Annotated in this window: 41 protein-coding genes; 17 read left to right on the top strand and 24 right to left on the bottom strand. The window is 73.2% G+C overall.

The features are described 5' to 3' along the window. Together ABZ497_RS08510 and ABZ497_RS08505 are read right to left on the bottom strand one after the other, a co-directional pair. Nucleotides 1-4,677 (bottom strand): beta-ketoacyl synthase N-terminal-like domain-containing protein (locus tag ABZ497_RS08510; protein ID WP_359804030.1); only part of this gene is annotated, 4,677 nt, incomplete at its 3' end. A gap of 317 nt (nucleotides 4,678-4,994) precedes the next feature. Next, nucleotides 4,995-5,978: a zinc-binding dehydrogenase gene (locus tag ABZ497_RS08505; RefSeq protein WP_359804029.1), complete on the bottom strand. Its 984-nt coding sequence runs from the start codon at nucleotides 5,976-5,978 to the stop codon at nucleotides 4,995-4,997. A 111-nt stretch (nucleotides 5,979-6,089) separates the two neighbouring features. On the opposite strand from ABZ497_RS08505, the gene ABZ497_RS08500 reads away from it, so the two are divergent. Further along, nucleotides 6,090-6,659, top strand: a complete 570-nt coding sequence (locus ABZ497_RS08500) for a TetR/AcrR family transcriptional regulator (RefSeq protein ID WP_329486225.1) — start codon at nucleotides 6,090-6,092, stop codon at nucleotides 6,657-6,659. A gap of 40 nt (nucleotides 6,660-6,699) precedes the next feature. Here the strand turns inward: ABZ497_RS08500 and ABZ497_RS08495 are convergent, their stop codons facing one another. Continuing rightward, nucleotides 6,700-7,401, bottom strand: a complete 702-nt coding sequence (locus tag ABZ497_RS08495) for an SDR family oxidoreductase (RefSeq protein ID WP_359804028.1) — start codon at nucleotides 7,399-7,401, stop codon at nucleotides 6,700-6,702. A gap of 242 nt (nucleotides 7,402-7,643) precedes the next feature. Here ABZ497_RS08495 and ABZ497_RS08490 point away from each other — a divergent pair, with 242 nt between their 5' ends. Continuing rightward, a complete protein-coding gene (locus ABZ497_RS08490; RefSeq protein ID WP_359804027.1) occupies nucleotides 7,644-8,687 on the top strand; it encodes a ketoacyl-ACP synthase III family protein in 1,044 nt (347 codons plus the stop codon). Nucleotides 8,688-8,771: 84 nt separating this feature from the next. On the opposite strand, the gene ABZ497_RS08485 is transcribed toward ABZ497_RS08490, so the two are convergent. Beyond that, on the bottom strand, nucleotides 8,772-10,106 hold the full coding sequence (locus ABZ497_RS08485; protein ID WP_359804026.1) for a helix-turn-helix transcriptional regulator: 1,335 nt from the start codon (nucleotides 10,104-10,106) through the stop codon (nucleotides 8,772-8,774). Between the two features lie 926 nt (nucleotides 10,107-11,032). Here ABZ497_RS08485 and ABZ497_RS08480 point away from each other — a divergent pair. Further along, on the top strand, nucleotides 11,033-14,317 hold the full coding sequence (locus ABZ497_RS08480; protein ID WP_359804025.1) for a tetratricopeptide repeat protein: 3,285 nt from the start codon (nucleotides 11,033-11,035) through the stop codon (nucleotides 14,315-14,317). A gap of 126 nt (nucleotides 14,318-14,443) precedes the next feature. Here ABZ497_RS08480 and ABZ497_RS08475 read toward each other — a convergent pair whose 3' ends face one another. Then, complete coding sequence (locus ABZ497_RS08475; protein WP_359804024.1) at nucleotides 14,444-16,114, bottom strand: FAD-binding protein; 1,671 nt, start codon at nucleotides 16,112-16,114, stop codon at nucleotides 14,444-14,446. A gap of 221 nt (nucleotides 16,115-16,335) precedes the next feature. On the opposite strand from ABZ497_RS08475, the gene ABZ497_RS08470 reads away from it, so the two are divergent. Both ABZ497_RS08470 and ABZ497_RS08465 read left to right on the top strand, forming a co-directional pair. Continuing rightward, nucleotides 16,336-16,677: a hypothetical protein gene (locus tag ABZ497_RS08470; protein ID WP_329486231.1), complete on the top strand. Its 342-nt coding sequence runs from the start codon at nucleotides 16,336-16,338 to the stop codon at nucleotides 16,675-16,677. Between the two features lie 427 nt (nucleotides 16,678-17,104). Continuing rightward, nucleotides 17,105-17,926 (top strand): AfsR/SARP family transcriptional regulator, encoded by an 822-nt coding sequence (locus ABZ497_RS08465; RefSeq protein ID WP_352294813.1) that lies wholly within the window; start codon nucleotides 17,105-17,107, stop codon nucleotides 17,924-17,926. A gap of 29 nt (nucleotides 17,927-17,955) precedes the next feature. Here the strand turns inward: ABZ497_RS08465 and ABZ497_RS08460 are convergent, their stop codons facing one another. The 8 genes from ABZ497_RS08460 to ABZ497_RS08425 all read right to left on the bottom strand — a co-directional run bounded on the left by ABZ497_RS08460 (nucleotide 17,956) and on the right by ABZ497_RS08425 (nucleotide 26,484). Further along, nucleotides 17,956-18,891 carry a class I SAM-dependent methyltransferase gene (locus ABZ497_RS08460; RefSeq protein WP_359804023.1) on the bottom strand — a complete coding sequence of 312 codons (936 nt, stop codon included), beginning with the start codon at nucleotides 18,889-18,891 and terminating at the stop codon, nucleotides 17,956-17,958. An 11-nt stretch (nucleotides 18,892-18,902) separates the two neighbouring features. Further along, complete coding sequence (locus ABZ497_RS08455) at nucleotides 18,903-21,122, bottom strand: glycosyltransferase (protein ID WP_359804022.1); 2,220 nt, start codon at nucleotides 21,120-21,122, stop codon at nucleotides 18,903-18,905. A gap of 84 nt (nucleotides 21,123-21,206) precedes the next feature. After that, nucleotides 21,207-22,103 carry a UbiA prenyltransferase family protein gene (locus tag ABZ497_RS08450; RefSeq protein ID WP_352294808.1) on the bottom strand — a complete coding sequence of 299 codons (897 nt, stop codon included), beginning with the start codon at nucleotides 22,101-22,103 and terminating at the stop codon, nucleotides 21,207-21,209. 11 nt (nucleotides 22,104-22,114) lie between these two features. Beyond that, nucleotides 22,115-23,137 (bottom strand): NAD-dependent epimerase/dehydratase family protein, encoded by a 1,023-nt coding sequence (locus ABZ497_RS08445; RefSeq protein ID WP_329486236.1) that lies wholly within the window; start codon nucleotides 23,135-23,137, stop codon nucleotides 22,115-22,117. Next, the gene (locus tag ABZ497_RS08440; RefSeq protein WP_359804034.1) at nucleotides 23,131-24,480 is read right to left on the bottom strand and encodes an aminotransferase class III-fold pyridoxal phosphate-dependent enzyme; all 1,350 of its coding nucleotides are present in this window, start codon (nucleotides 24,478-24,480) and stop codon (nucleotides 23,131-23,133) included. The genes ABZ497_RS08445 and ABZ497_RS08440 overlap by 7 nt, the downstream gene beginning before the upstream one ends. Beyond that, nucleotides 24,462-24,521, bottom strand: coding sequence for a hypothetical protein (locus ABZ497_RS08435; RefSeq protein WP_352294817.1), 60 nt, complete (start codon nucleotides 24,519-24,521; stop codon nucleotides 24,462-24,464). Before ABZ497_RS08435 ends, ABZ497_RS08440 begins: the two co-directional genes overlap by 19 nt. Next, on the bottom strand, nucleotides 24,518-25,444 hold the full coding sequence (locus tag ABZ497_RS08430) for a lysylphosphatidylglycerol synthase domain-containing protein (RefSeq protein WP_359804021.1): 927 nt from the start codon (nucleotides 25,442-25,444) through the stop codon (nucleotides 24,518-24,520). The genes ABZ497_RS08435 and ABZ497_RS08430 overlap by 4 nt, the downstream gene beginning before the upstream one ends. Further along, nucleotides 25,441-26,484 carry a glycosyltransferase gene (locus tag ABZ497_RS08425; protein ID WP_359804020.1) on the bottom strand — a complete coding sequence of 348 codons (1,044 nt, stop codon included), beginning with the start codon at nucleotides 26,482-26,484 and terminating at the stop codon, nucleotides 25,441-25,443. The genes ABZ497_RS08430 and ABZ497_RS08425 overlap by 4 nt, the downstream gene beginning before the upstream one ends. 102 nt (nucleotides 26,485-26,586) lie before the next feature. Between ABZ497_RS08425 and ABZ497_RS08420 the strand changes: the two genes are divergently transcribed. Next, a complete protein-coding gene (locus ABZ497_RS08420; RefSeq protein ID WP_359804019.1) occupies nucleotides 26,587-27,645 on the top strand; it encodes an endonuclease/exonuclease/phosphatase family protein in 1,059 nt (352 codons plus the stop codon). A 30-nt stretch (nucleotides 27,646-27,675) separates the two neighbouring features. Here the strand turns inward: ABZ497_RS08420 and ABZ497_RS08415 are convergent, their stop codons facing one another. Next, nucleotides 27,676-28,245, bottom strand: coding sequence for a hypothetical protein (locus ABZ497_RS08415; protein WP_359804018.1), 570 nt, complete (start codon nucleotides 28,243-28,245; stop codon nucleotides 27,676-27,678). Nucleotides 28,246-28,463: 218 nt separating this feature from the next. Between ABZ497_RS08415 and ABZ497_RS08410 the strand changes: the two genes are divergently transcribed. Continuing rightward, on the top strand, nucleotides 28,464-29,705 hold the full coding sequence (locus ABZ497_RS08410; RefSeq protein ID WP_359804017.1) for a GNAT family N-acetyltransferase: 1,242 nt from the start codon (nucleotides 28,464-28,466) through the stop codon (nucleotides 29,703-29,705). Between the two features lie 145 nt (nucleotides 29,706-29,850). Here ABZ497_RS08410 and ABZ497_RS08405 read toward each other — a convergent pair whose 3' ends face one another. From ABZ497_RS08405 to ABZ497_RS08395, 3 genes are all read right to left on the bottom strand, one after another. Beyond that, entirely contained in the window at nucleotides 29,851-30,789 is a 939-nt protein-coding gene (locus ABZ497_RS08405; RefSeq protein ID WP_359804016.1) for an aldo/keto reductase, read from the bottom strand. Nucleotides 30,790-30,941: 152 nt separating this feature from the next. Continuing rightward, on the bottom strand, nucleotides 30,942-31,379 hold the full coding sequence (locus tag ABZ497_RS08400) for a GNAT family N-acetyltransferase (RefSeq protein WP_359804015.1): 438 nt from the start codon (nucleotides 31,377-31,379) through the stop codon (nucleotides 30,942-30,944). Nucleotides 31,380-31,452: 73 nt separating this feature from the next. Further along, on the bottom strand, nucleotides 31,453-32,148 hold the full coding sequence (locus ABZ497_RS08395; RefSeq protein WP_329486246.1) for a 50S ribosomal protein L11 methyltransferase: 696 nt from the start codon (nucleotides 32,146-32,148) through the stop codon (nucleotides 31,453-31,455). 360 nt (nucleotides 32,149-32,508) lie between these two features. Between ABZ497_RS08395 and ABZ497_RS08390 the strand changes: the two genes are divergently transcribed. Beyond that, nucleotides 32,509-33,687, top strand: coding sequence for an ROK family protein (locus tag ABZ497_RS08390; protein WP_329486247.1), 1,179 nt, complete (start codon nucleotides 32,509-32,511; stop codon nucleotides 33,685-33,687). A gap of 164 nt (nucleotides 33,688-33,851) precedes the next feature. Here ABZ497_RS08390 and ABZ497_RS08385 read toward each other — a convergent pair whose 3' ends face one another. After that, nucleotides 33,852-34,625, bottom strand: coding sequence for a GntR family transcriptional regulator (locus tag ABZ497_RS08385; RefSeq protein ID WP_329486249.1), 774 nt, complete (start codon nucleotides 34,623-34,625; stop codon nucleotides 33,852-33,854). Nucleotides 34,626-34,909: 284 nt separating this feature from the next. Here ABZ497_RS08385 and ABZ497_RS08380 point away from each other — a divergent pair, with 284 nt between their 5' ends. Further along, a complete protein-coding gene (locus ABZ497_RS08380) occupies nucleotides 34,910-35,716 on the top strand; it encodes an exodeoxyribonuclease III (RefSeq protein WP_359804014.1) in 807 nt (268 codons plus the stop codon). 73 nt (nucleotides 35,717-35,789) lie between these two features. On the opposite strand, the gene ABZ497_RS08375 is transcribed toward ABZ497_RS08380, so the two are convergent. From ABZ497_RS08375 to ABZ497_RS08355, 5 genes are all read right to left on the bottom strand, one after another. Then, entirely contained in the window at nucleotides 35,790-36,797 is a 1,008-nt protein-coding gene (locus ABZ497_RS08375) for a helix-turn-helix domain-containing protein (RefSeq protein ID WP_359804013.1), read from the bottom strand. Nucleotides 36,798-36,854: 57 nt separating this feature from the next. After that, nucleotides 36,855-37,799, bottom strand: coding sequence for a chlorinating enzyme (locus tag ABZ497_RS08370; protein ID WP_329486254.1), 945 nt, complete (start codon nucleotides 37,797-37,799; stop codon nucleotides 36,855-36,857). 20 nt (nucleotides 37,800-37,819) lie between these two features. Next, complete coding sequence (locus ABZ497_RS08365; protein ID WP_359804012.1) at nucleotides 37,820-38,089, bottom strand: hypothetical protein; 270 nt, start codon at nucleotides 38,087-38,089, stop codon at nucleotides 37,820-37,822. 68 nt (nucleotides 38,090-38,157) lie between these two features. Then, on the bottom strand, nucleotides 38,158-40,083 hold the full coding sequence (locus ABZ497_RS08360) for a radical SAM protein (protein ID WP_359804011.1): 1,926 nt from the start codon (nucleotides 40,081-40,083) through the stop codon (nucleotides 38,158-38,160). A gap of 98 nt (nucleotides 40,084-40,181) precedes the next feature. Continuing rightward, nucleotides 40,182-40,652 (bottom strand): phosphopantetheine-binding protein, encoded by a 471-nt coding sequence (locus ABZ497_RS08355; RefSeq protein WP_352294780.1) that lies wholly within the window; start codon nucleotides 40,650-40,652, stop codon nucleotides 40,182-40,184. Nucleotides 40,653-41,133: 481 nt separating this feature from the next. Here ABZ497_RS08355 and ABZ497_RS08350 point away from each other — a divergent pair, with 481 nt between their 5' ends. Continuing rightward, nucleotides 41,134-42,381, top strand: a complete 1,248-nt coding sequence (locus ABZ497_RS08350; RefSeq protein ID WP_359804010.1) for an MFS transporter — start codon at nucleotides 41,134-41,136, stop codon at nucleotides 42,379-42,381. 153 nt (nucleotides 42,382-42,534) lie between these two features. Here ABZ497_RS08350 and ABZ497_RS08345 read toward each other — a convergent pair whose 3' ends face one another. Further along, nucleotides 42,535-43,440: a phytanoyl-CoA dioxygenase family protein gene (locus tag ABZ497_RS08345; protein ID WP_359804009.1), complete on the bottom strand. Its 906-nt coding sequence runs from the start codon at nucleotides 43,438-43,440 to the stop codon at nucleotides 42,535-42,537. Nucleotides 43,441-44,192: 752 nt separating this feature from the next. Here ABZ497_RS08345 and ABZ497_RS08340 point away from each other — a divergent pair. The 7 genes from ABZ497_RS08340 to ABZ497_RS08310 all read left to right on the top strand — a co-directional run. Next, nucleotides 44,193-47,369 carry an amino acid adenylation domain-containing protein gene (locus ABZ497_RS08340; RefSeq protein ID WP_359804008.1) on the top strand — a complete coding sequence of 1,059 codons (3,177 nt, stop codon included), beginning with the start codon at nucleotides 44,193-44,195 and terminating at the stop codon, nucleotides 47,367-47,369. A gap of 299 nt (nucleotides 47,370-47,668) precedes the next feature. Then, nucleotides 47,669-48,832: a cytochrome P450 gene (locus tag ABZ497_RS08335; RefSeq protein ID WP_359804007.1), complete on the top strand. Its 1,164-nt coding sequence runs from the start codon at nucleotides 47,669-47,671 to the stop codon at nucleotides 48,830-48,832. 121 nt (nucleotides 48,833-48,953) lie between these two features. Further along, nucleotides 48,954-50,174, top strand: coding sequence for a hypothetical protein (locus ABZ497_RS08330; protein ID WP_359804006.1), 1,221 nt, complete (start codon nucleotides 48,954-48,956; stop codon nucleotides 50,172-50,174). A gap of 107 nt (nucleotides 50,175-50,281) precedes the next feature. Continuing rightward, the gene (locus ABZ497_RS08325; RefSeq protein WP_359804005.1) at nucleotides 50,282-51,553 is read left to right on the top strand and encodes an LLM class flavin-dependent oxidoreductase; all 1,272 of its coding nucleotides are present in this window, start codon (nucleotides 50,282-50,284) and stop codon (nucleotides 51,551-51,553) included. After that, nucleotides 51,546-53,285 carry an alpha/beta fold hydrolase gene (locus tag ABZ497_RS08320; RefSeq protein WP_359804004.1) on the top strand — a complete coding sequence of 580 codons (1,740 nt, stop codon included), beginning with the start codon at nucleotides 51,546-51,548 and terminating at the stop codon, nucleotides 53,283-53,285. The genes ABZ497_RS08325 and ABZ497_RS08320 overlap by 8 nt, the downstream gene beginning before the upstream one ends. After that, nucleotides 53,282-54,673 (top strand): amino acid adenylation domain-containing protein, encoded by a 1,392-nt coding sequence (locus ABZ497_RS08315; RefSeq protein WP_359804003.1) that lies wholly within the window; start codon nucleotides 53,282-53,284, stop codon nucleotides 54,671-54,673. The genes ABZ497_RS08320 and ABZ497_RS08315 overlap by 4 nt, the downstream gene beginning before the upstream one ends. Nucleotides 54,674-54,957: 284 nt before the next feature. Then, nucleotides 54,958-55,656, top strand: a 699-nt coding sequence (locus ABZ497_RS08310) for a peptidoglycan DD-metalloendopeptidase family protein (protein WP_359804002.1), incomplete at its 3' end; no start/stop codon positions are given.

Raw genomic sequence — 55,656 nt, 5'->3', positions numbered from 1 at the left:
CGCCGCGATCTCACCCACCGAATGCCCCACCAGCACACGCGGAGCCACACCCCAGGAGGCCAGCAGCCGGAACAGCGCCACCTCCAGCGCGAACAACGCCGGCTGCGCCAACCCCGTACGACCCAGCCCCTCACCCGAGGCGACGACCTCCGCCACCGGCGCGTCGAGCACCGCACACACCTCGTCGAAGGCCGCCCGGAACACCGGGAACGCCCCGTACAACTCCCGCCCCATGCCCGCCCGCTGACCGCCCTGGCCCGCGAAAAGGAACCCCACACCCGCCCGAACCGCACCCGCCCCGGCGGTGACCACATCCGAGCCCAGCAGCACCGCCCGGTGCTCCAGCACCGCCCGCGACGTCGCCAACGACCACCCGACATCCACCGGGTCGATGTCACCCGAGGAGGCCAGCTCCGCCACCCGGGCCAGCTGCCCGGCCAGTGCCTCCGGCGAGCGCGCCGACACCACCCACGGCACCACCGGCATCGCCGGCCTCGCCGCCCGGTCACCGTCCACGGCGACCACCGCCGGATCCCCCTCTTCGAGGATCACATGCGCGTTGGTACCACTGATCCCGAACGAGGAGACCCCGGCGCGACGCGGACGGTCACCCGCGGACCACTCCCGGGCCTCGCCCAGCAACTCCACCGCCCCGGCCGACCAGTCGACGTGGGGTGTCGGGGTGTCCAGGTGCAGGGAACGCGGCAGCAGACCGCTGCGCAGCGCCATCACCATCTTGATCACACCGGCCACACCCGCGGCCGCCTGCGTATGCCCGATGTTCGACTTCACCGACCCCAGATACAGCGGCCGGTCCGCGTCCCGCCCGCGCCCGTACGTCGCCAGCAACGCCTCCGCCTCGATCGGGTCACCCAACCGCGTCCCCGTCCCGTGCGCCTCCACCGCGTCCACATCCGCCGCCGACAACCCCGCACTCGCCAACGCCTGCCGGATCACCCGCTCCTGCGACGGACCGTTCGGCGCCGTCAGCCCGTTCGACGCACCGTCCTGGTTCACCGCACTGCCCCGCACCACCGCCAACACCCGGTGACCCAACCGACGGGCATCCGAGAGCCGCTCCAGCAGCAGCACCCCCACACCCTCCGACCAACCCGTCCCGTCCGCGTCCGCCGAGAACGACTTGCACCGACCGTCCGCCGCCAACCCCCGCTGCCGCGAGAACTCCACGAACGTCCCCGGCGACGACATCACCGTCACCCCGCCCACGACACCCAACGCACACTCACCACCGCGCAACGCCTGCACCGCCAGATGCAACGCCACCAGCGACGAGGAACAGGCGGTGTCCACCGTCAGCGCCGGACCGGTGAAGCCGAAGGCGTACGCGATCCGGCCGGACATGACGCTCGGCGAACCACCGGTCAGCAGGAAGCCGTTCAGGTGCTCGGGGGCCGCGTGCCGCCGGGGTCCGTACTCCTCGGCACTGGCGCCGACGTAGACGGCGGTCGCGCTGCCGCGCAGGGTGTGCGGGTCGATGCCGGCGTGCTCGAAGGCCTCCCACGCCGTCTCCAGCAGCAGCCGCTGCTGCGGGTCCATGGCCAGCGCCTCCCGCGGCGAGATGCCGAAGAAGTCCGCGTCGAAGTCGGCGGCGCCGTCCAGGAATCCGCCGTGCCGGACCGGTCCGGGCGCCCAGCCCCGGTCGGCCGGGAAGCCGCTGATGACGTCGCGCTCGCCGGCGACCACGTCCCAGAGGTCGGCCGGCGAGGAGACTCCGCCGGGGAAGCGGCAGCCGATGCCGACGATCACCACCGGGTCGTCCGCCGCCACCGGCCGGACGGCGGCCGGGGCCACCGGGTCGGGGGCGGCGTCGAACAGCGAGCGGTGCACGTGCGCGGCCAGCCGGCGCGGGGTGGGGTGGTCGAACACCAGGCCCGTGCGCAGCGGGAGTCCGGTCTCGGCGACCAGGGCGTCGCGCAGTTCGACCGAGGTCACCGAGGTGAGGCCGAGGTCGCGGAAGGCGCTGTCGACGTCGACACCGGCCGCGTCGGTGCCGAGGACCCGGGCGAGGGCGCGGGTGACCAGGTCGGTGGTGGCGGCGTCGGGGTCGGGCGCGTCGGCCAGCCGCTGCCGCAGCGCTTCGGCGCGGGAGGGCTCGTGCACCGGGTCGTCGCCGCGCGGGATGCCGAGCCAGTGCCGGTCCCGCTGGAAGGCGTAGCCGGGCAGGGTGATCCGGCGGGCGCCGGTGCCCTCGAACAGGCGCGGCCAGTCGACGCCGACGCCGTGCTCGAAGAGCCGGCCGAGGGAGTTCAGCAGCCGCGGCGGTTCGGCCTGGCCGCTCCGGAGCGCGGGCAGGGCGAGGGCCTCGGGCCGGGTGTCGCCGATCGCGCCGGTGAGCGCGGCGTCGGGGCCGATCTCCAGGAAGGCGGTGGCGGCGCAGCCGCGGACCGCGTCCGCGAACCGCACCGGCTGCCGCACGTTGCGGACCCAGTGGTCCGGCGAGGCCGCCTCGGCCGCCGTGAGCGGGGCGCCGGTGACGGTGGAGACCATCGGGACGCGCGGCGGGCGGAAGGTGAGCCCGGCCACCACCTGGCGGAAGTCCGGGAGCATCGGGTCCATCAGGGGTGAGTGGAAGGCGTGGCTGACGGTGAGCCGCCTGACCCGCCGCCCCCGGGCGCGCAGTTGCTCCGCCACCTCGGCCACCACGGTGTCGACGCCGGACAGCACGACCGATTCCGGGCCGTTGACCGCGGCGATGTCGGCGGCGCCGGTCCGGTCGCCGAGCAGGGCACGGACCTCGTCCTCGGCGGCCTCGACGGCGACCATGGCCGCGCCCTCGGCGGGCAGCGCCTGCATCAGCGTGGCGCGGGCCGCCACCAGGGCGCAGGCGTCGGACAAGTCGAGCACCCCGGCCACGTGGGCGGCCGCGATCTCACCGACGGAGTGGCCGAGGACGACGTCCGGCCGGACGCCCCAGGACTCCAGCAGCGCGGCCAGCGCGACCTCGACGGCGAACAGCGCGGGCTGGGTCCGGCCGGTGCGGTCGAGGCCCTCGCCGGTGTCGATCGTCTCCGCCAGCGAGCCGCCGAGCAGGGCGTCCAGCCGGGCGCAGACCTCCTCGAAGGACCGGGCGAACTCCGGGTAGGCGGCGCGGAGTTCGCGCCCCATGCCGATACGCTGGGCGCCCTGGCCGGTGAAGACCAGGGCGAGCCTCGGCTCGTCCGCCACCGCGCCGGTCCCGGCGAGGCCGTCCAGACCGGCGAGCAGGTCGGCCGGGCCGGCGCCGACCACCACGGCGCGGTGGGAGAACACCGAGCGGGTGGTGGCCAGCGAGTGGCCGACGTCCACCGGGTCCGCGGCGGCCAGTGCGGTGAGCTTCCCCGCCTGGGCGCGCAGCGCCGCCGGGGTGTGGCCGCTCACCACCCACGGCACGGCCGGCATCGGGGTGGCGGCGGGGCGCTCGGGCCGGGCCGGGGCCTCGGTCAGGACCAGGTGGCAGTTGGTGCCGCCCATCCCGAACGAGCTGACCCCGGCCACCAGCGGCCGGTCGGGGCGGGGCCACGGACGCAGCTCCCGCGCGACCTCCAGGTGGAGTTCGGTGAGCGGGATGCCGGGGTGCGGGGTCTCGTGGTGCAGGGTGGCCGGGATGGCGCGGTGGTGGACCGCGAGCACCGCCTTGACCAGGCCGGCGATCCCGGCGGCGCCTTCGAGGTGCCCGATGTTGGTCTTGACGGAGCCGACCAGCAGCGGAGCCTCGGCGGCGCGCGGGGCGGCGAGTTCGGCGCCGAGCGCGGCCGCCTCGACCGGGTCGCCCACCGGGGTCCCGGTGCCGTGCAGTTCGACGTACTGGAGGTCGGCGGGGGTGACCCCGGCGGCCCGGTGCGCCGCGGCGAGCACGGCGCGCTGGGCGTCGACGCTCGGGGTGGCGAGGCTCTCCTCGCCGCCGTGGTTGACGGCACTGCCGAGGATGGTGGCCAGCACGGTGTCGCCGTCGGCGATCGCCGCGGCCAGCGGCTTCAGCAGGACGGCGGCGGCGCCCTCGCCGCGCACGAACCCGTTGGCGCGGGCGTCGAAGGTGCGGCAGACGCCGTCGGGCGACAGACCGCCCCAGGCGGCGAGCAGCGCCTCGTTGTCGGGACCGAGCAGCAGGTTGACGCCGGCGGCGACGGCCAGTTCGGACTCGCCGCGGCGCAGGCTCTCGCAGGCCAGGTGCACGGCGACCAGGGAGGAGGACTGTCCGGTGTCGACGACCAGGCTGGGGCCGCCCGCGCCGAGGACGTGGGAGAGCCGGTTGGCGATGACGCTGCGGTGCACCCCGGTGGCGGTGTGCCGGCCGAAGGTGTCGGGGCCGGCCCGGCGGCTCAACTCGCCGTACTCGTCCCAGATCGCACCGACGAAGACGCCGAGGCGGCCGGCGTCGGCGGGGCGGATCCCGGCGTTCTCCAGGGCCTCCCAGCCGACTTCGAGCACCAGCCGCTGCTGCGGGTCGGTGGCGTCGGCCTCCGACGGGGTCATGCCGAAGAACGCGGCGTCGAAGCGGTCGACGCCGTCGAGGTAGCTGCCCCGGGCCCGGCCGGGGCGCCCGGCGGGGGCGGCGGCGACCGCGTCGGTGCCGGTGCTCAGCAGCTCCCAGAACTCCTCGCCGCCCTGCGCACCGCGGAAGCGGCAGGACATGCCGATGACGGCTATCGCGCCGTCCGTCGCTTCGATCTCACCCACGGAGCCACTCATGCTTCCGGTTCTCCCACCGTCGATATGTTCGGGACAATGGCCGCACAGACGATCAGATACCGATGCTAGGCGTGAGAACCGTTCGGGCACTCCCCTGTCAAACCCCTACCGGAGGGGTCCCCCTTACCCCTTTTCGAATATCTCCGGGGTGCGCCGGGAGTTCCGCTCCGACCTGCGGAAAGGACGCCGGCGAAGGGCCGGGAACGACGAATGCGCCCGGTCCGTGGAACGGACCGGGCGCATGCGTCGTAGGGGTGACCGGCGCGGTGGTCACGGCCGCCGCCGTGACCACCGCACCGGGGGGACTACGGGACCAGGACGGCCTTGCCGAGGGTGGTGCGCTCCTCGAACGCGCGGTGTGCGGCGGCGGCCTCGGCCAGCGGGAACACCTGGCCGACGACCGGCTTCAGCGAGCCGGCCGCGGCGAGGTCGAAGGCCGTCTGGCGCAGCCGGGCCCCGTACTCGGGCTGCAGGAAGACCCGCGGGCCGAAGCCGGAGACCGAGACGCCGCGGACGTACAGCATCTCGGGGTCGAACTGCGGGGCGGTGCCGCCGGCGGTGCCGTAGACGACCAGCCGGCCGAAGCCCATCGCCAGCAGGTCGAACGAGGCCCTGGAGATCTCGCCGCCGACGCCGTCGAAGGCGACCTGGACGCCGCCGGGGGCGAGGTCGCGGACGCGCTGCTCCCAGCCCTCCTCGGTGTAGTCGAGGACGTGGTCCGCCCCGAGCTCCCGGGCCAGGGTGAGCTTCTTCTCGCCGCGGGCCAGCGCGATCACCTCGGCGCCGGCGTTCTTGGCCAGCTGGACCAGCAGGCTGCCGACACCGCCGGCGGCGGACTGGACCAGCACGACGTCCTTGGGCTGGATCGCGGCGACCTCGGCCACGCCGACGGCGACCACGCCCTGGCCGAAGAGCGCCAGCGCCTCGTGCTCCCCCAGCCCGTCGGGGATCGCCTGGACGGCGCCGGCGGGCAGGACGGCCAGCTCGGAGTAGCCACCGGCGGTCGGGGCGGCGCCGACGACCTTCCGGCCGACCCACTCGTCACCGACACCGGCGCCGACCCGCACGACCGTGCCCGCGACCTCGAAGCCGGGGGCGTACGGCAGCGGCGGGTCCGGGAACCAGGCGAACTGCTGCATCAGGCCGGACCGGATCTGGGTCTCGGCGTAGCTGATCCCGGCCGCGCTCACCCGGACCAGCAGCTGGCCCTCGCCCGGCTCCGGGTCCGGGACCTCGTCGACCTTGAGGACCTCGGGCGAACCGTACTCGTGGAACCGAACAGAACGCATGGGTGCGTCTCCTTGACTCAGCTGCCGTGAACTTCACCATAAGCGGACCGGCGGTCCGCTTGGTTGCGATAGCGTAGCCCCGGATCACCGCTGGATGTCAAGGGAGCTCATGTGGCCGTCAGGGAGCGCGCGGACGCCGCGCACAACCGGCGCAAGATCCTGGCCACGGCCCAGCAGCTGTTCCGGGACGGCGGCGTCGAGCACGTCTCGATGGAGGAGATCGCCGAGGCGGCCGGGGTCGGCAAGGGCACCCTGTTCCGGCGCTTCGGGAACCGCGAGGGCCTCATCGGCGCCCTGTTCGACCAGCTCACGGAGGACTGGCAGGACGGCGCGCTCGACCGGCTGGCCGACCCGGAGGTGCCCGCCCGGGAGCGCGTGCTGCGCTTCGTCGGCGAGCTCTTCGACGAGGTCGTGGTGCCCGGCGGCCCACTGCTGCGCGCCCTGGAGAACGCCTCCCGCTCGCACGCCAACGTGGGCCGGTACCTGCTCTGGCACGACGCCCTCGCCCGGGCGATCGCCGAGGCGCGGCCGGGCGTGGACGCCGGCTTCATGGCCCACGCCGTCCTGGGCGTGCCGCGCGCGGAGTTCGTCGACCTGCTCGTCGGCACCGGGATGACCATGGACGCCGTCCGCGCCGGGGTGCTGGCGCTCACCGACTCGGTGCTCACCGCCCCCGGCTGAGCCCACCGGCCGGGCCGCCGGGCCGGCGGGCCCGCCCGCGTCACCAGGCCGGCGGGAACGCGTCCACCACCTGGCCGGAGACGTGCGAGGACTCGGCGGAGAGCAGGAAGCGGGCGAGCGGCAGGTTGTCCCGCACCGCGGGCAGCGCGGGGTACGGGGTCTCGCGCCCCAGGGCGTCCGCCTTGCGGGTGAGGAAGTCGCGGGAGAGCGCCGTCTCCGCGACGATGCCCAGCGCGTTGGCCCGCACGCCCGACCCGGTGAGCTCCTTGGCGAGCGTGCGCACGTAGTGCTCCAGCGCCGCCTTGGCCGAGGCGTACGCGCCGAGCATGTCGACCGGCACCCGGGCGCTGTGCGAGCCGAGGGCCAGCACGCTGCCCCGCCCGGCCGCGCGCATCGGCGGCACCGCGTAGCGCAGACAGCGGACGAAACCGAAGAACGTGGCGTCGAAGACCCGGTTCAGCTCGTCGGCGCCGACCTCCCAGCCGTACCCGACCGCCGAGGCGTCGCCCGCGCTGTAGACCAGGCCGTACGGGGCCGGCGAGACCTCCGCCACCTGGGCGAAGAACGCCGCGACGCTCCCCTCGTCGGTCACGTCGACCTGCCGGTACAGCACGCCGCCACCGGACGGGCGGACGCTGCGGGCGCCCGCGATCACCGTCCGGCCGGCGCCGGCGAGGTCCTCGGCCAGCGCGGCGCCGAAGCCGCTGCTCGCCCCGACTATGACGACTGCGGACTCTTCCACGTCAGACTCCCGGGCTGCGGTGGTGGTACCCCTGCGGCCATTTCCGTCGAACACGGCCGATCGCTATTCTGCACACCGCTCCCGTTCCTTTCCGCGGGAAATAGGCCCGGTAGGGGTTGTTTAGGGGCTGCCAGTACCGCGACACCCGGTTATGCTACTGTCCGCCGCCTTCCGAGCAGGATTTCCGGAAGTCCCGGCATTTCCTCGAATCACCCGTCCGAGCCCGCCGGGAGCAGGTTTCCGTGATATTCGACGACCTTTATCTGGACGGCATCGCCGCCGTCGTCCCGGACTTCGTCACCGTCGCCGACGCGGCCGCCCGGGGGCTCTGCGACGAGGAGCTGGCGACCGGGACGGACTGGCTCTCGGTGGCCGTCGCCGGTGACGTCTCCGCACCCGACATGGCCGCCCGGGCCGGGCGGGACGCGCTGGCGATGTCCCACCACGACGCGGCGGACATCGCCGTGCTGATGCACGCCAGCGCCGGGCACCAGGGCCCCGACATCTGGTCCCCGGCGCACTACGTCCAGCGGCACACCATCGGCGGGTACGGCCCCGCGCTGGAGGTCCGGCAGGGCTGCAGCGGCATGGTCGCCGCCCTGGAACTGGCCGGCTGCTACCTCACCGCCGCCCCGGACCGCGGCGCCGCCCTCGTCACCGCCGCCGACAACTGGGCGCATCCGCTCATGGACCGCTGGCGCGGCACCAAGTGGGCGCTGTTCGGGGACGCCGCCTCGGCCCTCGTCCTCTCCCGCCGGCAGGGCTTCGCCCGGGTGGTGAACGTCTGCGCCTCCTCGCTGCCGGACCTGGAGGAACTGAACCGCGGCGGGGAGGCGCTCTTCCCGCCCGGGGCCACCATCGGACACCGGGTCAGGCTGCGCGAGCGGGTCGAGGCGTTCCAGGGCGACCAGGCCGAGATGGCGAGGCTCATCGGGCAGGCCGAGGCCGGGCTGATCCGCCGCACGCTCGACGAGGCCGGCCTGAAGCCCGGTGACATCAGCCGGGTGACCCACCAGAGCGCCGGGCGCAGGAGCATCGTCGAGCACATCCTGGAGCCCTTCGACGGCGATCTGCGGCTCGGCATGTGGGAGTTCGGCCGCCGGCTCGGCCACACCGGCGCCAGCGACCAGGTCTGCGGCCTCTACCAGCTGCTCGCCGGGCGGGAGGTCCACCCGGGCGACCACGTCATGCTGCTGGGCACGGGTGTCGGCATGGCGTTCGCCTGCGCGATCGTGCAGGTCCTCGACGAACTGCCCGCCACGGCGGCCCCGATCCCGCTGCCCTGACGCCACCCGCCGGGAACGCCCGGGGGCCCGTCGTCCGACTGCCGCAGGCAGTGGTCGAACGACGGGCCCCCGCCGCGATCCGGCTCACCCCAGCTTCCTGCGCAGCTCGCTCCGGCCGGCCACCCGCAGCTTGCGGTAGGTACGGGTCAGGTGCTGTTCCACCGTGCTGACCGTGATCGACAGGGAGCGCGCGATCCGCTGGTTGGTCTCGCCCTGGGCGGCCAGCAGGGCCACCCGCTGCTCCGACGGGCTGAGCTGGTCCAGGAACCCCGCGTAGCGGTCCGTCACCTTGTAGCGGGCGACCCGGTGCGGGGCGGCGCCGGGCAGCTCGCCCCACTGCAGGGCCCGCAGCGAGGAGAGGAACCCGGGCCGCCCCGAGGTGTCCTGGAGGGTGGCGAACAGCTCCTCGCGCAGCTCCTGCCGGCGCCGGCCGCGGGCCGTCGCCCGGCCGAACACCCGGGACCGGTCGCCGGCCGGCACCGCCCGGTCCAGCTGGGAGTCGACCATGGTGAGCGCGTTGTCGTGGTCGCCGACGCCCAGGTAGGCCGCGGCGGCCGCGAGCCGCCAGGCGTAGAGGTCCGGGTCCAGCCCCCAGGACGCCAGCAGCCGGCCGCAGCTCATGAAGTCGGCCAGCGCGGACCGGTGCTCGCCGGCGGCGAGGTGGAAGTGCCCGCGGGCGTACAGGTAGCCGAGGCAGTGCCGGGTCTCGTACATCGGCGCGGGCACCGGGCGGCGCACCCACTCCTTCGCGGCGCCGGGCTCCGCGAGGTCGGTGTACCCGGCGACCAGGCAGGCCAGCGGCCCGCCGATCCAGGCGCCCCGGCGCTGCGGCGGGACCATGTCCAGCACGGCCTCCGCCCGGGCCAGCCCGACCAGGATGTCGCCCCGGTGCAGCGAGGCCTCCGCGCGGGCCGCCAGCAGCCGGGGCGCCCAGGTGTCGGCGGCGAGCCGGACGGCGTCCGGCAGCACTGCGTCGCACCAGGAGATCGCCGCCTCCGGCCGGTTGCTGTGCACCAGGGCCGTGACCGCCGCGAGCACCGCCGAGGCGGTGTCCTCGCGGAAGGCGCAGGCGGAGAGCGCGGAGGCCGCGCCGTCCGCCGGGTCCGGCAGGCCCGGGTCGCCGAGCAGCCGGCTCGCCAGGGCCCAGGCCGCCCGGTGGCGGACCGGGCCGCTGTCCTCCTCCCCGCCCGCACCGGCCGCCGGGCCGCCGGACGGGACGCGCTCCGCGTCCGCGGCCACCGCGCGCAGCAGGCTCGGGAACTCACAGGCGACGAGCAGCCGGTCGGCCGCCGCGTCCAGGTGACGCTGGTCGTCCCGGGCGCCGCCGCCCGCGTCGCGCCGCCGCTCCAGCACCGCCAGCAGGTCCTTCGCCTGCCAGAGCAACTCGGGGGCCGTCTCGGGTCGTTCGACAAGATTCATCGGTGGTTCGCATCCCTCCGGGACCACGGGCCGCATGGTCCGGTCATGGCGCGGGCACGGCCGGAGCACAGGCTCGGCCCGGCGCGCAGGGGCAGACATGGGTGACGTACGGGCGGGGGCGGGGTGCGGCACGGAGCCCGCCGTCCGGCGCGAAGGCGTCCGGAAGCGGCGGTCGTCCGGCGGTCGGCCCGCCGATCGGGGTGAAGGGACGAGGGAGGACGCTCCCAGGACGCCCCGGGATGGCACCTCGGGTGCCGCGACGCGGACGTCGGGCCGCCGGGCCGGGCCACGGGTGGCCGGGAGCGGAAGGAAGGACGGCCGCGGACGGACCGGGCGGGAGCGGCCGACGGACGCCGGGCGCACGGGCACCGGGCCGAACGGGCCGAACGTGCCGGGCGGGCCGAACGGGCCGGGCGGGCCTGCCGTGCGGTACCGGGCCGGTCAGGCCGGGCGGCGGCGCGCGGTCACGAGGCCTGCGGCCACGGCGGCGGGTTCGCGCCCGGGCGGCCGAACGGCCGGCCTTCCGCGGTGTCGGGCGGTCGTGAAGTCTCGGTCATGTGGCGGCCCCCGTCGTCACTGGTACCTGTCTACCTCTACGGACGCTCATCATGGCCGATGCCGTCCTCCAGCCGTCCTCCGGCCGTCCCCGCGCGGTCCTCCCCCGGAGCCGGTGCGATCCGATCGTTCGGACGGAAACTCCGGGACGGTCCGGCGCGTTGGTCCGAGGGCCCGGCAGCCCGGCCGCACGCCCGCGCCGGCAGGCCCGAAGCGGGCCGGTGGTGTCCGAACCGGCCCCGCGCCCGTGCCGGAGCCACGGCTGTCGACCGTGGAATATGGCATTCGAAGATCCGTTTGAATCCAAGTAGCATCGTGGCGAACAGCCCGCGACGGACTTGGTGACGGCGCGTCAGAACGGGGGAGGCTGAGTGAAATTCCGCATTCTCGGACCGCTGGAGGTCGGGGCGAACCACCGCAAGGTGCCCCTGGCGGGCCCCCGGCAACACCTGGTGCTCGCCCTCCTCCTGCTGAAGGCCAATCAGAGCGTGCCGCTCGGCGAGCTCGTCGACGCGCTCTGGGACGATCCGCCCCGGACGGCCGAGAAGCAGGTCCGCAACGCGGTCTCCATGCTGCGCGGTCTGCTCAAGTCCGCCGGGGTCACCACCCTGCCGACCGCCGTCGGCGCCACCGGCTACCGCCTCGACGTCCCCGACGACCAGCTCGACGCGGCCGCGTTCGCCCACGCGCTCGCGGCGGCCCGGCACCACGCCGCCGCCGGGCAGTTCGCCGCGGCGGTCGAGGAGTTCCGGGCCGGGCTCGCCCTGTGGCGCGGACCGGCCCTGGCCGGCCTGGACAACTCGGCCCTGCAGCCGCACACCTCGCGACTGGAGGAGCAGCGGCTCACCGCGATCGAGGAGTGCGTCGACCTCGAACTCGCGCAGGGCCACCACCAGGCCGTCGTCCCCGAGCTGACCGACTGGCTCAGCGCCCACCCGCTGCGCGAGCGGCTGGCCGGCCAGCTCATGCTCGCCCTCTACCTCTCCGGCCGCCAGTCGCACGCGCTCACCGTGTACGAGTCCACCCGGCGGCGGCTCGCGGACGCGCTCGGCCTCGAACCGGTCCCGGAGCTGCGCGAGTTACGCCAGCGCATCCTCACCAACGACGCGGCCCTCGGCCGCCCCCGGACCTTCACGTTCGCGCCGCCCGCCCCGCACAGCCTGCCCAAGGACATCAGCCACTTCACCGGGCGGGAGCAGGAGCTGCACACCCTCGCCGACCGGGTGACCGGCCACCACGACCAGGCGGCGCCCAGCAACGTCCTGCTCGCCGCCGTGGACGGCATGGCCGGGGTCGGCAAGACCTCGCTCGCCGTCCACCTGGCCCACCGGATGACCGGGCGCTACCCCGACGCCCAGCTCTACCTCGACCTGCACGCGCACTCCCCCGGCCTGGCCCCCCTCGATCCGGGGGCGGCACTGGAGAAGCTGCTGCGCTCGGTGGACGTCACGGGAGCCGCCGTCCCCGAGGACCTGGAGGAGCGGGCCGCGCTGTGGCGCACCAGACTGGCCGGCCTGCGGGCGGTCCTCGTCCTGGACGACGCGGCCAGCTCCGCCCAGATCCGGCCGCTGCTGCCGGGGACGGCCGACTGCCTGATCCTGGTCACCAGCCGAAGCCGGCTCACCGACCTGGACGCCGCCGCGGTGCTCTCGCTGGAACCGCTCCCGCCGGCCGACGCGGGGCGCCTGCTCGACCGGATCGTGGGTGACCGGCGGGTGGCCGCCGAGCCCAAGGGCGTCGCCGAGCTGCTCCGGCTCTGCGGGTACCTGCCGCTGGCCATCCACGTCACGGCGGCCCGGCTGCGCCACCGGCCCGCCTGGACCGTCGCCTACCTCACCTCCCGGCTGCGCAGCCACCGGCGCCGGCTCGGTGAGCTGCAGACCGCCGAGAGCGGCATCGCCGCCGCCTTCGACCTCTCCTACCGCCGGCTCGGACCCGAACCGCGGCACCTCTTCCGCCTGCTGGGCGTGCTCCCGGGGACGGACTTCGACGCCGACGCGGCGGCGGCCGCCGCCGGGATCGACCGCCGGGCCGCAGACCGCGTGCTGGAGGAACTGCTCGACGTGCACCTGGTCCAGCAGCCGCGCGAGGAGCAGTACCGGCTGCACCCGCTGCTGCACGCCTACACGGTGCACCTGGCCGCCACCGAGGCCGGTGAGGCCGAGCGGCAGGCGGCGCTGACCCGGTTGTTCGACCACTACCGCCGCACCGCGGCGGTGGCCATGGACACCGTCTCCCCGCCGTGGCGGTGCGACCGCCCGCCGCTGCTCCTCCCCGCCGGGCCCGCGGCCTCACCGGCCGGACTCGACCAGGCCACCGAGTGGTTGGAGGCGCAGTGGCCGAACCTGCTGTCGGCGGCCGAGACGGCCCGGCGCGGCTGGCCGGACCAGAGCGCCGACCTGTTCCGCGTGCTGCGCCACTACCTGCACCTGCGCGGCCAGCACGCCGAGGCGCTCTCGTTGCACAGCCGCACCGTCGCCCTGGCCCGCGACACCGACGACCGGGAGCTGGAGAACCTCGCCCGGTACGGCCTGGGCCTGGCCAACCAGCGGCTCGGCCGCTACGACACCGCCCTCACGCACTTCCGCCAGGCCCTCGACGTCGCCCGCGAGCTGGGCGACCACGTGACGCACGCCCGCACGCTCAGCAACATGGGCCTGGTGCTCCACCGGCTCGGCCGCTACGAGAGCGCCCTCACGCACTTCGCCCAGGCCCTCGACCTGGCCCGCGACACCGGCACCCCGAGCGCGGAGTGCTACGCGCTGTGCGGTCTGGGCCTCGTCCACGAGCGCCTGGGCCGCTCCACCACCGCCGTCATCCACCTGCGCCAGGCCCTGGTGATCGCCCAGCGGATCGACGACCGCGACATCCAGGGCTACGCGCTGAGCAACCTCGGCCGGGTGCAGTGCGGCCCCGGCCACTACGAGCAGGCCTGCGACGACCTGCGCAGGGCCCTGGCCCTGGCCCGCGAGACCGGCGCCCGCGACCTCGAAGGCCACACCCTCTGCGGGCTCGGACTCGTGCACCAGCGCCTCGGCGACTTCGACACCGCCCTGACCCACCTCCACCAGGCGCTCGCGCTCGCCCGCGAGACCGGCACCCGCGACCTCGAAGGCCACGCGCTCTGCGGCCTCGGGCTCGTCCAGGAACGCCTCGGCCACCACGCCCTCGCGCTGGCCCACCTGCACGAGGCCCTCGGCCTCGCCCGCGACACCAGCACCCGCGACCTCGAAGGCCACGCGCTCTGCGGGCTCGGACTCGTGCACCAGCGCGTCGGCGACCACGACACCGCCCTGACCCACCTCCACCAGGCGCTCGCGCTCGCCCGCGAGACCGGCACCCGCGATCTCGAAGGGCAGGCGCTCGGCGGGCTCGGCGAGGTCGCCTGCCGGCGGGGCGACCCGGCCGCGGCGCTGGACCTGCACGGCCGGGCCCTGGCCATCAGTCAGGAGACCGGCGACCGCCACCGCCAGGGCCGGGCGCACCGCGGCCTCGCCGCGGCCCACCGGGCGCTCGGCGCGCCGGACGCCGCCCATGAGCACGACCGGCTGGCCGACCAGCTCCAGCGGCACTCCGGCGGGTGGCGCCCGGCCGGGCCGGACCGACGGCGCGGCCCGGCCGAGCGCCCGGCCCCGAGGGACCTGGGGCGGGTCTGAGCGGGCCCGGGGCCGGTCCGACCGTTCGCGTCACATCGTCGCGCGGCGGGAACGGCCGGACCGGCGGGCCCCAGGGAGAGTGTGCGAAGTCCCGCCCGGTCCGCGACGCGAGGTTGCGAACACGCGCTAGTGCGGGCGCACCGACAGCGCGTGGTGGAAGATGTCGCGCGGGTCCCGGGCGGCCTTGATCTGCTGCAGCCGCGCGTAGTTGTCCTTGTAGTAGATCGTCGACCAGGGGGCGGACGAGGTGTTCCAGGCCGGGTCGGCGAGGTCGACGTCGGGCCAGTTGACGTAGTTCCCGTCGGTGACTCCGTTGGGCACCGGCACGCCGCCGGTGGTCGCGTAGACGTCCCGGTAGAGCTCCCGGACCCACTGCAGTTGGCGGGTCTCGTCCGCGGCGTCGGACCAGTAGTTGGAGAAGGAGGCGAGCATCACCGAATCGCGGTGCGGCACCGCGGTCGTGGTCGGGGAGAAGGAGTTGACCTTCCCGCCGAAGGAGAAGAGGCCCATCAGACCGGAGGCGTACGTGTAGGAGGGGCTGGTCAGGTAGCGGTAGACGGTGCGCAGCTGGTCGGGGGTGTACCCCTTCTTGTGGTAGGCGCCCTTGGTCTTCGAGCGCAGCAGCAGGCTCGGGATGCCGAACACGCCGGCCACCTCGGAGGCGCTGGTGGTCGTGGTGTAGAGCCACGGCAGGTTGCCCGTGGTGCTCGCCGCCGGGGCCGCGGCGACGTTCCTCGTCATCGCGGCGGCGAAGTCGGTCAGCATCTGCTGGGTGCCGGTGACGGTCGGGTCGACCTGGGCCCGGACGATGACGCCGCCCTTGCCCTGGCGGATCGCGATGAGCGAGGCCCAGAGCTGGTTGGCGGCGGCGCCCGGTGCGCTGTTCTGCTCGTGCCAGGTGCCGAAGTTGGTGACGAGCGTGGTGAACGCCGCCTCGTCCAGCTGGGACCAGTCCCAGAACAGCGTGGTGATCATGATGCCGCCCGGGGTCGGGGGCAGCAGCTTGGTCGGATCGGTGCCGGTCGCGCCGGGCGAGCGCAGCCAGAACCGGGTGACGATGCCGAAGTTCCCGCCGCCGCCGCCCGCGTGGGCCCACCAGAGGTCCCGGTTGGGATCGTTCGCCGAGGAGGTGGCGATCACCGAGCGGGCCATGCCGAAGGCGTCCACCACGACGACCTCGACGGCGTAGAGGTTGTCCGCGACCAGGCCGTAGAGGCGGGACAGCACGCCGTAGCCGCCCCCGGTGATGTGGCCGCCGACGCCGACGCTCGGGCAGGAGCCGCCGGGTATCGTCACGCCCCAGCCGAGGTCGAGGGTGCGGTAGACCTGCGAGAGGATCGCGCCGCCCTCGACCGCGAAGGCGTTCATCGTGGTGTCGAAGTACACCGCGCGCATCTCGGACAGGTCGATGACCACCCGGACGTCCGGGTCGTCGACGAAGTTCTCCAGGCAGTGGCCGCCGCCCCGGACGGTGACCCGCTTGCCCGCCGCCACGGCCTCGTTGACGGCCTGCACGACCTGGCTCGTGGAGCCGACCAGCTTCACCGCGTCGGGGTTGCCGGTGAAGCGGCGGTTGTACCCGCGCAGCAGCAGGTCCGGGTAGCGCCGGTCGCCGGGCGCGACACTGACCGGGCCGAAGCCCTGGGTCAGGAACGGCCACGACTGGTCGGCGCCGGCGTCCGGCACCGGCGCGGCCGCCGCGACCCCGCCGCCCACGACGAGATCCGTCGCGGCGATCCCGAGTCCGGCCGCCCCGAGTCCGGCCAATGTAAAGCGTCGACGAGACAACTCCGCCATGAAATCCCCCTGCTGGCACCAGCACGCATCCGAATGTCACGAGAAGGCCCGAAGTCGAATTCCGGCCACCTCGTTCGGCCAAATGATGCTACGTCCGGCGGACCCGTCAACCGGCCCCCTAAGAACCCCCTATCCCGCCCCCGCGAAGGCGTCCGGAACACCACCCTTCTGGGAGGCTGACCTCACGGTATGTCCGCGCGTGGCAAGAGAGTTGGATTGACATGACCACTTACCTCATCACCGTGCTGAGCAACGTGCACGAGGGTCGGGAGAAGGACTTCCACGACTGGTACGAGAACACCCACATTCCGGAGATTCTCGAAGTTCCGGGAGTTCTTTCGATCCGCCGGCTGGTGCTCAACGACGAACAGATCGGCGCCGACAAAGGGCACTCGCAGGCCCACTACCGCCATCTGACGCTGATCGAGATCGAGACCGACGACTTCGACGCCTCGCTCGCCGCCATCAGCACCCTGGACGGCAGCCGGGCCGAGGAGCTCCTGATCCCGGGCCAGGTGCTGGCCTCGCTGTACCGGGACCCGAAGGTGTACACCCGGTCCTGACCCGGCACGGGGCCTCGGCGGGGGCGGGCGGACCCGCCCGGCCGGGTCCGCCCGCGCCGCCGTGACCGCCGCCCCCCACCCCGCCGTGCTACTCCGCCCCGCCCCACCGTGACACCCCACCGCGCCGTGACGCCTCCGGCGCGACGCCCTCGACGTGACGCCCCCGTCCAGCGGCCCGCCGACGCCCCGCGCGCGCCCTCCCCCACCCGCCGACCGGACGCCGGCCGGAGGCCGTCCGACGCCCGTGGGGCCCGCCTCCCCCGGGCTCCGCAGCGGCCGCGGACTCCGCCGGGGAGCGGGCTTGAGATGCCCTTGACACGTTTATAGGTCTATACCATGCTGCGAGCGGCGCCCCGGCGGCGGGGCGAACTCCGCTTCCGCAGCGGGACTTCGGCACAGGTGACAGCTTCATACGGGGGAGATCGTTGTGCTCGTGCATGTCCTGGGACCGCTTCGTGTCGACGTCGACGGAACCGCCGTGGCCCTCGGTGGCAGGCGGTCGCAGATCGTCCTGGCGACCCTCGCCCTGACCCCGAACTGGGTCGTGCCGCTCGACCGGCTGGTGGACACCGTCTGGGGCCCCGCGCCACCCGCCAGCGCCCGGACGCAGATCCGGATCTGCGTCTCCCAGCTGCGCCGGGCCTTCGCCGAGGCGGGTGCGCCGACCGTGATCGAGACCCATCCGAACGGGTACCGACTCCGGGTCGGCCCGGGTGAGTTGGACGCCTCGGCGTTCAACGAGGAGGTCGCCCGGGCCCGGCTGCTGGCCGCCCAGGGCGCGCCGGAGGAGGCCGTCACCGGCCTGCGCCGGGCCCTCGCCCGGTGGACCGGCCCGGCGATGGCCGGGCTCGCCTGCCCGCCCGTGGAGGCCTGGGCCCGCCGACTGGAGGAGAGCCGGCTGCGCGCCGTCGAGGAGCGGATCCGGCTGGAGCTCGGGCTGGGCCGGCACCAGGACCTGGTCGGCGAGCTGGAGCAGCTGGTCTGCGCGCACCCGTTCCGCGAGCACCTGCACGGCCGGCTGATGCTCGCCCTGCACCGGTCGGGCCGCACGGCCGAGGCGCTGGCGGTGTACCGCAGACTCCGGACCGCCCTGATCGAGGAGCTGGGCATCGAGCCGGGGCCCGAACTGCGTTCGCTGGAACGGGAGATCCTGCTCGGCGTGGCCGCGGCGCCGCCCCCCGGGGAGCCGGCGGTACGGCGCCGGACGAGGGCGGGCGACGCCGTCCACTCCTCCTGGTGCCCGGTGTAGCCGCACCGCCGCGCGGGCCGGACGGGGGCTCAGCCCCGGTGGCGCCACCAGAACGAGCCCGGCTCGTAGTGGTCCCGGACGCCGAGGGCGCGCCAGAGCGGTTCGGCGATCCTCCGCAGCTCCGGGTCGGCGTGCACGAAGGCGTCGGGCAGCTCCAGGTCGAAGCGGTCCGGGGCGGCCGTCAGCAGGGCGGCGAGCAGGTACTGCTCGGAGTAGTGCCGCCAGCGCCAGGAGTACGGGTAGTCCGCGGGCAGCATGATGTCGTGGACGTGCACGATCACCCCGGGCTTGAGCCTGGGCAGCACCTCGAAGAAGAACACCGCCACGTCCGACCCCATGTGCAGCCGGTGCGAACCGTCGAAGAAGACGATGTCACCGGGCTCCAGATCGGCGAAGACCCCGAGGTCCGCGTGTTGCAGCGGGGTGCGGATCACCTCGTCGCAGAGCCGGTCCACGGTGGCGCGCGGCGCCGGGTCGATCGAGGTGATCCGGGTCGCCAGCCCGAGGTCCTCGAGCGCCCGGCGGGCGAACTTGGTGGAGTTGCCCGAGCCGATCTCCAGGTACCGGGCCGGGCGCTCCTCGGCCAGGAAGCCGTAGAGCGAGAGCGCGTCCAGCGGAGGCAGCCAGCCGTTGTTCCAGTACGGGGTGGAGCCCGCCGCGGTGCCGCTCAGCGGGATCCCCCGGAGCAGCTCGGTCAGCTCCAGGAAGCCGGTCAGCCGCTGCGCGTAGCGCTCCCGATTCTTCTCCAACAGGGACCGCACCTCGGTGAGTTCGGCGCGCGGCTCGGGGGTGACGACGTGGTCCCAGAAGAGCGGCTTGCGCAGCCCGAACGCCCAGAGCGTCAGGCCGTGCAGGACGGGCCGCTCCGCCAGCCAGTCGACCGGCCGGCGCAGTACGGGAAGCCGCTCCAGCAGTTCGACGCCGGAGGCGGTCCGGACGGCGGTCCGCAGATCCTTGAGCACCATCGTTGTTCCTTTCAGAGGGAGAGCCACAGGTCCTGCAGCCGGTGTTCGGAGATGCCGTCGGTCGGCCGGAAGTCGTAGCGGTGCACCCGGACCGGGCCGGCGGTGAAGCTCCAGTCCAGCCGCCAGAACGGGAAGGAGCGGTTGACCGCGCTGTCCCAGTCGAAGCCGGCCGGCGCGGAGAACTTCCAACTCAGCGGCAGGAAGTCGTTGTTGGCCCGGATCGCGTCGTCCGCCCGGTCGCGCAGGCCGTCCAGGTCGCGCATCGACGCGCCGGCGTTGAAGTCGCCCGAGACGAGCACCTGGTGGGGGTTGCCGGCGAGGTCCCGCTCCAGGCCGCGGATCTCCGCCCGGCGCCAGTCGAACTTGCGCCGGAAGTAGGAGTCGAAGTCGAAGTCCGAGAACGGGTCGAGGTCGGGCGCGAGCGGTACGGTGACGTGCACGTTGTAGACGCTGAACACCTTCGACCCGACCTGGAGGTCGGTGCGCAGCACCTTGTCCCGGGCGAAGACCGTGCCGAACGGGGCGTCCGGCGCCAGCTCGGCGCCGGTCCCGACGGCCGGCTGGGCGACGATCGGGTACCGGGAGACGGTGAGCAGCTCGCCCCGCCGGGCGATGTGGTAGCCGGGGAACTCGGCCGCCAGCCGCGCGTCGTCGTCCAGCCGCAGATAGCCGTCCTCACCGCGGCCGGCCTGCCAGACCACGTGCTCCTGGAACAGGTACACGTCCGCGTTCTGGCGGTGGATCAGGTCGTACAGCCGGTTCACGTCGGTGGCGGCGGCCCAGTACTGGGTGTTGAAGGAGACCACGTGCAGGGCGCCGGGCGGCACCGGGCGACCCCCGTGCCAGAGGGCGGGCCAGTTCAGCCCGGAGCCGGTGAGGAGGGCGAGCAGCAGCGGGGGCAGCGCGAGGGCGGCGGCCCAGCGGCGGCGCGGGCCGCAGGCGGCGGCACTGGCGGCCAGGAGCACCAGCGGGACCGCCACCAGGAACACCGGCGGGGTGGCGTCCAGCAGGATGGCCCAGTGCCAGCGGCCGCTGACCGACCGGCGCAGCACGGCGTAGCAGAGCCAGAGCCCGGCCAGGGCGATCAGGGCCCACCCGTACCAGGTGCGCAGCCGCCGGGCGATCCGGCGGGCCCGGCTCGGCGGGTCCGGGTCCGTCGCCCCCCGGTCGCCGTCAGCGCTCCCGCCAGCTCCGTCGTCGCGGGCCGGCGCGGCGGCCACGGCGTCCGCGGCGACCACGGCGTACATCCGGCGGAACCGGCGGCTGACGGCGAACTGGGCCAGCCCGGCGACCAGACCGGCCAGCACGACGGCGTTCACCAGCAGGTGCGCCAGGGTGAAGAAGGCCAGGAAGCCGAGCCCGCGCTCCTGCCGGACGAACCGGTACTGGCCGAGGTCGGTCAGCACGAAGCCGGCCACCGCCAGGGCCGTGACCAGCGCCGTCAGCGGCTGCCAGGCGATCAGCGGCAGGCTCGCCACCGCCAGCCCGGCCAGCGCCGAGGCGACCGCCCGGCCGGGGGTCTCCATCCCCTGCATCGCCCGGCCCCGGCCCAGGTAGAACGGCACCCGCAGCCGGCTGCGGACGAAGGCCTTCCGGAGCAGCGGCCGCATCCGGCTCTCGTCGGAGAGCCGGCCCCGGACCCGGGAGGTGAGCACCATCGGGTGGAGCGCGGCGAGCCGCTCGGCGTGGTCGATCTCCTCGGTCTGCCGGAGCGCGCCGTTGAACCAGCCGGCCTCCAGGAAGGCCGACCGGCGGACCGCCCCGAGCGCGTAGAAGCCGCCGCTGACCAGGCCCTCGGCGCTCTTGCGCCAGTAGTGGTACTGGAGGATCCGGTACTGCCCGACGGCGCCCTCGGGGAACAGCGGCTCCTTGTCGGGAACGCCGAACACCGCGCCGTACTCGGGGTGTTCGGTGAAGATCCGCACCGCCTCGGCGACGGCGTCCGGGTGCATGGTCAGATCGGCGTCCAGGAAGAAGAGGATCTCGCCGGCGGCGTGCCGGACCCCGAGGTTGCGCGAGCCGCCCGGGCCGCCGTTGCGCTCGGCCCGCACCAGGGTGACAGGGTGGGCGGCGGCCAGGTCGGCGGAGTCGTCGGTGCTGGCGTCGTCCACGACGATCACTTCGACGGCCGGGTAGCTCTGCTCCAGGATCGAGCGCAGACAGAGGTCAACGGTGCGGCGGTCGTTGTACATCGGGACGACCACCGACACGAGCGGTGGGGGTGTGGGCATGGGACCTCGTTCGGAGTTCGGAGTTCGGGGTTCGGAGTTCGGGGTTCGCACTTCGGGATCCGGCGGCCGCTGCCTGATGGCGCGTCAGAGCAGCTGGAAGGCCAGCAGCAGGCCGGCCCAGAGCGAGGAGTTGGTGAGCATCACGCCGTCCCGCAGCAGGGTCCGGACGGGGTTGCCGCCCTCGCTCTGCACCACCACGATCTGCAGGTAGCGGAAGAGCGCGAGCAGGGCGCAGGGCGCGGTGAGCAGCGCCCCGGCCGCGTAGCCGGACTCGGTGCGCAGGAAGAGCAGGTAGCCGACCACGGTCAGCCCGGAGCAGAGCACCAGGACGAGGTCCAGGAAGTGCGCCGAGTAGCCGACCAGGGCGGGCCGGTGGCCGCTGCCGGAGACGCCCAGTTCGTGCCGCCGCTTGCCCACGATCAGGACCAGGCAGAGCGTCAGCACGGTGAACACCAGCCAGGCGGCGACCGGGCGGCCGCCTGCGCCGTAGCCGCCGAACAGCCGCAGGACGAACCCGGTGGCGACGATGAACACGTCCAGCAGCGGCAGGTGCTTGAGCTTCCAGCTGTAGGCGGCGTTCACCACCAGGTAGAGCAGGACCGGCCAGACCGCGGCGGGCCGGGAGAGCAGCAGGACGGGGGCGAGCAGCCCGGCCAGCAGCAGGATCAGCGCCACGGCCGTGCGCCGACCCACCCGGCCGGCGGCCAGGGGGCGGTGGCGCTTGACCGGGTGGCGCCGGTCCCGTTCGATGTCGGCGATGTCGTTGACCACGTACACCAGCGACGAGGCGAGCACGAAGGCGCAGGTGGTGACGGCGACTCGGGCCACCATGCCCCAGTCCAGGTCGGCGCCGAGCAGGGAGAGCGGCACCACCAGGAGGTTCTTCGGCCACTGGCCCGGCCGGAGCAGCTCCAGCGGTGCCGGCAGCCGGGAGGTGGGGCCGCGCCGGAGGGGCTCCGTCTGTTCGCTCAGGAAGGTCATCGCGCACTCCCTCAGAAGAAGATCTTCACGGCGGACAACAGGCCCTGGCTCCACGGGTCCCGGCTGGTCCGGCCGGTCGGGCTGCCCGCCGGACGGTCGTGGCGGGCGGTGCGCCACCAGTCGTAGGTGCGCAGGATCGCGTCCCGGTTGGACAGCCTGGGTGCGAAGCCGAGCCGCTCCCCGGCCTTGTCGATGCTGACGTAGGAGTCCTCCATCAGCTTGTGCAGCAGCCGCCCGTAGACCGGCGAGAGCCTGGCCTTCTGCAGGGTGCTCAGCACGGTCAGCGCGGGCCGGGCGGGCAGTGCGACGACCCGCTTGCCGTGGCCGGCCGCGTCCAGGACGGCCTGGAAGTCCTGGCGCAGGGTGCCGAACTCGGCGGCCGCCAGGTTGTAGGTGTCGTTGGCGACGTCCTCGGGCGCCGTGAGCACGGTGACCACGGCGTCCACCAGGTCGTCGATGCCGAACATCTGGATCCGTACGTCCCCGCGGCCGAGCACGGGGAAGTTCCGGCCCTCCTCCGCCCACTCGAACAGCATCGAGAACAGGCCCATCCGGCCCGGGCCGACGAAGGTCTTGGGCCGCAGGATCGGCACGCACATCCCGGCGGCGCGGTGGCGCTCGGCGATCTCCTCGGCGGCGGCCTTGGCCCGGCTGTAGGTGTCGACCGGCTCGCGCGGATACGTCTCCGGCGTCGGGACGACCTTGGGCAGGCCGTACACGGCCGTCGAGGAGATGTGCACCACCCGGGGGGTGCCGGCGGCGCGCGCGGCGGCGAACACGTTCTCGGTGCCGCCGACGATGATCGAGCGGATCTGCTCGTCCGGGTAGCTGGGCAGCGCGGCCGCCGCGTGGACCAGCACCTCGGCGCCGTCCAGCGCCCGGGCCATCACGGCCGGGTCGCGGATGTCGCCGACCACCGCCACGCCGGGGCCGGGCCGCAGGTCGACCCCGCGGACGTCCTTGCCGTCCGCGAGCAGCCGTTCGGCGAGCCGCGAGCCGAGCATGCCCGCGGCGCCGGTGATCGCGATCACCACTGGGACCCCACCTTCTGCTTGAGGAACCGCGTCACCAGGTGCCCGAGCCCCTTGCCGAGCACCTCGCCGAGCGCCTCGACCGTGCGCACCACGTCGGCCGGGTCGGTGACCAGCGAGGGGCCGATGACCAGCGGGTTGAGCCCGTTGAGGGTGTAGTAGGCGAAGATGTCGTGGTCCTGGTACAGGGCGTTGATCACCGCGCAGGTGACCAGCTTGGTCTTGAACCTCGGGTCACGGGCCATCCCGCCCGGCGCCAGCCTGGCGACCAGGTCGAGGATCTTCGGCCCGCCCTCGATGAAGACTCCCCAGAGCGCCCCGGCACCCGTCACCCGGCCGACCGCCTCCGGGTGCTCCTTGGCCAGCCGGGCCAGCCCGGGCTCCAGGACGGCGCCGATCGCCCGGGCCCGCGCCGGGTAGTCGTCCTCGATGGCGATGTTGACGGCCTCCAGCGCGGTGGCGCACTCCTCGCCGAAGCCGTAGTACGTCGTCGAGGTGGACTGCAGCAGCGCGTCGCCGAGGTTGTCGTAGGCCTTGCGGAAGACCGGTTCGCGGGCGACGAACGCCGAGATCGAGGACTTGCCGCCGCCGAAGGACTTGGAGGTGGTGAGGACGTCCGGAATCAGGCCCGGGTAGCGCATGAAGTGGAACAGGGTGCCGGTCTTGCCCCAGCCGGTGTAGATCTCGTCGAAGATCAGCACGATCTTCTTCCGGGTGCACAGCTCGCGCAGCCCGCGCAGGAACTCCTCGGAGCAGGCCTGCACGGTGGAGGCGCTGAACGGCTCGATCAGGATCGCGTAGACGTCGTCCGGGTGGGCGTCGACGGCGCGGCGGACCGAGTCGAGGTCGTTGTAGGTGAAGGTGTCGATGCCCGGGATGGTGGGGAAGGCGAACTGGCTCTGGCCGGTCAGGCCGCCGGAGCCGAGCAGCTTGCCGTGGAAGGCGCAGTCGGCGCGCAGCACCGTCCCGCGCCTGCCGCCGTGGTACTTGTACGCCAGCTTGACGGCCCCTTCCACCGCCTCGGCGCCGGAGTTGGGCAGGAAGGACATCGAGAGGTCGCCGGGCAGCACCTCGGCCAGGTTGTGGCCGAGCGCGGCGAGGTAGGGCGAGAAGTACGTCTTGTGGACCTCCATCCGGCCGGCCCGGGCGAACCGCTCGCGGGCGGCCAGGATCCGCGGGTGGTTGTGGCCGTGGTTGAGCACGCCGACCCCGCCGGTGACGTCCAGGATCCGGCGGCCGTCGGTGAGGGTCAGATGGGCGCCCCGGGCCTCGGCGACCAGCTCCCGGCCGAAGCCGAAGGAGGTCATCAGCGAGACCTGGCTCTTGTTCACGTACCGCCGGTACAGGTCGTGCACCTCACGGACCTGGAACCGTTCGGCGTCGTCAAGGGTGTACACGGGCTTCCTCTCGCATCGGGGTGGACCTGAGCCGGGCCCAGGTCAGGACGACGGCCGAGCTACCGAGCTCGGCCAGCACGCAGACGACCCGGCTGGCGATCGCCGCGGTGGCCGCGACGCCCCCGGGCAGCACGGTGGCGAGCGCGGCCGTGATGGTCAGCTCGCGCACCCCCCAGCCGTCCGGCACGATCACGGCCAGGCTGCTGACCACGGTGGCGAGCGCGAAGGCACCGACCGCCGGGCCGAGGGAGGCCCCGGCCGACCCGCCCAACGCCAGGGCCAGGAACCAGAGATGCAGGCCGGAGACCAGCCAGGAGGCGATCGCCAGCAGGACGGCGCGGCGGACGGCGGCGTCCGGCGGCGCCTCGACCGGCCGCCGCAGCAGCCGGGCCGCGGCCGCGACCGGCCGGGTGGCCAGGGCCGGGCGGACGACGCAGGCCAGGAAGCCCGCGGCCGGCAGGCAGAGCCAGACCCACTGCCCCGGCAGCGCGGCCGGCGCCGCCAGCAGCCCGACGCCCGCGCCGGTGAGGAGGGTAAGCGCCAGGCTGAGCAGGTAGGCGGAGGTCATCTGGGCGGCCGGCACCCCGGCCGCCCGGCCGTGCGTGACATGGGTGAGCACGCCCCAGACCCGGCCCGGCAGGTACTTGCTGAGCTGCCCGAGGAAGTAGATCCGGGCGGCGTGGACCCCCCGGATCGCGTGGTCGCCGGGGATCAGGACCCGCCAGGCGTGCACCGCGAGCACCAGGCCGGCCACGTTGGCGGCGAGCGAGGCGGCGAGCGGCGGCAGGGCGTCCGCCCGGGCGAACGCCCGTACGGCGACCGGGCCTTCGTGGCGGAGCAGCAGGCCGAGGCCTACCAGGGCGGCGAGCACGATCAGCGGGGTGAGCACCTTGCGCAGCCGGTCCAGCATCACCGGGCCGCCCCGGTGCCGGGTGTGGCGCCGGGTGTGGCGCCGGGCTCGGCCGCCGTCGCCGAGGCCGCCCCGGCGCCGTCGGCACGGTCCGGGAGCAGCATCCGGACCGTGCCGACGGCGGCGCCGCTCACCAGGGCGGTGATGACCAGGAAGTGGACGCCGGTGAAGAACGGCACGAAACCCGGGCCCCGGTGGCCCGCGACGAACCGCAGCAGCCGGCCGTTGGCGGCGCAGAACCCGAGCGCCCCGAGGGCCGGCAGCACCGGGTACCAGGGCGCCAGCGGCAGGGTGGCCAGGGTGAGGGCGGCGGCGGCGACCGACGCCGGACTGTTGGCGGTCAGGTTGCGCCGCCCGCCGCGGCGCGCCGAGGCCAGCGCGGGCACCAGCACCAGCGCCCGCCGGAAGGTCTCGGCCAGCAGCGGCCGGAGCCGGTGCTCCTCGTCGTGCAGGGCGACCACCCGGTCGGTGAGGACGATCCGGTGGTGCGGCGCCAGCCGGTCGCTGAACTCCAGGTCCTCGGAGTCCCGCAGCCGCTCGTCGAAGCCGCCGAGGCGCTCGAAGACCTCGCGGCGCACGGCCGCCTGGGCGAAGAAGGCGGTCTCCACGACGCCCGCGCCGCGCACCCGCCACCAGTGCGCGTGCAGCACCCGGTAGCGCTCCACCGGACCGTCGTCGAACAGCGGATCCGGTGCGATCACTCCGTGTACGCAGCCGCACTCCGGGTCGGCCGCCAGGATTTCCAGCGCGTTGGCCACCGAATCGGGCGTCAGCGCCTCGTCGGAATCGAGGAAGAACAGAATGTCACCGGTCGCCGCGGCGATTCCGGCATTTCGCGCGGCGGACACTCCGCGGTTCGGAGTGCGCCGGATCAGGGTGCACGGATAGCCCTCGGCCACCTCGGCGGTCCGGTCGGTGGAGCCGTCGTCCACCACGATGACCTCGTGGACGGGGGCGGTCTGGGCGTACACCGAGTCGAGACAGGCACCCAGGGTACGAGCGGAGTTGTGGGCCGGTATGACGACCGATACGGAAAACGTCATGCCGCCATTTCAGGCGGGCCGCGTATCGGCCGGGTATCGTCTCGGTATTGGAATGCGGCCGGGTGAAATCCGGGGCGCCGCCGCCCTGCTACTCTCCGCGCCATGGATTCCGCTCGCCCGCGTTCGCTCGGGCCCCGGTCGCTGGTCGCCGTCACGGCCTGCTGGGGTGTTTTCCTCCTCCTCGACCGCCTGCTGAGCGGCCGCTGGTGGTTCTGGCTGATACCGGACCTCGCGCCGCCGCTGCTCTTCCTGGCGGTGCCGGTGCTGCTGCTGGCCCTGGCCGTGGTCACCCGGCCGTCGCGGCGGTGGCTCGTCCCGGTGGTGGTCGCCCTGCTGCTGGCCGGCCTGCCGCGCACCGGGCTCAACCCCGCGGCGCTGCTGCCCGGCCGGGACCGCGCGCCCGGCCCGGCGTTCACGGTGTTCTCCTGGAACACCGAGTACTGGGACACCACCGACGACCCGGACGCCTTCTACCGCTACCTCCGGAGCAGGGACGCGGACGTCTACCTGCTCCAGGAGTACCTGGCCTGGGTCCAGGAGACGCCGACCCGGATCGACCGGCTCGACCGGATCCGGCAGGAGTTCCCCGGCTACCGGGTGGCGGTGCTCGGCGAGTTGGTCACGCTCTCGCGGTTCCCGGTGCTCGCCACCCCGGCGGTCGGCGCGGCGCTGCCGGCCGGTACGCCGTGGGAGGTGACCTTCGCCAGGAAGAAGGTCCTCCGCACCGATGTGGACGTCCACGGCCGGGCGGTGTCCCTCTACAACGTGCACATCCCGGTCCAGGTGGACACCCGGCAGTCGGTGTTCGGCGGCGACTTCTACCGCACCGTCCGCGCGGCCGACGCCGCACGCCGGGAGCAGTACACGGCACTGGAGTCGGACGCCGCCGCCAACCACCACCCGCTGCTGATCGCCGGGGACTTCAACACCACCCCGGCGATGGGCGACCTGAGCGGCCTGCGCGCCCGCTTCCGCGACGCCCGCTCGGCCTCCGGCGACCTCTACCCGGGCAGTTGGGGCGGCCTGCTGGGCAGCGACCTGTGGCGGCTGGACTGGGCGTTCACCGACCGCCGGGTCGCGGTGGAGCGGTACTCCTTCGCGGACCAGCGGGGGATGTCGGACCACCGGGCGCAGCAGCTGCGCGTGGCGCTGCGGCCGTGACACCCGCCGGGGGGGACGGCCGCCCGGCCGTCAGTCCTTCGGCGCCGGGCCGGAACGGCTCAGGGTGAAGGTGAGGTTGGGCCGCTCGGCCTTCGGCGCGGAGATCCGCATCGTCGTGTAGTCGCCGCCGGTCAGACCGCCCAGGGTCACCGTCGCGGGGACGGCGGCCACGCCGCCGGCCGCGTTCTTCTCCCAGAGCCGGCCCGTGGCGGTCGGGCTCAGCCCGCCCCACGCCGTCCAGACCAGCCCGTCCAGCATCGACGCGCCCTTGTCGCAGGCCAGTTCCAGGGACTTCGGCGAGATGAGCGGCTGCCCGTCGCACCCGTAGACGGAGCCGGGTGCCTCGGACGGCTCCGGCGGCGCCCCGGGGGCCGAGGTGGAGGGCACGGCGGCGGGCGGGGACGGGACCGCGGACGTGGCCGTCGGCGTGGGCGTGGCGGGCTCCGTGGGCCGGACCGGCGGCGCGGAGGCCGACGGCGCGGCGGCCGTCCCGCTGCTCGAACAGCCGGCGACCGCGAGCAGCAGTGCGAGCGCTCCGACGGCGAGGCCCGCCGTACCGCGCCGCCGCCCCGCGGCCGTTCGTCTGGCCTGACCTGCCATGGTCCCCCCATTTGCCCGGTGCCGGTCGATCCGCACGTCCGGAAGTCCGCCCAGGCTACCGGTCCCTGAACCCCTGTCAGTACCCCGGGGGCGGAACGGCCGCCGCGGCCGTCGCGGGGCCCGTGCCGAAATTCGCTTGCCCCGGCCGCGGGTCGGCGTTCCAATGTGGCCGGGCGCCACGAGCCGTGGTGCCGGTACGCGAGGAGGCGGCGGCGACCATGGAGATCCGTTCCACGACCGACGAGGACCACGACGTCTTCGTCGACACCCTGCTCGCCCCGTTCGGGCTCTTCCGGGAGACCACGGCCGAGGACGGCGGCGGGGCCTGGTGGTCGGCGCTCGAAATGGACCGCGGCCTGCTCGCCGTGTCGGACGAGGGGAGGCCCGTCGGCACCGCCGGTGCGTACTCCTTCGAGCTCACCCTGCCCGGCGGGGCCCTCGTCCCGGTCCCCGGGGTGACGGCCGTCGGCGTCCTGCCCTCCCACCGGCGCCGGGGCGTGCTGACCGCGCTGATGCGTCACCAGCTCGCCGGGTTCCGGGCCCGCGGGGAGTTCCTCGCCGTCCTGCTCGCCTCCGAGGCCACGATCTACGGCAGGTTCGGCTACGGACCGGCGACGTACACGGCGCGGCTGACGGTTCCGCACCACCGGGCCGCCCTCGCCGCCCCCCGGGCCCGCCGGGCCGACGCCGCCGCGACCGGCCCGGCCGCCCCGGACAGCGGCACGGTCGAGGTGCTGCGGCACGCCGACTGCGGCGAGCTCCTGGAGCGGGTCTACGACCGGTACCGCCGCACCCAGCCCGGCGCGCTGTCCCGGCCGCACCGCTGGTGGGCCCTGCGCGCCGGACAGCCCCCGATCGCGCCGACACCGCGCTACATCGCCCTGCACCGGGACGCCGACGGCGTCCCGGACGGGTACGCCTGCTACGCCAAGGACAAGCCCGACAGCCTGACGGTCGACGAGGTCATCGCCGCCGACGACGCCGTCTTCACCGCCCTGGCCCGCTTCGTCCTCGAACACGACCTGGTCGACCGGGTCGTCTTCAAGCACATCCCGCCCGACCACCCGCTGCGCTGGCGGCTCACCGACTTCCGCGCCGGCGAGGTGCACCAGGACACCGACTGGCTCTGGGTGCGGCTGCTGGACGTGCCGCGGGCGCTGACCGCGCGCGGCTGGTGCGCGGACGGCGAGCTCGTCCTCGACGTCGAGGACCCGTTCCTCGGCGAGCACGACCGCTATCTGCTGACCGTGCGGAACGGCAGGGCCGACTGCGTCCCGACGGACCGGGAGCCGGACCTGTCCCTGGACGTCCGCGACCTGGGCTCGCTCTACCTCGGCGGCACCGCCCCGAGCACGCTCGTCCGGGCCGGCCACGTCCTCGCCCACCATCCGGGGGCGGCCGCCCGCGCCGACGCCCTCTTCCGGGGCGAGCGCTCCCCGCACTGCCTGCACTGGTTCTGACCGCGCGCCTGCCGGGGGGCCGTACCGCGAACGGCACGGCCCCCCGGCGGCCCCCGGCGGCCCTACCGGCGCCGCCGGGTCCGGCCAGTGGTCGGCGCACGGCCGTTGGTCAGCGCACGGCCGGTGGTCAGAGCATCGCCAGTGGTCAGAGCGCGGCCTCGTCGAGGCGCCGGCGCTGCTCGGCGGAGAGGGTCACCGCCAGGGCGCCCAGCGCCTCGTCCAGTTGGGCGATCCTGCTGACGCCGACCAGCGGCACGATCCGCGGGTCGTGGTCCAGCAGCCAGCTGAGCGCGACCTGGTTCTTGGTCACCCCCAGCTCCTCGGCCACCGCGCCGAGCGCCGCCAGCCGCCTGGGCGTGCCCGGGTGGTCGTAGGCGGCCGGGATCTCCACGTCCTCGCGGGTGTAGCCGCCGGAGAGGATCGGGCTGTAGACCCAGAGCCGGATGTCCCCCTCGGAGCGGACGTAGTCCAGCAGTTCACCGGTCACGTGGACATGGGCCGAGGAGGGCAGCGGGATGTCGAAGCGGGGCTGGAGGTAGGAGTAGCGGTACTGCATGTGGGTGTACCGGGCCCGGTCCCCCGCGAGCGCCCGGGCCCGCTCGACCCGCCAGACGGCGTGGTTGCTGGCCCCGACCTCGCCGGCCTTCCCGGCGGCCACCAGGTCGGCCAGGGTGTCGACCGTCTCGGCGAGCGGCACCGACCGGTCCTCGATGTGCGTCCAGTAGACCTCGACCCGGTCGGTGCCGAGCCGGCGCAGGCTGCCCTCCAGCGCCGTCCGGACGGCCTTGTCCGAGAGGCCCTCGGCGGTCTCCAGGCCGGTCCCCGGGACGGTCGGCCGGGCCCCGACCTTGGTGCCGATCACCACGCGGTCGCGGGCACCCCGGCTGGCCAGCCAGCGTCCGATCACCTCCTCGCTCTCGTCGCCGGTGGCGCCGTCCAGCCAGAACGCGTAGTTGTTCGCGGTGTCGAGCACGGTGCCGCCCGACTCCACGAAGTGGTCCAGGATCTCGAACGAAGTCCGCTCGTCGACGATCGTGCCGAAGCCCAAGGTGCCGAGGGCGATGGTGCGTTGCGGAATGGCCATAGGTCTTCCCCTCCCATGTGGTCTGGACCATTCAAGTCGCATCCCGCCCCGCACGCAACAGAGCGCCACCGGATCACCACCCGCCGTCGGCGCGACCGTGGCCCACCCGCGCGACCGGACCGGCGGACGACCAGCTGCGCGGGCGACCGGCCTCAGGCGGTCAACGGCTTGGCCCAGCGGGTCCACTGCGGCTGCGGCCCGTAGCCGGCCGTCCGCCAGGTGCGCTGCCCCTCGGCGTTGTCGTCGAGCACCATCGCGTCGGCCCGGCGGCCGCCGAGGGCGGTGAAGCGGGCCTCCGCCGCCGCCAGCAGGGCCGCGCCGATCCCCCGGCGGCGGTACCGCGGGTCGACGGCGAGGCGGTAGAGGTGACAGCGCCACCCGTCCCAGCCGGCGATCACGGTGCCGACGAGGGCCGCCGGATCACCGGCCGGGGTGGCGACGATCAGGCACTCCGGGTCGCGCGCGAGCAGGGCCGCCACCCCGTCGGCGTCGTCCGTGATGCTCGTCCCCTTGGCGGCGCGCGCCCAGAGCGCGAGCAGGGCGGGGATCTCGTCGGGGGTGGCGGTGCGCAGCGCGATGTCGGCGGTCATGCCGGTCTGTCTACCAGGACCTCCGGCCGGACCGCCGGGAATTCCGCACCGCGGGACCGGCCCCGGCCCCGCCTCAGCGGGCCGGTGCGGCGAGCTCCCAGACGGTGGTGGTCTTGAGCGCGGCGTCCTCCAGGTCCGCCACGACCGGCACCCGGTACGCGGCCAGCTCCGTGAAGTGCCCGCGCGGCAGGTACGCCCGCCCCGGGTCGCCGACGATCACCACCGCGCCGCGCGCCCGGGCCCGCTCCAGGAAGGGCAGGAACCGCGCGGCCATCGCCCGCTCGTAGAACACGTCCCCGGCCAGCACCACGTCGGCCGGAGCGCCGTCCCCGTCCAGCAGGTCCTCCACCGCGGCCGCCACCCGGACGCCGTTGGCCTCCGCGTTGAGGCCGATGGCCGCCACCGCGTACGCGTCGATCTCGGCGGCGCGCACCGACTCCGCCCCGCGCATCGCCGCCGCGATCGCCACCAGCCCGGACCCGGCCGCCAGGTCCAGCACCGTCCGCCCGGCCACCACCTCCGGGTGGTCGAGCACATAGCGCGCCACCCCGACCCCGCCCGCCCAGGCGAACGCCCAGAACGGCGGCGCCAGCCCCACCTCGCCGCGCGCCGACTCGGTGGTCTCCCAGAGTTCGATGGCGTCGTCGGCCATCCGCAGGCTGATCTCGGGGACGAAGGGCACGGGCGCCGGGCTGGTCGCGTTCCGCACGAACTCCCGGTCGGACAGTGCCGTCGCAGCCGGGCGAGCGGCGTGCGTCTCGTTCAACATGCCCGCAGCATAGAGGCTCCCCGCCCGCCCGGAGCGCCACCGGACCACGCTCCCCGACCGCCCGGCCGGCCCCCGGGAGCGGGCCCGCGCGAGCACCCCGGGACGCGAGGCAACCCCGGGTCACGCACCGCCACCCGGTGCGTACCATTTCGATACCGAAGCCGGGATGAGCTGCGGAGATGCTCGCCCGCCGGCCCCGGGCCCGGGTAGCATCCGGCACGTGCCCTCCGGGCCCGGCGCAGGCTGCCCAGCGCTGCCGCGCCGCGTTCCGGGTGGCGGACTCTCGCGGGACATTCGGTGGTCTCCGCGCACTCGGCACCGCGCGCCAGAGCTGTCGCGCGAACGGCGAAGGGCAGCATCTTGGCGGATCGGCTCACCGGAGGAGACTCCTCGCTGCTGCGGCGCATCAATGCGGCGGTCACGCTTCGGGCGCTGCGGGCCGGCCACTCGGTGACCCTCACTCAGCTGGTCGGGGACACCGGGCTGTCCCGGCCCACGGTGGAGGGCGTGATCGAGGGCCTGGTCGAGACCGGCCTGGTCGCCGAGGTGGACCAGCCCCAGAACGGCGGCCAGCCGGGCGGCGGGCGGCGCGGGCGACCGGCCCGCTGGTTCCGGTTCCGCGCCGAGGCCGGCCACATCCTCGGCGTCGAGATCGGCGTGCACGACCTGCGGGTCGTGCTGGCCGACCTCACCGGCCAGGTGGTGGGCAGTCACTTCCGCCCGATCGAGGAGACCCTGGACGCGGAGGAGCGGCTGAGCGCCGTCCGCACCGCGGTCGCGGAGGTGCTGCGCAAGGCCGGCGTCTCCCGCGACAACCTGTGGGCGGTCGGCGTCGGCACCCCCGGCATCGTCGACCGCGACGGCACCATCCAGCTCGGCACCGCCATGCCCGGCTGGACCGGCCTGGACCTGGGCGCCCGGCTGCGCCGGTCCTTCCGCTGCCCGGTCATGATCGAGAACGATGCCAACCTGGCCGCTATCGCCGAGCACTGGCAGGGCGCGGCGGTCGGCGCGGACGACGTCGTCTTCGTGATGGCCGGTCTGAGCCCGGGCGCCGGCTCGCTCATCAACGGCCGGCTGCACCGCGGGTACGGCGGCGCGGCCGGCGAGATCGGCGCGCTGCACCTGCTCGGCCAGGAGGTCACCCCCGAGCGGCTGCTCTCCACCACCGGCAAGCCGCTCAATCCGCTGGACGAGGCGGCCGTCGCCCGGGTGCTGAGGCTCGCCCGCGAGGGCGACGAGGTGGCGAAGGTCGCCATGGACCGCTTCCTGACCCGCCTGGTGCAGAGCGTGGCCGCCCTGGTGCTGGCGATCGACCCCCAGCTGGTGGTCGTCGGCGGCTGGGCCGCCGGCCTCGACGGTGTGCTGGAGCCGCTGCGCGAGCGCCTCGCCCAGTTCACCCTGCGCGCGCCCGAGGTGGCGCTGGCGGCGCTCGGCTCGGAGGTCGTCGCGATGGGCGCCCTGCGGGTGGCGCTGGACCAGGTGGAGGAGCAGCTCTTCGCCGTCGACCCGCCGACCGGCGGCGCCGCCCGGGCCTGACACCTTGGCGTGACACCCGGGCCTGACACCCGGTCCGGGTGCGGAACCGGCGGCCCCGCACCCGGTGCCAGGGTCCGACCGGGGCCGGCGCCGCCGGGAACGACTCAGGCCCGGCTGCCTGCGGGGGCGTCCGGGCCTGGGCCTGAGGGTGTGCGACAGGTGGTTCAGGAGGCGGTGCGCACCTCGGTGCCGGCGCTGACGGGGGTGACCTCCACCAGACCGGTCTCGCCGAAGGTGAGCTTGCAGGTGTCCGCGCGGTAGGTGGAGACGGCCAGCGCGACCAGCCGGCCGGCGGCCGCGTACTGGGTGGTCATCACCAGCACCGGCGAGCCCGGCGGACGCTCCAGCAGGGCGGCCTGCTCGGCCTCGGCGACGCCCAGCTCGACCGAGCGGGACTCGCCGTCGACCTCCAGGCGCTCCAGCTGGCGCAGCACCGAGCGGGCCCGGTCGCTCTCGGCGCGGAAGCCGGGCAGGTGCGGCAGGGCGGAGGCCGGTACGTGCAGCGACTCGGTGGCGACGTTCTTGCCCTGGACCATCCGGACCCGGCGCACGGTGTGCACGGTGGCGCCCTCGGCGATGCCGAGGCCCTGGGCGAGCTGCGCGGTGGCGGGGGCGGTGGTGCAGTCGACGGTGCGCCAGGCCTGGCTGCGGGCGGTGCCCGGCCAGCCCTCCTCGTGGCGGTTGACCGGAACGCCGACCCGGGGGGCGGCGATCAGGGTGCCGATGCCCCGGCGGCGGACCAGCCGGCCCTCCAGCTCCAGCTGGTCGAGCGCCTGGCGCAGGGTGGCCCGGGCCACGCCGAAGCGGGCCGAGAGCTCGCGCTCGTTGGGGAGGACCTGTCCGGTGGAGAACTCCGTGTCGATCGCGCGGAGCAGCACCGTGCGCAGGTGCCAGTACTTCGGTTCCGGTACCGCCGTGAGCTGCCCTGTCGTTCCCACCGTGGCCTCCACCCTGCTCTGTCCGCCCTGCCGAAAGGAGGGCGGACCCGGCCCGCTGTCCGCTGTTGCGGCAGGTGGGAGAGCGGGCTTTATCCGTCCTTCTTTATTAAAGGTCTTTGCAGTAAGTGACCCTAGGGGCTGTGTCGGGAGATGGTCAAGACCAATGACGGCGGTTGGTGCCGATGTCGCGCGGATTCATGCCGCGTTCACGACAGGCCGACAAACGGACGGCGCCCCACCGCGTCGGGCGCCGGGCCGGGCACCGGGCTCGGTAGGCTGCCCGGGTGATCGTGGTGACGAGTGTGAACGTGAACGGAATCCGGGCGGCGGCCAAGAAGGGCTTCATCGAGTGGCTGGCGGCCACCGAGGCGGACGTGATCTGCCTGCAGGAGGTGCGCTCCGAGCCCGGGCAGCTGCCTGTGGAACTGCGCGACCTGGAGGGGTGGCACGCGGTCTGGGCACCGTCCTCCGCCAAGGGCCGCGCGGGAGTGGCCGTGCTGTCGCGGCAGCAGCCGGAGCGCACGGTGGTCGGATTCGAGTCGGCGGAATTCGACAATTCGGGCAGGTATGTAGAAATCGACCTGCCGGGGCTCACCCTGGCCAGTCTCTATCTCCCCTCCGGTGAAGTCGGCACCGAACGCCAGGAGGAGAAGGAACGCTTCATGGCGGAGTTCCTCGTGCACCTCGGCAAACTCCGCACCCGCGCCGCCGCCGAGGGCCGCGAGGTCGTGGTGTGCGGCGACTGGAACATCGCCCACCGCCCCGAGGACCTCAAGAACTGGAAGGCCAACCAGAAGTCGGCCGGATTCCTCCCCGAGGAGCGCGCCTGGCTCACCCGGGTCTACGAGGAGGCCGGCTACGTCGACGTCGTCCGCCGCCTCCACCCCGACCGCACCGGCCCCTACTCCTGGTGGTCCTACCGCGGCCGCGCCTTCGACAACGACTCGGGCTGGCGGATCGACCTCATCGTGACGACCCCGGGCCTGGCGGAGAAGTGCGTCGAGGCCCGCGTCGAACGAGCGGCCACCCACGCCGAGCGGTGGAGCGACCACGCACCCGTCACCGCGGCGTTCGACTTCGGCGACGACTGACCCGCGGAGACGGACGGCCGGCGGGTCCGCGTACCCGCCGGCCCGGCGCCGGCGCCGTGACCGCGCGGCCTCCTCAGCGGCCCGCCTCCGCGGCCGCCGGGCCGACCGGTCCGGCCCCGCTGTCGGCCGTGACGAGACGGGCGAGCTCGTCGCCGACCGGCGTGAGCTCGTAGTACACCGCGCGGCCGCTCCGCCGGGTGGTCACGACCCCGGCCTCGCGCAGCGCCGCCAGGTGGGCGGAGACCGTACCGAGCGAGACACCGAGCACGACCGCCAGTTGGGACGGGGTCGCCGACATCCGCAACTCGGCGACGACACTGGCCCGGCCCCGACCGAGCAGCCGGGCCACCCCGCCGTCTCCCCGCGAGTCCGCGGCCAGGGCGCCCTTGGCCGGGTACACGAACGCGATCCGCGAGGGCGACTCACAGGTCCACTGGCCGGACAGCCCGGTGTGCGGGACGAAGACGAGGCCGTCGCTCCCGATGTGGCGGTCGGCGTAGTTCTGCGTGGAGAACTGGATCGCGTCGTGACCGACCCACTGGACGCCGGGCGCCATGCCCTCCAGCGCGTGCCGCCACCCGCTGACCGCGATCACGCCCGCCCGGTGGCGGATGTCGCGTTCCATGACGGCCCGGCGCCGCTGCCAGTCCGGCTCCACGAACTGCGCCCAGAGGTCGGTGAAGACGTCGGCGGTGCGGCGGGTGATCCCGTCGACCTCGGCCCAGGCGATCCCGTCGCTGGTCCAGGCGAACCGCTGCGCCTCGGCGAGCATGGCGCGTGCCGCCGGGTCGTCGATCGCGCGCATGGCCGCCAGTTCGTCGGCCAGGCTGCCGGTGAGCCCCCCGGGCGGTGGAATGGCCACGAAGTCGGGCAGGTACTTGGTGGCCGTCACCAGTCGCAGCAGACCGCCGACGAACGGGCCCGCGGTCAGCCAGCGGCCGAACGCCTCGACGCGGGGGCCCGTGACCCTGCGGTCCCACGCCTGCCGCAGCAGGGTGATCTCGCTGAGCGTCTCGGCGAGCGGGGACACGGCGAACCGGCTCGCCTGCAACGCGTCCGGTCCGAAGCGCAAGAGGGTCACGGCGTGACAGCCTACGACGACCGCCGCGATCAAGGGAATCACCCGGCCCCGGGCCGCCTACCCGACGCGCCGCCCGCCGTACCGGCCGTCCTTGGCGATCCTGTTGTGGGCGAAGGTGTCCTCGCCGCTCACCAGCACGGCCGCCCACTTCTCCAGGGAGATGGCACCGCCGTACTCCTCGATGTGATCCGTGTCCGGGTAGATCCGCACCTTCGTCGGAACGTACCGACAGGCGAACCCCATCCGGTAGCTGTCCTCGGTGCTGTTCGGCAGCGAGGCGTGCATCAGCGTCGACCAGAAGATGACGCTCTGGCCCTTCTTCATCACCAGGGGGACGGCGTCCTCCTCGCTCGGCCGCCAGTCGGGATCGACCTGGAGCTGGCGGTAGTCGTACCCGAAGAACCCCCGCCTGACGCCGTTCTTGACCTCGGTGTTGATGCGCTGCGCGTCGTACTCCATGCGCCGCGTCTCGTCGTAGTTCCGCTCGTGCTGGGTGCCGGGAATGATCTGCAGGCAGCCGTTCTCACGGGTCGAGTCCGTGAAGGCGGTCCACACCGTGAGCGTGCCCGCCCCGAACTCGGTCTCGGACTCTCCGGGCCACAGCAGTTGGGGCTTGCCGCTGGCGTTCGCGAAGGTGTCCGCCTGGTGCCAGTCGGTGCCCTCGTCGCCGGGGTACTTGGGGAAGAACTCGGTGCGCCAGCAGAGCACGTCCGGGCCGAGGATGGACGCCACCCGGTCCACGATCTTCCGGTTCAGCACGTGCCGGGCCAGCACGTCGATGTCGAGGTGGCGGTCGTAGTTGACAATGTTCCCGGCCCCGCTGCCCGCGGCCTCGGGGTACGCGGCCCGCGACCGGTCCAGCGACTCGCGCTGGACCGTCCTCCAGATCCGGTCCATCTCGTCCTCGCCGTAGACGGTCACCGGTCCGAGGAAGCCGCTCCGGTGGAACGACGCCAACTCGTCGGGTGTGAGCGAGAAATCCGTGCGTTCGGAGCTGCTCATGTCCTTCCCCTCCATCGTCTCTACCGCTTCTCCGCCGGCTGCATCTTCGTCACGGCCACGTCGAGCGGCTCGGTGTAGGTCGTCCGGATGTCGAGGGCCACGCCGTAGGTCGCGCCGAGGAACCTGTTCAGCTTCGAGAACAACAGCGAGTAGCCGCCGACGTCGAGGAAGTTGTCCGAAGCCGAGATGGTCCCGTCGTTGAGTTCGCCGCGCAGCCAGTCGACGAGCGCCTCCGCGACGTCCGCGGGGTCCGCCGCGCCGGCCTTGTCGTTGTCCGCTGGGGTTTCCATGGACGCTCCGTCCTGTCGCTGCACTCCGTCACCTGCCGGGGATCGACGTCACCTGCCGGGAATCGACGTCACCTGCTGGAGATCGACTCGGTCCTGACGCGGCTCAGGGTCGGAAGCACCTCACGGAACCGCAGGACGATGCCCTGGCAGTAGTTCGCGTTGTGCTCCAGACTGCGGCGCGCCATGTAGGGCACCTTCTGCCGGCCCCGGTGGTCGATCCGCACGGTCGTCCCGCCGGTGCCCTCGTCGTTCCCCACCGCCGGTGTCCCGCCGTCCTCGAACACCGCGACCAGCTCGGTCAGGTCCTGCGGCAGGCGCACCTGCACCGCGTAGTCGTCCACGGCCTCCGGCTCGACCTCCCGGAATCCGACGGAAGGCAGCCGGAACGGCTCCCGGTAGACGTAGGGCCGGACCAGCAGATCCATCTCGAATGCCGTGCGTGCCACCGGATCGGCCCACCACTCCTGGCCGCTCACGAAATCGAAGAGCAACCGGTCGAACTCGTCGCGGTGCGAACTCAGGATCATGTGGGCGGTGATACCGGTGTTCATGAGGTCATAGTTCGCGAGGTTCTCGATCGACCGGGAGATGAAGTCGCATATCTCGCCGTCGCCCTTCTTGAGGTATTCGGCGAACGAGGCGAAGAGGTCCCCGAAGGACACCACGCCCTGCCGGTCGAGGTACCTGGCGACCAGCAGCAGGCCCCGCATGTTGTACAGGCAGTGAATCGCGTAGTAGAGCCAGAACCCGTCCTCGCACTCACGACGGGAAACCCATTTGGTGGCGACCACCACGTCCGCCTCGGCGATCTCGCTGGGCGCGGACTCCACCTGGAGCCCGAACTCCTCCTGCCGGCCGAACATGGGGGTGTTGTTGAGGAGCAGCTGCGGATAGATGATGAGGGTGTCCGCATCGGACCGGCACAGTTTCGTGACGCCCTCCTTGAACGAGGCGTACGATTCCCCCGGGAGCGGCCAGATCAGCTCGACGTACGAGCTGATTCCCTTCTCGCGCAGCGTCCGCTGCAGACTGGTGTACGTCTCCTGCCGGATGTTCTGGCGCTCGACCATCTTGAGGGCTTCGGGGCTCAGGCTCTGCAGGGAGATCGGCTGGGCGGCCATCAGCCCGCCGCGCACGAAGATCTCCGTGATCTCGGCCATGCGGTCCGGCTTGTTCTTGGCCGCCGCCATGTTCACCATCAACGGGAATCCGGTCAGGTTCTTGCGTTCCACCAGGTACTCGCTCAGTTCGACGTCCCGCGGGGCGAGGCCCCAGTTGGCGTCGGCGATGAAGAGCCCGGCGAACCCGTGATCGGTGATCCAGTCGAGCTCGGCCTTGATGCGGTCCACCTCGAACTTGTGCACCTTGTCGTTGGTGGCGGCCCCCCAGTAACAGAAGCTGCAACGGAACGGGCACCCCCGGTTCGTCTCCATGATCGCGAAGCTGAATTCGTGCCCGTCGAAGACGCCGGTGAGGAACGGTGACGGGATCTCGGTCAGGCTCTTGACGCGCGGAGCCGCCTCCGTCGTCACCAGCTCGCCCGCCTCCCAGTACGACAGGCCCGGGACGAGGCTCAGGTCGGCCCGGTCGGCCGCCAGTTGGGTGAGCAGCCCGTGGACCGTCAGCTCTCCCTCGCCGTTGCAGACGTAGACCCGGTCGACGGGTTCGGGCAGGTAACGCAGGGCGTTCTTCATCACCTGGGGACCGCCGAGCAGGAAGTGCGCGTCGGGGCGCTTCGAGACCAGTTCACGCAGCAGCCACTGCACCAGCTTCGAGTTCCAGATGTAGCACCCGATGGCGTAGACGTCCGCTTCCCGGGAGAGGAGTTCGCCCAGGATGCGCCCACGGTCCATGGCGGCCGGGAACGAGGCGATCTCGAAGCGGTAGGAAGCCCTGAGCTTCGGGTCGTTCTGCGCGTACGCCTGCATGTATCCGGCGGCAAGCGGAAGCATGTTCTCGTAGGTCGGCAGGTCGACAAACACGACCGACTTCATCGTAGGACCTTTCGCTCGGCGTGCCTCGGGGTCGTTCCCTGTCTCCTCGCGGGCGCCCGGGCCGTGGGGCCGAAGGCCCGCCTGCCGCCCGGTTCGGGTCAGTCGCGCTCGGCGTGCGACGCCGCGGGGACGTCCGCCGCCCGCTGGTCGACCCAGTGGGCGAGTTCGGAGAGCACCGGGCGCTCGATGAGGTCCCGAAGATTGATCTCGATGAGCCAGGTCCGCCGAATGTGGCCGACGGCCTTGGCCATCAGCAGGGAGTCACCGCCGATGGCGAAGAAGTCGTCCTCGCGACCCACTTCGGATATTCCCAGTACGGTACGCCAGATCTCTGCCAGCCTGGCTTCGGTCGGATTCAAGGTGTCCCTTTTCGCCGGAAGTCTCGCTGTCCACGGGCGGTCCGAGGGAACGCCTTGCCATGACCCTGTGTGGCACCAGGGGAAACCGCCCTGAGCGGTGCGACCTGCCGGAGTGCGGCGGATATGTCCATACCGGACATGAGCCGTGAACCCCCGCAACGCGCGCGTTCTCCTGAGCGGCAGTCGGCCGTGCGACAGCTGGAAACGCACCAATATGTTGCTCCGGTGATCAGAGTCCCCGGTCTTCACTTCGGTGTCAAGAGACGCCCACGGAGCAGAAATTGCCAGTTCTGTACTGGCGTACAAGTCCGGCAGCCGCCGAGATCGGTCCGGATTCGCCGCAATTCGGTGGTCCGTCGGGATCCGGGGCGGCGGCGGCAGTTCCGCTCACGATTCGTCGCGGACGTGGTTTCGTGGCTGGTGACGGGCCTTTCCGGTGGAGCGCCGGCGCCGCCGCCGACCGGTCCGGAGCAGAACGCGTCCGCTCTCGCGGACGGGCGCCGGCCGGACGACGGCGCATCGGGGGTCATGAGTTCCGGACAGGTCGGCGCCATGGGCCGGGCCGGTCCGGCCGCGCCGCCGGCGCGGCCTTCCCGTCGTCGGCTTCCCCCACCGCGGGGACGCCGGGCGGTTGTTGCGACTGTTGTCGCAAGGATTCACCCGGCCCCCCACCGGGCTCGATATTGTCCGCGTGACAGATACCGTGACATCAGTTCCAACCCCGACGAAACGCCTCCTGAAGGGCCGGTTCGGCTGGTTCTTCGTGGGCCGGACCGTCGACCTGGCCGGCTCGTCCATGACCACCGTCGCGCTCGCCCTCTCCGTGCTCCAGGCATCCGGCAGGGCGGCGGATCTGGGCATCGTCCTGGCCGCCAACATGATCCCCACCCTCGTGCTCCTGCTCCTGGGCGGCGCGGTCGCCGACCGGGTGAGCCGGCGGACCGTGCTCCTCCTGTCCAACCTCTGCACCGCGGCCGTGATGACCACGATGGCCGTCCTGCTGATCACGGATCGCTACCACCTCGCCGCGTTCGTCGGCCTCGCCCTCGTCGGCGGCGTCGTGAACGCGTTCTCGCAGCCCGCGCTCCGCGGCATCGTGCCCGAACTCGTCGAGCGGCAGGACCTCCAGCGCGCCAACGCGCTCCTGGCCAGCAGCCAGAACACCGTGCGCATCATCGGTCCCATGATCGCCAGCGTCCTGGTGGCCACGGTCGGCGGCGGGTGGGCCCTCGCGGCCGACGCGGCCTCCTACCTCCTGGCCGCCGCGGCCTTCACGCGCATCCCGGCAGAGAGCCGCCCGCCCGCGGCGCGCGAGCCGCTCTGGCACGACCTCCTCGACGGCTGGGCCACCTTCCGGTCGATGCGCTGGGTGGTGATCATGACCATCTCGTTCGCCCTGGTCAACGCCGCCAACGTCGGGCCGTGGAACGTGCTGGGGGCGCAGGTGGTGTCGGGGAACGACGGCGCCATGGGCTGGGGCACCGTGCAGACCGTACGCGCGATCGGGCTCCTGGTGATGAGCGTCGTGGCCGTCAAGGTGGTCCTGCGCCGGCCGCTGCGTGACGGCGCGGTCTGGGGGACCCTGGCGGGCTTACCGCTGCTGGCGGTCGGTCTGACCGGGAACGCGTGGATCGTGTCGGCGGCCGCCTTCGTCGGGGGGCTCGGCCTCACCGTGGCGTCCATCGGCTGGGAGACGACGCTCCAGGCCGCCGTCCCCGCGGAGTCGTTGTCGCGGGTCGCGGCCTACGACGAGCTGCTGTCCTTCGTGGCGATCCCGCTCTCGCAGCTCGCCGTGGGGCCGCTCGCCGCGGCGTACGGGGCGCGCGAGGTCGTACTCGCCTGCGGAGTCGCCTACGTCGCCCTGTGCCTGCTGCCGCTGCTGAGTCGGGAAGTCCGCGCCATGCGGGCGGAGGGAGCGCCGGCGGCGCCGGCCTCGTAGCGCCCCGGACCCCCGGGGACGAGCGGCCCGATCATCCGTCAACCGCCCTCCTGCGCTTGGACATCGACCCGCAGGAGGGCGCCCGGGCGGTCGGGGGAGGATCCGGCGCCGCCGGACACCGCCTCGACCGACTCCTGGGTCACCGAGGCGGGTTCACCGCTTGACGGTGCCTTCGTGGAGCCGGTCGATCATCCGGTGGGTGGCGTCGAGCGGCGTCTCCGGATCGGCGGCTTCGTCGGAGTTCCTGGCGTTGCGGGCCGCGATCTCCTCGCCCCAGCTCTCCATGCCCGCGAACGGGATCGTCTCCTCCGGAACATAGGAGGGATACCGCCGGTAGCTGTTGATTCCGGCGACGGGCTCGCCCCGCACCAGGAGCGGATTCAGATAGAGGCCGTCGCTGGTGATCCTGGTGGTCGCCGGAATGTATCCGATGTCCAGCCCGCAGCGGCGGCGCGGCGAGGTGTTCGGCCCCGAGCAGTGCAGGATGTTCGGGTGGTGGATCTCGACGTCGCCCGGGTCGAGTTCGATGTCTACGACACCGTTGCGCTCCGACCACTCCCGCACCAGCTCCTCCTCGGAGACCGAGAACAGCATGTTCGGCGAGTCGACCGAGCGGACCGGCGCGTGGAGCGGCATGCGATGGCTGCCGGGGATGACCCGCAGACAGCCGTTCTCGGTGGTGCACCGGTCGACGGCCAGCCAGACGGTGAGTGCGCGCATCGGGTCGAGGTTCCAGTAGGAACCGTCCTGGTGCCAGAGCACCGGCTGGCCGTCCTGGGGGGGCTTGCAGATGTAGTGCGCCGTGAAGCACGCGACGTCCGGGCCGAGGAAGAATTCGGCGATATCCACCAGCCGGGGGTCGGAGACGAGTCTCACCCAGAATGCGTCATTGCGTATCAGCGGATGGTGGAGATGTTCCGGGCGGAGGTCCGGATAGCGATCGGTGAGCCAGTCGACATGGGCCCTGATCTCCTCCAGTAAATCCTTCGGAATGACGTCGCGGATAATGCTGAAGCCCTGCTCCTCGTACTCCGCGCGGACGCTCTCTGGGACGTTCAATGCGACCCCCTAATCGCGACTTCCGTGGCCGCGCCAGTCTCGCACCAAGCCAGGGCGTGTACAAGCTCCCGACGGGTCCGGGCTGCCGGCAGAGCGCTTCCGAGCTTTCGCTTCGGGGTGACGCCACGGCACGGCCGGGGCATTCGCCGGGCCCGGCGATGAGGTCGTCGATCAACGTCGGGCTGGTGATGGATCTTCTTCGGCCGGGGGCGGCGACTACGGCGGGAGTTCGGGCGGTGACGCCGGCGGGGCCACCCGGCCCCGTTCGCCGGGCCGTCCACGCACGCTCCGTCAATTTGTCATGGTGCGAGGCCAGTTGGGTGGGAGTGTGACCGCGGCCGCGGGACGGTCGTCGCGGCGGGATCGTGCCTGGTGACCGTAGCAGTGGGGGGCCGTATCACCATGTGATGGCGGGTCCGAGGGGGGGATATGAGAACGGATGCCGGTCGACAACGAATCTCGGCCAGTATGAGGCCGGACAAGTCCCGTTCGCCTTCGCCCTTTCGTGTTCCTGACCGGCCAGCACGGCGGGGAGCGCGTGGCGGGCGTGACTGCGGTGACAGCCCGGAACTCGAGCAAAGCCGCTGGCACCAGGCTGGTGGAGTGTTCCGTGTGTTCTCCTGACCGGAATCATTCGTCGACCACTCGAACCGATCGTCGTCGTGTGCGACTCTCCAACGGCGGGCGATCCGCCCGGTGGGGACACGGGGAACCGCTGACGGTGTCCGAGAACGCACCGAAGAGGAGCAGTATTGAACGACATCGCGCCGTTGGCCGAGCCGGAGCAGTCAGGACCCCTGCGACGGCCGGATCCGCTGCCGGTCTCCTCCGGCCAGTTCCGCCTCTGGTTCCTCGACCGGGTGCACGGCACCACGTCGACCCACCAGATCCCGCTCGTCCTGCGGCTCCACGGCGCACTGGACCGGGCCGCGCTCGAAGCGGCACTGACCGACGTCGTCCTGCGTCACGAGAGCCTGCGCACCGTGATCGTGCCCGTGGCGGGGGTGCCGGTCCAACGCGTGCTTCCGGACGCCCGCCCGGTCTTCGACACCCGCACCGTCGCACCCTCCGCCCTGGAGCGGGAGGTCGCCGCCGCCGCGGCGCACACCTTCGACCTCGCGACGGAGATACCCGTCCGCGCCGGCCTGTTCCGGATCGCCGCGGACGACCACGTCCTGGTGCTGTCACTGCACCGCACGGCCTGCGACGGCGGGTCGATGGCCCCGCTCGGCCGCGATCTCACCCTGGCGTACGAGGCACGGTGCCGGGGCACCGCCCCCGACTGGGCGAAGCCGCCCGTGCAGTACGCCGACCACGTGCTGCGGCAACTGCGGCGCCTCGGTGACGCGTCGGATCCGCACAGCCTCGCGGCGCGGCAACTGGCCTTCTGGCGGACGACGTTGTCAGGGCTGGGCGGCGAGATCGGGCTGCCGTTCGACCGCCCGCGTCCGGCGACGCCGAGTCGCGGCGAGGACTCGGTGCGCTTCGAGGTCCCCCCCGAGGAGCACGCACGGCTGGTCGAGCTGTCGCACCGTACCGGGACGACGATGTTCATGATCGTCCAGGCCGCGCTGGCCGTGCTCCTCAGCCGGCTCACCGGCGACGTGGACGTGCCGATCGGCACGCTCACCCCGGGGCGCCCCGACGAGGCGTCGGAAGACGTCGTCGGACTCGTGGCGAACACGGTCGTGCTGCGCACCGGTCTCGCGGGAAACCCCACCTTCGCGGAGCTGCTCGACCGGGTTCGTGCGGTCGACCTGGCCGCCTTCGCGCACCAGGACGTGCCGTTCGAGCACGTCGTGCGGGCCGTCGATCCGGCACGGGTCCCGGGCCGGAACCCGCTGTGCCAGGTCCTCGTGACCGCCGGAGCCCGCGCGGTCGAGTGGCGGCCGGCCGGGCTGCGCTCGTCCGCGGACGTGCCCGACCTCGGAGCGCCCGGGTTCGGAGCGTCCGGGTTCGACCTGCACCTGAACGTCGACGCGCGCCACGGGCCGGACGGGACGGCGGCAGGCCTCGTCTGCGACCTGCGGTTCGACACCGACCTGTTCGACCGCGCGAGCGCCCAGACGATCGCGGCTCGGCTGGTCCGCGTGCTCACAGCCATGGCGGCCGACGCCGACCGGACCATCGGCGCCGTCACCATCCTCTCCGCGACCGAGCTCTCGAACGTCCTCACCGCCTGGAACGACACGGCGAGGGACGTGGCGCAGAGCGCGCTGCCCGAACTGCTGGAGGCGCGGGCCGCCGCGACCCCGGACGCGGTGGCGGTGCGGTGCGGGGATTCGGCACTGACCTACGGCGAGCTGAACGCGCGGGCGAACCGGGTCGCCCGTCACCTGGCCGGCCGCGGCATCGGGCCGGAGTCGGTCGTCGCGTTGTCGATGGCCCGGTCCGTGGACCTGATCGTCGCGGTGTGGGGCACGCTGAAGGCCGGCGCGGCCTACTGTCCGGTCGATCCGGAGTACCCGCCGGAGCGGGTGGCGTTCATGCTCAAGGACAGCGATCCCCAACTCGTGCTGACCGGACCGGTCGACGAGCAGGGCATGGCGGACGGCAACCTGACGGACGCGGACCGGGTCACGCCGTTGCTGCCGGCCCACCCCTGCTACATGATCTACACCTCGGGGTCGACCGGGCTGCCGAAGGCGGTGGTGATGCCCGGCTCCGCCCTGGTGAACCTCATCAGGTGGTACGAGCGGGTGTCCGCGACGTCGGACGGCGCGGCCACCCACCGGATCGCCAACTTCTCGTCGATCAGCTTCGACGTGGCGCTGGTGGAGATCCTGATCGCCACGGTGCGCGGCGGCTGCGTCGAGCTCCCGGACGAGGAGACCCGCCGGGACCTCGACAAGCTGGTGACGTGGCTGGAGAAGAGCGAGGTCGACGAGGTCTTCGTGCCCAACCTCGTCCTCGCCGCGATCGTCGACATCAGTCAGGCCGCCGGGACCGAACTGCCCCGGTTGCGGCACGTGATCCAGGGCGGTGAGAGCCTGGCGCTGACCCCCGAACTGGCGGCGTTCCACCGCGCCGTGCCGGACCGCCGGCTGGCCAACTACTACGGCCCCACCGAAACCCATGTGGCCACCTCGTTCGCCCTGCCCGCCGATCCCGGCGACTGGCCGGACGAGGCGCCGATCGGCCGACCGGTCGACAACATGCGGACCTACGTCCTCGACCGGTGGCTCCAGCCGGTACCGCCGGGCGTCGCCGGCGAGTTGTACATCGCGGGGGTGCAGCTGGCCCGCGGGTACCTCAAACGGCCCGGCCTCACCGCCGACCGGTACGTCGCCGATCCCTTCGGCCCGCCGGGCAGCCGGATGTACCGGACCGGAGACGTGGTGCGCTGGCGCGCCGACGGGCAGCTCGTGTTCATGGGCCGGGTGGACGACCAGCTGAAGGTCCGGGGCTTCCGCATCGAGCTCGGCGAGATCGAGGCCGTGCTGCGCGGTCACGACGAGGTGGTCCAGGTCGCCGTGCTCGCGGTCAACAAGCACACCCCGGCCACCCGCCTGGTCGCCTACGTCGTGCCCGCGACCGAGGCGCTGACGCCGACCGCCCTGCGCCGACACGCGGCCGAGTCGCTGCCGCTCCACATGGTGCCCACCGGATTCCGGATGGTCGAGGCCCTGCCGTTGACTCCCAACGGGAAGCTCGACCGGAAGGCGCTGCCGGCGCTGACCGAGGAGTCCGCCGGCCGGCCACCGGCCGAAGGGGCGGAGCAGACCGTCTGCGACGTGTTCGCCGAGGTGCTGGGAGTGCCGGTGGCCGACGTCCACCAGAACTTCTTCGCAACTGGCGGCCATTCACTCGGCATGGTACGGGTCGCGCACGACATTCACGGGCGGCTCGGTGTCGACCTGCCGCTCCGTGACGTGTTCGAGCACCCGACGCCTGCCGGACTTGTGCAACTGCTCGCCGAACGGGGGTGACGTCCATGTCCTACAACCACTGAGACACCGCGGCGCTCGGTGCGGACCTGCCACGCGGGGCCGCGTCCGAGCACCCGACAGCTGCCCGGCTCGTGCCACTGCTCGCGGAACGGGGGTGACGTCCATGTCCTACAACCACTGAGACACGGCGGAGGACCGGTGAGCTACGCCCGGTCCCGGGGTCGAGTGATCCCGCAGTGAGAACAAGGAATTCGTGAAAGACACCGGACGCACGCCGCCCCGCGTCGAACGCGCGGCGGCGTGCGTTCTCCACCCCGATGACACGAAGGCGGAGCCTGGTGACCCCCACCCCGACCTACGATCCGCTGTCCCCGGCCATGCTCAGGGATCCCTATCCGACCTACACCAGGATGCTTGAGGAGCAGCCCGTCCACTGGCATGCCGGCATGCGCGCGTGGGTGGTCGTCCGGCACGCGGACTGCGTGCGCGTGCTCCGCGAGCACGCGACCTTCGCGCGGGACCCCAGCCGGGTCGGGGAGAAGATCCCGGACTTCCGCCAGAACGTGCAGATGATGGACCCGCCGGAGCAGAACCCGCTGCGCCAGCTCCTGGTGAGCGCGATGCGCTCGCAGGACAAGGACCGGCTGTTCCGCGAGGCGGTCGACTTCGTGCGCGGGCGACTGGCCGCCCAGCGGCCGGGCGAGCCGTTCGACCTGATGGCGGACGTGTCCGCGCCCTTCGCCCTGCACATCTCCGCGGCCCTGCTCGGCGTCCCCGAACCCGACGACGCGGACTACGCGGAGATCTCGCACGGCATCGCGCTCCGGATGGATTCGGGCCTCGCGCCGGAGAACATCCCGCAGGGAGATGCCGCGCGCAAGCGCCTGAACGACCTCGGCGAGAGCTGGTTCCCGCGCCCCGAGGGCGACAACGGCCTGATCGCGAACCTCATCCGGCGGGCGGACAAGGAGTTCTCCGGCAGCCACTACATCCGGAACTCGGCCGCCATGATGTTCAACGCCAGCTACGGGACGATCTTCGCCATGGTCGGCAACGCGGCCCACCTGCTGGCGACCGTGCCCGACCTGCTGCCGGAGCTGTCCCGCCCGTCCCGCACGGCGACCGGCGTCGACGAGCTGATCCGGTACGACGGGCCGGCGCAGGGAACCAGCAGGATCGCGGTCACGGACACCCTGATCGAGGGCACCCGCATCGCGGCGGGCGACAACGTGGTGACGCTGCTGGCCGCCGCCAACCGCGACCCCCGGGTCTTCGCCGACCCGCAGGACATCAACCTGGACCGCCGGCCGAACCCGCACCTGGGCTTCGGCTCGGGGCCGCACGCCTGCTTCGGCTCCGAGTTCGGCAAGCTGAGCGTCACCGCGGTGATCAACGCGCTGAGCGACGAGGGCGTACGGCTGCGCCTCGCGGCGGAGCCCACCCGCCGCACCACCGCCACCGTGCGGAGCCTGGACACCCTTCCGGTGTATCTCGACCGCTGAGCGGGGCAGCGCGGCGCAGGCAGCGCAGCGCCGGACAGACCAGAACGGCGCAGCACCGGGCAGCGCAGCGCTGACCGGAGCTGAGCAGACACATCCGTCGAACCGAGGGATCTGGTACAAGGTGAACGTCGTTCTTCTAGGTGCGGAACAAGAAGCGATCGAGGAGCTGGCCCGCCTCGGCCACACCGTCACGGTGTTGTACGTGGCGCACGACCGCGTGGTGATGGAGGCCTGCCAGGGCCTGATCACGCACCGCGCGTTCCTCCCCTCCTTCGACCGGCCGGAACTCGCCTGGGCCGCCCTGATCCACCTCGGTGTCGCCGACCAGGTCGACGTCGTCGTCTCGGGGCACGAGTTCGCGGTGACCACCGCCGCCATCCTGAACGACATCCTCGGGTGCCGGAAGCCGATGGACGCCCGGGTCGCGCTCGCCGGTCGCGACAAGCCGCTGCAGAAGACCCTCTGGCAGCGGCACGGCGTACCGACGGCGCGGTTCGTGGTGTTCCCCGAGCGGCCGACCTCGGTCGGCGGGTTCCGCGACGCGCTCGGGGACCTCGCTCCTCCCTACATCGTCAAGCCGACGGCCGACGGCGGCGCCCATCTCGTCTTCCGGGCGGAAACCGCCGAGGAGCTGTTCGACCGGCTGACCGCCACACCGGAACTCGACGCCTTCATGGTGGAGGAGTGGCAGTCGGGGGACGAGTGGCACTTCGACGGCGTCGTCGTCGACGGCCGGATCGAGACCTTCATGGTGTCGCGCGACGTGAACCCGTGCATCGAGGCGAAGAACGGGAACCCGTTCCGTTCGATCGCCCTCCCGCCCAAGGCGTACCCGGAACTCTACGAGGAGGCCCGTGCCTTCGCCGAACGCTGCCGGTCGGCGCTCGGCGGCCGCAACACCGTCTTCCACCTCGAAGTGTTCGGTGGCCCGGGCAGGTTCGTCGCCGGTGAGCTCGCCTGGCGACCGGCCGGCGGCCTGGTCAGCATCAGCGCACAGCACACCGTCGGGGTCAGCCTCTGGGCGGCACACGCCCTCGTCCACATCGACGCGCCCGTTCCGGCGCCCGCGTTCGAACCCACCGGCGTCATGGGCTTCGTGTGCCTGCCGGTCAAGTCCGGTTTCCGCAACGGTGTGACGCAGGAGGACCTGGAGAGCCTGCCCGGGGTGCGTCACGTCCGGATGAAGGCGCCGGTGGGCGAGGTCATGAAGGAGCTCAAGACCACCTCGATCGCCGTCGCCTGGGCCCTCGTCGAGGGGGACGACGTCGAGCACTGCGCGAAGCGCATGGACGAGGCCATCCGGCTGGTCACCGAGCTGCACGAGGCGAAGAGCCTGCCGTAGGCCGGCGCCCCGACCACCGCTCCCCCGACCACCGCTCGGCCGACCACCGCTCCCACGGCGACCGCTTCGACGACCACCGCTCCGACCAGCCGAAAGTGTCAGGCGCCTTGAGTATTCACCTCAACCTGTTCATGCTGCTGCCCGGGCACCATGACTCCGCGTGGCTGCATCCCGGGTGCGACTCGGCCCGGGTCACCGACATCCACTACTACCTCGAACTCGCCCGACTCGCGGAACGAGGGCTGCTGGACTCCGTGTTCATCGCCGACGCGCTCTGGCACAAGCCGCGCAGCAACTACTGCGGCGGGCTCGAACCGCTCACCGTGTTGAGCGGCCTCGCCCTGGGCACCGAGCACATCGGACTGATCGCGACCGCGTCGACCTCGTACTACGAGCCGTTCCACCTCGCCCGGATGTTCTCCTCGCTCGACCACATCTCGGGCGGCCGCGTCGGCTGGAACATCGTCGTGTCCAACAGCGTCAACGAGGCCAGGAACTTCAACCGGCCGGCGATGCTCCCGCACCAGCAACGGTACGACCGCGCCGACGAGTTCCTGGCCGTCGCCCACCGGCTCTGGGAGTCGTGGGACGAGGACGCCGTGGTCCGCGACCGCGCCAACGGGCACTACACCGACCCGGACCGGATCCACCGGATCGACCACCAGGGGGAGTACTTCGCCGTCCGCGGGCCGCTCAACATCCAGCGCAGCCCCCAGTCCCGCCCGTTCCTGGTCCAGGCCGGCGCGTCGGAGGCGGGCAGGTCGTTCGCCGCCCGGCACGCCGACGCGGTGTTCACCGTGCAGGAGAACGTCCGCGACGGCGCGCGGTTCCGCACCGAGATGCGCCGCCGCGCCGCCGCGAACGGGCGAACGGTGAAGGTCCTGCCGGGACTGATCCCGATCGTCGGTGCCACGCAGGTCGAGGCGGACGAGAAGAAGCGCGAACTCACCGGCCTGCAGGCCGTCGACTACGCCCTGGAACACATCTCGATGATGCTGAACGTGGACATCACCGACTGCGCCGTCGACGCGCCCTTCCCCGTGGAGCGCCTCCCCCCGGCCGACAGCATCCAGGGCAACCGCACCACGTACGAGCTGATCACCGGAATGGCCCGGCGGCCGGGCACCACCGTCGGCGACATCATCGCGCACCAGGGTTTCGGGCGAGGCCACCTGGTGGTCGCGGGCACCCCGGAGCGGATCGCGGACGTCATCGGGACCTGGGTCGGGGAGGGCGCGGCGGACGGGTTCAACCTCATGCCCGCGGTGTTCCCGGCCGGCCTCGCCGACTTCGTGGACGAGGTGGTGCCGTTGCTGCAGGAGCGCGGGCTGTTCCGCACCAAGTACGACGAGACGCTGCTGCGGCGCCGCTATGAGTGAGCGGACCGAGCGGGACACCACGGCGGACGTGACCGCCCGGCTGCGGGCACACCTCGGGGCCGTCCTGCCGCCCGAGGCGGTCCCGACGCGGTTCGTGTTCGTCGACACGCTGCCGGTGCTGCCCAACGGGAAGACGGACCGGGCCGCGCTCGAACGGCTGGCCGCCGAGACGGCGTCCGCGCCGTCGTCCCCGGAGACCGGGGCGGCGGCCGGCGACGAACCGGCCGGCGGCGAACCCATCGGCGGCGAACCCATCGGCGACCTCGACTTCCTGCTGCGGCTGTTCACGGCGGAGCTGGCCCGGGCCGACCTCGATCCCGACGAGGACCTCACCCACCTGGGGGTGACGTCGCTGCTCCTGACGACGGCCTGCGCGGCGTGGACGGACCGCACGGGCAGGCGCGTCGACGGCCACCGGCTGCGCCGCAACCCCACGGTCCGCAACATCCTGGCCTTCTCCGCGCCGACCGGTGCGGACCGGGAGCACGACGAGGTCGTGGTCGAGGACCACCGCTTCGAGGTCCCGGTCGACCACGACGACCCGGCCGGCCCGTCGATCGAGCTGTTCGCCAGGACGGTGGTGCGCCGCGCCGCGGTGGACCGCGACCTGCCGTACCTGCTCTTCCTCCAGGGCGGCCCCGGCGGACAGTGCCCCGATCCGCGCACCAGGATCCCCGCCTGGCTGGACGCCGCCCTGGACCGGTACCGGGTGGTGCTGCTGGACCAGCGCGGCGGCGGCCGCAGCTCGCCGGTGACCGCCGCCACCATCGCGGGCATGACGCCGGCCGAGGCGCTGGAGCGGCTCCGGTGCTACCGCGCGGACGCCGTCGTCCGGGACGCGGAGTTCCTGCGGGAGCGGGTGCTGCGGGTCCCGGCCTGGACGCTGTTCGGGGAGAGCTACGGCGGCTCCATCGCCCTGACCTACCTCTCCCTCTCCCCGGAGTGCGTCGACCGGGTGTTCATCTCCAGCGGGCTCCTGGGCCCGGTCAGCACGGCCGAGGACCTGCTGCGAGACACCTTGGTGATGAGCAGGAGGAAGAACGCCGAGTACTACCGGCGGTATCCCGGGGACGCGGGGCTCGTCGACCGGATCGTCGACCACCTCGGCGACCACGAGGTGCTGCTGCCGACAGGAGAGCGGCTGTCGCCCGAGCGGTTCCGGTTCCTCGGTCTGAAGTTCGGCTTCGCCGGCGGGATGGCCGCGGTCCACGACCTCCTCCAGGGCGCCTGGGACGGCGACCACCTCACCGAGGACTTCCTGGCCGCGGTCGCGGCGGCGACGTACCTGGTCGACTCCCCGCTCTTCTACCTGCAGGAGTACACCTACGGGCACCCCGGACGCGCCACCGGGTGGGCCGCCGACCGGCTCTACGCGGACGAGCCGGCGTTCGCCGCCGGGGCCCGTCCGTTCCACTTCTACGGCGAGGTGTTCTTCCCGTGGATGTTCCGTCAGTTCGCGGCGCTGGCGCCGTTCGCCGAGGTGGCCGACGAACTCGCCCGGTACACCGGATGGACCAGTCTCTACGACCTCGACCAGTTGGGGAGGAACACCGTGCCCGTCTACGCCGTGGCAGCCGCGGACGACCTGTACTTCCCGGGGACGCAACAGGTCCGCACCGCGCGGCGGATCGGCTCCTGCTGGCTGATGCTCTCCTCGGACTACAGCCACGAGGGGCTGATGAACGACCGCGAAGGCGTGTCCCGGCTGCTCGAGTTCGGATCGGCACGGTGACGCCCGCCCTGTTCGGCCAGGTCAGGGCGGTAGCGCTGGACCACCCGACGAGGCCCGCCGTGTCCGACCGGACGACCACGCTCACCTTCGCGGAACTGGCGCTGGCGGCCGAGGCCCTGGGACGCCGGCTCGTCGCCCGGGGGGCCGGGCCGGGCGACCGGGTCGGCGTCATGGTCGAGCGGGGCGTCGACCTGGTGGTGGCCCTGCTCGGCGTGTCCGCCGCCGGGGCCGCCTACGTCCCCCTCGATCCGGGCTATCCGGTCGAGCGCCGGCGGACCGTCGTCGAGGACGCCGACCTCGCGCTCCTCGTCACGGACGGCGGGGGGCGGGAGTTCGACGTCCACGCGGTCGAGGTCACGCCGCGTCGGGCCGAACCGGGCCTCGCCGAGATCGTGCTGCCCTCGCCCTCCCCCCAGGACCCCGCCTACGTCATCCACACGTCCGGGTCCACCGGTCGGCCCAAGGGCGTCGTGGTCACCCACGCCAACGTGGCCGCGCTGTTCGACGCGCTCGACACGGCCTACGGCAGCCCGTTCGACGACACGTTCCTCGCCGTGACGAGTGTCGCGTTCGACATCGCGGTCATGGAGCTGCTCTGGCCGCTCACCCGCGGCGGAGCCACCGTCGTGAGCCCGGCCAGGATGGTGGACCGGCTCGACTCGCCCGGTGACGACGGTCTGCCGAGCCTGGTGCGGCGCTTTCGGCCGACGCTGTTCCAGGCGACCCCCTCGCTCCTTTCGGCGATCGCGTCGTCCGAGGAGGCCCTGCTGTCCCTGCGGCACCTGCGCGCGCTCCACGTCGGCGGTGAGGTGCTCCCGGTGGGACTCGCCCGGCGCCTGGTGACCGCCCTCCCGGGCGTCCGGGTCCACAACATGTACGGCCCGACGGAGGCGACGGTCTGGGCCACCACGCACGAGGTGACACCGGAGGAGGCCCGGTCCACCGCGATCCCGATCGGGCGGCCCCTGCGCCACGCGTCCGTCCGGGTCGTCGGCGACGACGGCTCCGCGGTGGCACCGGGCGAGGTCGGCGAACTGTGGGTCGGCGGTCCCTGCGTCGCCGCGGGCTACTTCCGCCTGCCGGAGCAGACCGGGGAGCGGTTCGTCGAGGAGGCCGGTGCCGTGCCGCGGCGCTGGTACCGGACCGGCGACAGGGCGCGGACCCGACCGGACGGCGCGCTCGAATTCGTCGGCCGGTTCGACCGGCAGGTCAAGATCTCGGGCGTCCGGATCGAACTCGACGAGATCGAGTCGGTGCTGTCCGCCGCGCCGGACGTCCGGGCGGCCGCCGTCGTCGCCAAGCAGGGAGCGGACGGGAGGCACCAGCTCGTCGCCTACGTCCTGACCGACGCCGAGCCGGTCCCGCCGGCCGGGTCCGCCGACGGGTAGCGGTCCGTCCCACGGCGGCCGTGGCGCGGCAGCCGTGGCGCGGCGCCGCCCCGAAGGGCGCCGGTCCCGGCGGCCGGTCCGCTCCTGTCAGTCCGGATGGTTCCGGGTACCGCGGCGCGCGGCGCGCGGCTACCGTCCCAACCGCTCCACACCCGGCGGTCCGGACCGGCCGCCGTCACGCGCCCTCAGGAGGTCACCTTGACCGCGCACCACCTCACCCGCAGGAACACCCTCGCCTCCGGCGGCGTCCTCGGCCGCCGGCGCACGGCGTGAGGGGCGTTCCGGTGCTCCCCTCCCTCTCCCGCCGCACCGCGCGCCTGGCCCTGGCCGCGGTCGCCCTGCTGCTGCCGGTCGCGGTACCGGCCGCCCCCGCCGAGGCCGCCGGGTTCACGGCCTCCTGCCCGGCCTCCGGGTACATCTCCCAGGGCTACACCGAGGAGCACAACGGCATCGACATCGCCAACGACTACGGCACCCCGATCTACGCGGTCGGCGACGGCCGGGTGCTGGTCTCCGGCCCGGCGCAGGGCTACGGCCAGTGGATCCGCGTCCTGCACCCGGACGGGACGATCACCGAGTACGGCCACATGCGGGAGCGGGAGGTGGCCACCGGTGACCAGGTGACGGCCGGGCAACTGATCGCGCGGATGGGCAGCGAGGGCACCTCCAGCGGCCCGCACCTGCACCTGCGGGTCTGGGCCGACGCGAACGCGACCGTGCGCACCGACCCGGTCCCCTACCTCGCGGATCGCGGCATCGCCATGCCCTGCACCCCGGGCAACGGCCCCGGTCCGGCGCCGTTGGTGTACCCGGCGCAGTCCGGCCGGGTGGTGTCCGCGCGTTCGGCGGACGGCCGGCTGGAGGTCTTCGCCGCCGGCGCGAACGGGGTCTCGCACGCCTGGCAGACCGCGGTCAGCGGCGCCTGGTCGGAATGGGAGACCCTCGGCGGACCGGGCGGCGCCGAACTGGCCATCGCCCCCAAC

Source organism: Kitasatospora sp. NPDC005751 (assembly GCF_040630835.1).
Taxonomy (GTDB): domain Bacteria; phylum Actinomycetota; class Actinomycetes; order Streptomycetales; family Streptomycetaceae; genus Kitasatospora.
This window is presented reverse-complemented; position numbering and strand designations above follow the sequence as displayed.

Coding starts and splice junctions, on each gene's coding strand:
- ABZ497_RS08420 (WP_359804019.1), top strand. CDS start 26,587: ATGGATTCCGCTCGCCCGCGTTCGCTCGGGCCCCGGTCGCTGGTCGCC.
- ABZ497_RS08415 (WP_359804018.1), bottom strand. CDS start 28,245: ATGGCAGGTCAGGCCAGACGAACGGCCGCGGGGCGGCGGCGCGGTACG.
- ABZ497_RS08450 (WP_352294808.1), bottom strand. CDS start 22,103: ATGACCTTCCTGAGCGAACAGACGGAGCCCCTCCGGCGCGGCCCCACC.
- ABZ497_RS08470 (WP_329486231.1), top strand. CDS start 16,336: ATGACCACTTACCTCATCACCGTGCTGAGCAACGTGCACGAGGGTCGG.
- ABZ497_RS08395 (WP_329486246.1), bottom strand. CDS start 32,148: ATGTTGAACGAGACGCACGCCGCTCGCCCGGCTGCGACGGCACTGTCC.
- ABZ497_RS08360 (WP_359804011.1), bottom strand. CDS start 40,083: ATGAAGTCGGTCGTGTTTGTCGACCTGCCGACCTACGAGAACATGCTT.
- ABZ497_RS08485 (WP_359804026.1), bottom strand. CDS start 10,106: ATGAATCTTGTCGAACGACCCGAGACGGCCCCCGAGTTGCTCTGGCAG.
- ABZ497_RS08400 (WP_359804015.1), bottom strand. CDS start 31,379: ATGACCGCCGACATCGCGCTGCGCACCGCCACCCCCGACGAGATCCCC.
- ABZ497_RS08475 (WP_359804024.1), bottom strand. CDS start 16,114: ATGGCGGAGTTGTCTCGTCGACGCTTTACATTGGCCGGACTCGGGGCG.
- ABZ497_RS08410 (WP_359804017.1), top strand. CDS start 28,464: ATGGAGATCCGTTCCACGACCGACGAGGACCACGACGTCTTCGTCGAC.
- ABZ497_RS08505 (WP_359804029.1), bottom strand. CDS start 5,978: ATGCGTTCTGTTCGGTTCCACGAGTACGGTTCGCCCGAGGTCCTCAAG.
- ABZ497_RS08405 (WP_359804016.1), bottom strand. CDS start 30,789: ATGGCCATTCCGCAACGCACCATCGCCCTCGGCACCTTGGGCTTCGGC.
- ABZ497_RS08455 (WP_359804022.1), bottom strand. CDS start 21,122: ATGCCCACACCCCCACCGCTCGTGTCGGTGGTCGTCCCGATGTACAAC.
- ABZ497_RS08365 (WP_359804012.1), bottom strand. CDS start 38,089: ATGGAAACCCCAGCGGACAACGACAAGGCCGGCGCGGCGGACCCCGCG.
- ABZ497_RS08320 (WP_359804004.1), top strand. CDS start 51,546: ATGAGTGAGCGGACCGAGCGGGACACCACGGCGGACGTGACCGCCCGG.
- ABZ497_RS08460 (WP_359804023.1), bottom strand. CDS start 18,891: ATGGTGCTCAAGGATCTGCGGACCGCCGTCCGGACCGCCTCCGGCGTC.
- ABZ497_RS08425 (WP_359804020.1), bottom strand. CDS start 26,484: ATGACGTTTTCCGTATCGGTCGTCATACCGGCCCACAACTCCGCTCGT.
- ABZ497_RS08370 (WP_329486254.1), bottom strand. CDS start 37,799: ATGAGCAGCTCCGAACGCACGGATTTCTCGCTCACACCCGACGAGTTG.